This is a genomic window from uncultured Paracoccus sp., assembly GCF_947496875.1.
Classification (GTDB): Bacteria; Pseudomonadota; Alphaproteobacteria; order Rhodobacterales; family Rhodobacteraceae; genus Paracoccus.
The window spans coordinates 115,138-172,271 of the sequence record NZ_CANMEH010000002.1 but is presented as its reverse complement, the minus strand read 5'-3'; the positions used below and the strand labels follow the sequence as shown (position 1 = coordinate 172,271).

52 protein-coding genes and 1 pseudogene (1 of these 53 running past the window's edge) are annotated in these 57,134 nt (G+C 67.7%); 30 read left to right on the top strand and 23 right to left on the bottom strand.

Going from position 1 to position 57,134, the window contains the following annotated elements; genetic code table 11:
- Positions 1 to 51 precede the first annotated feature (51 nt).
- Both Q0938_RS03055 and Q0938_RS03050 read left to right on the top strand, forming a co-directional pair.
- Entirely contained in the window at positions 52 to 849 is a 798-nt protein-coding gene (locus Q0938_RS03055; protein ID WP_299359007.1) for a GH25 family lysozyme, read from the top strand.
- The gene (locus Q0938_RS03050; RefSeq protein ID WP_299359005.1) at positions 822 to 1,490 is read left to right on the top strand and encodes a CPBP family intramembrane glutamic endopeptidase; all 669 of its coding nucleotides are present in this window, start codon (positions 822 to 824) and stop codon (positions 1,488 to 1,490) included. The genes Q0938_RS03055 and Q0938_RS03050 overlap by 28 nt, the downstream gene beginning before the upstream one ends.
- Here Q0938_RS03050 and Q0938_RS03045 read toward each other — a convergent pair.
- On the bottom strand, positions 1,487 to 1,825 hold the full coding sequence (locus tag Q0938_RS03045; protein ID WP_299359003.1) for a DUF3147 family protein: 339 nt from the start codon (positions 1,823 to 1,825) through the stop codon (positions 1,487 to 1,489). The two genes, Q0938_RS03050 and Q0938_RS03045, sit on opposite strands and share 4 nt — an antisense overlap.
- An 86-nt stretch (positions 1,826 to 1,911) precedes the next feature.
- On the opposite strand from Q0938_RS03045, the gene aspS reads away from it, so the two are divergent.
- Both aspS and Q0938_RS03035 read left to right on the top strand, forming a co-directional pair.
- Positions 1,912 to 3,690, top strand: a complete 1,779-nt coding sequence (aspS, locus tag Q0938_RS03040) for an aspartate--tRNA ligase (RefSeq protein WP_299359001.1) — start codon at positions 1,912 to 1,914, stop codon at positions 3,688 to 3,690.
- Positions 3,691 to 3,732: 42 nt separating this feature from the next.
- A pseudogene (locus tag Q0938_RS03035) lies at positions 3,733 to 3,995 on the top strand (twin-arginine translocation pathway signal); the annotation flags it as partial.
- Between the two features lie 36 nt (positions 3,996 to 4,031).
- Here the strand turns inward: Q0938_RS03035 and Q0938_RS03030 are convergent.
- The gene (locus Q0938_RS03030; protein ID WP_299359000.1) at positions 4,032 to 4,763 is read right to left on the bottom strand and encodes a response regulator; all 732 of its coding nucleotides are present in this window, start codon (positions 4,761 to 4,763) and stop codon (positions 4,032 to 4,034) included.
- Positions 4,764 to 4,919: 156 nt separating this feature from the next.
- Here Q0938_RS03030 and mce point away from each other — a divergent pair, with 156 nt between their 5' ends.
- A complete protein-coding gene (gene mce, locus Q0938_RS03025) occupies positions 4,920 to 5,324 on the top strand; it encodes a methylmalonyl-CoA epimerase (protein WP_299358998.1) in 405 nt (134 codons plus the stop codon).
- Position 5,325: 1 nt separating this feature from the next.
- Positions 5,326 to 5,595: a DUF1467 family protein gene (locus Q0938_RS03020; RefSeq protein WP_299358996.1), complete on the top strand. Its 270-nt coding sequence runs from the start codon at positions 5,326 to 5,328 to the stop codon at positions 5,593 to 5,595.
- Here Q0938_RS03020 and Q0938_RS03015 read toward each other — a convergent pair.
- From Q0938_RS03015 to Q0938_RS02985, 7 genes are all read right to left on the bottom strand, one after another.
- Complete coding sequence (locus Q0938_RS03015) at positions 5,576 to 6,271, bottom strand: EI24 domain-containing protein (RefSeq protein ID WP_299358995.1); 696 nt, start codon at positions 6,269 to 6,271, stop codon at positions 5,576 to 5,578. The two genes, Q0938_RS03020 and Q0938_RS03015, sit on opposite strands and share 20 nt — an antisense overlap.
- Entirely contained in the window at positions 6,268 to 6,831 is a 564-nt protein-coding gene (locus Q0938_RS03010) for a nitroreductase (RefSeq protein WP_299358993.1), read from the bottom strand. The genes Q0938_RS03015 and Q0938_RS03010 overlap by 4 nt, the downstream gene beginning before the upstream one ends.
- Positions 6,832 to 6,878: 47 nt before the next feature.
- Entirely contained in the window at positions 6,879 to 8,156 is a 1,278-nt protein-coding gene (gene eno / locus Q0938_RS03005; RefSeq protein ID WP_299358991.1) for a phosphopyruvate hydratase, read from the bottom strand.
- 105 nt (positions 8,157 to 8,261) lie between these two features.
- Complete coding sequence (locus Q0938_RS03000; protein WP_299358989.1) at positions 8,262 to 9,005, bottom strand: endonuclease/exonuclease/phosphatase family protein; 744 nt, start codon at positions 9,003 to 9,005, stop codon at positions 8,262 to 8,264.
- A gap of 40 nt (positions 9,006 to 9,045) precedes the next feature.
- Positions 9,046 to 10,455, bottom strand: coding sequence for a YdiU family protein (locus Q0938_RS02995; RefSeq protein ID WP_299358987.1), 1,410 nt, complete (start codon positions 10,453 to 10,455; stop codon positions 9,046 to 9,048).
- Between the two features lie 93 nt (positions 10,456 to 10,548).
- A complete protein-coding gene (locus Q0938_RS02990) occupies positions 10,549 to 11,646 on the bottom strand; it encodes a hypothetical protein (RefSeq protein ID WP_299358985.1) in 1,098 nt (365 codons plus the stop codon).
- Positions 11,647 to 11,663: 17 nt separating this feature from the next.
- Positions 11,664 to 11,786 carry a hypothetical protein gene (locus tag Q0938_RS02985; protein WP_299358983.1) on the bottom strand — a complete coding sequence of 41 codons (123 nt, stop codon included), beginning with the start codon at positions 11,784 to 11,786 and terminating at the stop codon, positions 11,664 to 11,666.
- 163 nt (positions 11,787 to 11,949) lie between these two features.
- On the opposite strand from Q0938_RS02985, the gene obgE reads away from it, so the two are divergent.
- Together obgE and proB are read left to right on the top strand one after the other, a co-directional pair.
- Positions 11,950 to 12,981: a GTPase ObgE gene (gene obgE / locus Q0938_RS02980; RefSeq protein WP_299358981.1), complete on the top strand. Its 1,032-nt coding sequence runs from the start codon at positions 11,950 to 11,952 to the stop codon at positions 12,979 to 12,981.
- Positions 12,969 to 14,123, top strand: coding sequence for a glutamate 5-kinase (gene proB / locus Q0938_RS02975; protein ID WP_299358979.1), 1,155 nt, complete (start codon positions 12,969 to 12,971; stop codon positions 14,121 to 14,123). The genes obgE and proB overlap by 13 nt, the downstream gene beginning before the upstream one ends.
- Positions 14,124 to 14,151: 28 nt before the next feature.
- On the opposite strand, the gene Q0938_RS02970 is transcribed toward proB, so the two are convergent.
- Both Q0938_RS02970 and pepN read right to left on the bottom strand, forming a co-directional pair.
- Entirely contained in the window at positions 14,152 to 15,102 is a 951-nt protein-coding gene (locus tag Q0938_RS02970; RefSeq protein WP_299358977.1) for a lysophospholipid acyltransferase family protein, read from the bottom strand.
- 5 nt (positions 15,103 to 15,107) lie between these two features.
- On the bottom strand, positions 15,108 to 17,720 hold the full coding sequence (gene pepN, locus Q0938_RS02965; protein WP_299358975.1) for an aminopeptidase N: 2,613 nt from the start codon (positions 17,718 to 17,720) through the stop codon (positions 15,108 to 15,110).
- Between the two features lie 156 nt (positions 17,721 to 17,876).
- Here pepN and Q0938_RS02960 point away from each other — a divergent pair, with 156 nt between their 5' ends.
- The 4 genes from Q0938_RS02960 to Q0938_RS02945 all read left to right on the top strand — a co-directional run bounded on the left by Q0938_RS02960 (position 17,877) and on the right by Q0938_RS02945 (position 24,059).
- Positions 17,877 to 18,512, top strand: coding sequence for a hypothetical protein (locus Q0938_RS02960; RefSeq protein WP_299358974.1), 636 nt, complete (start codon positions 17,877 to 17,879; stop codon positions 18,510 to 18,512).
- Between the two features lie 150 nt (positions 18,513 to 18,662).
- Entirely contained in the window at positions 18,663 to 20,798 is a 2,136-nt protein-coding gene (locus tag Q0938_RS02955; RefSeq protein ID WP_299358972.1) for a malate synthase G, read from the top strand.
- Between the two features lie 113 nt (positions 20,799 to 20,911).
- Positions 20,912 to 22,483, top strand: coding sequence for a Re/Si-specific NAD(P)(+) transhydrogenase subunit alpha (locus tag Q0938_RS02950; RefSeq protein ID WP_299358969.1), 1,572 nt, complete (start codon positions 20,912 to 20,914; stop codon positions 22,481 to 22,483).
- A 76-nt stretch (positions 22,484 to 22,559) separates the two neighbouring features.
- Positions 22,560 to 24,059, top strand: coding sequence for an NAD(P)(+) transhydrogenase (Re/Si-specific) subunit beta (locus Q0938_RS02945; RefSeq protein ID WP_299359596.1), 1,500 nt, complete (start codon positions 22,560 to 22,562; stop codon positions 24,057 to 24,059).
- Between the two features lie 98 nt (positions 24,060 to 24,157).
- Here the strand turns inward: Q0938_RS02945 and Q0938_RS02940 are convergent, their stop codons facing one another.
- Entirely contained in the window at positions 24,158 to 24,667 is a 510-nt protein-coding gene (locus Q0938_RS02940) for a L,D-transpeptidase family protein (protein ID WP_299358967.1), read from the bottom strand.
- Positions 24,668 to 24,803: 136 nt separating this feature from the next.
- Here Q0938_RS02940 and Q0938_RS02935 point away from each other — a divergent pair, with 136 nt between their 5' ends.
- On the top strand, positions 24,804 to 26,114 hold the full coding sequence (locus tag Q0938_RS02935) for a DUF3422 family protein (protein ID WP_299358965.1): 1,311 nt from the start codon (positions 24,804 to 24,806) through the stop codon (positions 26,112 to 26,114).
- A gap of 114 nt (positions 26,115 to 26,228) precedes the next feature.
- Complete coding sequence (locus Q0938_RS02930; protein WP_299358963.1) at positions 26,229 to 26,573, top strand: ArsC/Spx/MgsR family protein; 345 nt, start codon at positions 26,229 to 26,231, stop codon at positions 26,571 to 26,573.
- Between the two features lie 20 nt (positions 26,574 to 26,593).
- On the opposite strand, the gene Q0938_RS02925 is transcribed toward Q0938_RS02930, so the two are convergent.
- The 8 genes from Q0938_RS02925 to Q0938_RS02890 form a co-directional block, all read right to left on the bottom strand.
- Positions 26,594 to 27,268 (bottom strand): YitT family protein, encoded by a 675-nt coding sequence (locus Q0938_RS02925; RefSeq protein WP_299358961.1) that lies wholly within the window; start codon positions 27,266 to 27,268, stop codon positions 26,594 to 26,596.
- An 88-nt stretch (positions 27,269 to 27,356) separates the two neighbouring features.
- Positions 27,357 to 28,358, bottom strand: a complete 1,002-nt coding sequence (locus tag Q0938_RS02920; RefSeq protein WP_299358959.1) for an ABC transporter substrate-binding protein — start codon at positions 28,356 to 28,358, stop codon at positions 27,357 to 27,359.
- 13 nt (positions 28,359 to 28,371) lie between these two features.
- On the bottom strand, positions 28,372 to 29,697 hold the full coding sequence (locus tag Q0938_RS02915) for an aspartate aminotransferase family protein (RefSeq protein ID WP_299358957.1): 1,326 nt from the start codon (positions 29,695 to 29,697) through the stop codon (positions 28,372 to 28,374).
- Between the two features lie 100 nt (positions 29,698 to 29,797).
- A complete protein-coding gene (locus Q0938_RS02910) occupies positions 29,798 to 31,123 on the bottom strand; it encodes a TRAP transporter large permease (protein ID WP_299358955.1) in 1,326 nt (441 codons plus the stop codon).
- Complete coding sequence (locus tag Q0938_RS02905; protein ID WP_299358953.1) at positions 31,120 to 31,770, bottom strand: TRAP transporter small permease; 651 nt, start codon at positions 31,768 to 31,770, stop codon at positions 31,120 to 31,122. Before Q0938_RS02905 ends, Q0938_RS02910 begins: the two co-directional genes overlap by 4 nt.
- 87 nt (positions 31,771 to 31,857) lie before the next feature.
- Positions 31,858 to 32,850: a TRAP transporter substrate-binding protein gene (locus Q0938_RS02900; RefSeq protein WP_299358951.1), complete on the bottom strand. Its 993-nt coding sequence runs from the start codon at positions 32,848 to 32,850 to the stop codon at positions 31,858 to 31,860.
- Between the two features lie 192 nt (positions 32,851 to 33,042).
- Entirely contained in the window at positions 33,043 to 34,488 is a 1,446-nt protein-coding gene (locus Q0938_RS02895) for a mannose-1-phosphate guanylyltransferase/mannose-6-phosphate isomerase (RefSeq protein WP_299358949.1), read from the bottom strand.
- Positions 34,489 to 34,708: 220 nt separating this feature from the next.
- On the bottom strand, positions 34,709 to 35,266 hold the full coding sequence (locus Q0938_RS02890) for a DUF882 domain-containing protein (RefSeq protein WP_299358947.1): 558 nt from the start codon (positions 35,264 to 35,266) through the stop codon (positions 34,709 to 34,711).
- A gap of 284 nt (positions 35,267 to 35,550) precedes the next feature.
- Between Q0938_RS02890 and Q0938_RS02885 the strand changes: the two genes are divergently transcribed.
- The 6 genes from Q0938_RS02885 (at position 35,551) to purU (ending at position 41,394) form a co-directional block, all read left to right on the top strand.
- Positions 35,551 to 37,131 (top strand): L,D-transpeptidase family protein, encoded by a 1,581-nt coding sequence (locus tag Q0938_RS02885; protein ID WP_299358945.1) that lies wholly within the window; start codon positions 35,551 to 35,553, stop codon positions 37,129 to 37,131.
- A gap of 23 nt (positions 37,132 to 37,154) precedes the next feature.
- Positions 37,155 to 38,255, top strand: coding sequence for a UDP-3-O-(3-hydroxymyristoyl)glucosamine N-acyltransferase (gene lpxD / locus Q0938_RS02880; RefSeq protein WP_299358943.1), 1,101 nt, complete (start codon positions 37,155 to 37,157; stop codon positions 38,253 to 38,255).
- A gap of 16 nt (positions 38,256 to 38,271) precedes the next feature.
- Entirely contained in the window at positions 38,272 to 38,529 is a 258-nt protein-coding gene (locus Q0938_RS02875; RefSeq protein ID WP_299359591.1) for an acyl carrier protein, read from the top strand.
- The gene (locus tag Q0938_RS02870; protein WP_299358941.1) at positions 38,526 to 39,848 is read left to right on the top strand and encodes a beta-ketoacyl synthase; all 1,323 of its coding nucleotides are present in this window, start codon (positions 38,526 to 38,528) and stop codon (positions 39,846 to 39,848) included. The genes Q0938_RS02875 and Q0938_RS02870 overlap by 4 nt, the downstream gene beginning before the upstream one ends.
- A 284-nt stretch (positions 39,849 to 40,132) precedes the next feature.
- Positions 40,133 to 40,456 carry a 2Fe-2S iron-sulfur cluster-binding protein gene (locus tag Q0938_RS02865; protein ID WP_299358939.1) on the top strand — a complete coding sequence of 108 codons (324 nt, stop codon included), beginning with the start codon at positions 40,133 to 40,135 and terminating at the stop codon, positions 40,454 to 40,456.
- Between the two features lie 53 nt (positions 40,457 to 40,509).
- Complete coding sequence (purU, locus tag Q0938_RS02860) at positions 40,510 to 41,394, top strand: formyltetrahydrofolate deformylase (RefSeq protein WP_299358937.1); 885 nt, start codon at positions 40,510 to 40,512, stop codon at positions 41,392 to 41,394.
- 102 nt (positions 41,395 to 41,496) lie between these two features.
- Here purU and typA read toward each other — a convergent pair whose 3' ends face one another.
- Together typA and Q0938_RS02850 are read right to left on the bottom strand one after the other, a co-directional pair.
- Positions 41,497 to 43,317, bottom strand: coding sequence for a translational GTPase TypA (typA, locus tag Q0938_RS02855; RefSeq protein ID WP_299358935.1), 1,821 nt, complete (start codon positions 43,315 to 43,317; stop codon positions 41,497 to 41,499).
- 452 nt (positions 43,318 to 43,769) lie between these two features.
- Positions 43,770 to 44,306: a DUF1285 domain-containing protein gene (locus Q0938_RS02850; protein WP_299358933.1), complete on the bottom strand. Its 537-nt coding sequence runs from the start codon at positions 44,304 to 44,306 to the stop codon at positions 43,770 to 43,772.
- Positions 44,307 to 44,369: 63 nt separating this feature from the next.
- Here Q0938_RS02850 and Q0938_RS02845 point away from each other — a divergent pair, with 63 nt between their 5' ends.
- The 6 genes from Q0938_RS02845 to Q0938_RS02825 are packed head-to-tail and all read left to right on the top strand — an operon-like array spanning position 44,370 to position 52,771.
- A complete protein-coding gene (locus Q0938_RS02845) occupies positions 44,370 to 45,371 on the top strand; it encodes a MoxR family ATPase (protein WP_299358931.1) in 1,002 nt (333 codons plus the stop codon).
- Positions 45,368 to 46,363 (top strand): DUF58 domain-containing protein, encoded by a 996-nt coding sequence (locus Q0938_RS02840; protein WP_299358929.1) that lies wholly within the window; start codon positions 45,368 to 45,370, stop codon positions 46,361 to 46,363. Before Q0938_RS02845 ends, Q0938_RS02840 begins: the two co-directional genes overlap by 4 nt.
- Positions 46,364 to 46,375: 12 nt before the next feature.
- Positions 46,376 to 48,322 carry a BatA domain-containing protein gene (locus tag Q0938_RS02835; RefSeq protein WP_366942727.1) on the top strand — a complete coding sequence of 649 codons (1,947 nt, stop codon included), beginning with the start codon at positions 46,376 to 46,378 and terminating at the stop codon, positions 48,320 to 48,322.
- Positions 48,319 to 49,182, top strand: coding sequence for a DUF4159 domain-containing protein (locus Q0938_RS19350; protein WP_366942726.1), 864 nt, complete (start codon positions 48,319 to 48,321; stop codon positions 49,180 to 49,182). The genes Q0938_RS02835 and Q0938_RS19350 overlap by 4 nt, the downstream gene beginning before the upstream one ends.
- Entirely contained in the window at positions 49,179 to 51,284 is a 2,106-nt protein-coding gene (locus Q0938_RS02830) for a hypothetical protein (protein WP_299358926.1), read from the top strand. The genes Q0938_RS19350 and Q0938_RS02830 overlap by 4 nt, the downstream gene beginning before the upstream one ends.
- Before the next feature lie 2 nt (positions 51,285 to 51,286).
- Entirely contained in the window at positions 51,287 to 52,771 is a 1,485-nt protein-coding gene (locus Q0938_RS02825; RefSeq protein ID WP_299359589.1) for a D-alanyl-D-alanine carboxypeptidase, read from the top strand.
- Positions 52,772 to 52,785: 14 nt separating this feature from the next.
- Here Q0938_RS02825 and Q0938_RS02820 read toward each other — a convergent pair whose 3' ends face one another.
- Positions 52,786 to 53,208: a tellurite resistance TerB family protein gene (locus Q0938_RS02820; protein WP_299358924.1), complete on the bottom strand. Its 423-nt coding sequence runs from the start codon at positions 53,206 to 53,208 to the stop codon at positions 52,786 to 52,788.
- A gap of 78 nt (positions 53,209 to 53,286) precedes the next feature.
- On the opposite strand from Q0938_RS02820, the gene Q0938_RS02815 reads away from it, so the two are divergent.
- From Q0938_RS02815 to Q0938_RS02800, 4 genes are all read left to right on the top strand, one after another.
- Positions 53,287 to 54,867, top strand: coding sequence for a lysine--tRNA ligase (locus tag Q0938_RS02815; protein ID WP_299358922.1), 1,581 nt, complete (start codon positions 53,287 to 53,289; stop codon positions 54,865 to 54,867).
- A 61-nt stretch (positions 54,868 to 54,928) separates the two neighbouring features.
- Positions 54,929 to 55,717, top strand: a complete 789-nt coding sequence (locus tag Q0938_RS02810; RefSeq protein ID WP_299358920.1) for an RNA methyltransferase — start codon at positions 54,929 to 54,931, stop codon at positions 55,715 to 55,717.
- Positions 55,718 to 55,770: 53 nt separating this feature from the next.
- Positions 55,771 to 56,916 carry a heme A synthase gene (ctaA, locus tag Q0938_RS02805; RefSeq protein WP_299358919.1) on the top strand — a complete coding sequence of 382 codons (1,146 nt, stop codon included), beginning with the start codon at positions 55,771 to 55,773 and terminating at the stop codon, positions 56,914 to 56,916.
- Positions 56,913 to 57,134 carry the beginning of a carboxypeptidase M32 gene (locus Q0938_RS02800; RefSeq protein WP_299358917.1) on the top strand. 1,272 nt of this gene lie beyond the right edge of the window, so the window shows 222 of its 1,494 coding nt (coding positions 1–222); it begins with the start codon at positions 56,913 to 56,915; its stop codon lies off the right edge, out of view. Before ctaA ends, Q0938_RS02800 begins: the two co-directional genes overlap by 4 nt.

Below are 57,134 nucleotides of genomic sequence, written 5' to 3'. Positions count from 1 at the left end.
GACCATGTGACAAAGCCCCAACAAGAAACGAGCGGACAGGGACATAGAGGCGTGAGAAGGCTATTGAAGGTGGCGGCGGTCCTGTCGCTGGCAGTGCTTGCGGCATGTGGCGGGCCCCGCGGCCCCGTCGGTCCGGTGCCGGGCAGCTATATCGGCGGCGCGGTCCCGCAGCTGGGCGATACAAAGCCGCATGTCTGGACCAGCGGCCATCCCTACAACCTGCCGGTCCACGGCGTCGACGTGTCGCGCTATCAGGGGCAGGTCGACTGGGCGCGGGCCCGGCAGGCCGGGATCAGCTTTGCCTTCCTCAAGGCCACCGAAGGGGGTGACCACGCCGACCCTGCATTTCGCCGCTACTGGGAACAGACCCGCGCGGTCGGCATGCCGCGCGGCGCCTATCATTTCTATTACTTCTGCCGCTCGGGCGCGGAACAGGCGGCTTGGTTCATCGCTAATGTCCCGCGGGAACGCGGCACGCTGCCGCCGGTTGTCGACCTGGAATGGGTCCACACCTCGCGTACCTGCCGCTTTCGCCCGTCCCCCGCCGAGATCCACCGCGAGGTGGGGATCTTCATGTCGGCGCTGCAGCAGTATTACGGCCAGCGGCCGATCGTCTACACGACCGTGGATTTCTACAGGGAGGCCGACCTGAGGCAGCTTCCGGCAGAATTCTGGCTGCGCTCGGTGGCCGATCACCCGCGCAGCACCTACCCGGGACAGCGCTGGACGTTCTGGCAGTACTCCGGCACCGGCACCGCGCCCGGGTTCAATGGCAATGTGGACCTGAACGCGTTTGCGGGCACGGCGATCCAGTGGCAGCAATGGCTGAACAGCCACCTGTCGCGCTGACGGCCCCGTCGCGCACGGCGCTGTGGACCGAGTTCCTGGCGCTGTTCGTCGGGGCGCCGCTCGCCATCGCGGTGTTCCTGGAGCCCGAACGGCTGTTCGCCGCGCTGTTCGGGTTCACGCTGGTGGGGCTGGGGCTGATCTGGTGGACCGGGGAATTCCGGTGGTCCGAACTGGTCACCGGCTGGGCCAGGGTGCGGTGGGGCCGCACCCTGGCATTCGCGGTCCTGGTCGGCGCCACGGGATGGCTGGTCATGATCGTCACCCATCCGGGCTTCGTCCCCGACTTCTCACCTCAGCGGCTGCGATTCCTGCCGCTGCTGTGGCTGCTTTACCCGTTCTTTTCGGCCCTGCCGCAGGAACTGATCTTCCGCGTGCTGTTCTTTCATCGCTACGCGCCGCTGTTTCCCAGCATGCGCGCGGCACGCCTGACCAACGCCGGCATCTTTGCGCTGGCGCATCTGATGTACTGGTCGTCGGTCGTCGCGGTGATGACCTTTGTCGGCGGCTGGATCTTTGCCGACGTCTATCTGAAGCGCGGCTTTCCGGCTGCCTGGGTGCTGCACGCGATCGCGGGGAACGTGCTGTTCACGGTGGGAATGGGCGCGTACTTCTGGTCGGGCAACGTGGTGCGCCCGTTCTAGAGGGCGCCCCGCATCCGCATGGCCAGCAGGTAGAGCGCCACCGTCAGGACGCAGCCCGCCCCCAGACTGACCCAGAATCCGGCGCCATTCCGCAGCAGCATCGGGATCAACAGGAACATCGGCAAGGACGGCGCGACATACCACAGCGTGGCCTGCGCGTGATCGGCCAGCCGCGCCGCGTCATGCGTGTCGCGCCACAGCCAGATCATGCCAAGCACCGACACCAGCGGCAGCGATGCGATCAGCGCCCCCAGCCCGGCGTGTCGCCGCGCCACCTCGGATGCGAGCGCGACAAGGACCCCCGAGATCGCAGCCTTCAGGATCAGATACGCCATCGCTGCGATTTCCCGGTTCTGGTGGCCGCCTTGACTTCGCAAGTGCAAAAAGGTTGATGCGGGGCCTGACGTCAAGGGGATCGATGATGAACGCCTATCGCAGCCATACCTGCGGCCAGCTGACCGCCGCCGATGCCGGATCGCAGGTCCGTCTGTCGGGGTGGGTGCACCGGGTCCGCGACCACGGCGGCGTGCTCTTCATCGACCTGCGCGATCATTACGGCATCACCCAGGTCATCGCCGACAGCGACAGCCCCGCCTTTGCGACGCTGGAGCGACTGCGCGCCGAAACCGTCATCCGCATCGACGGCCGGGTCAAGCTGCGCAATGCCGCGCTGGTCAATCCCCGGCTGCCCACCGGCGAGATCGAGGTCTATGCCAGCGCGGTCGAGGTGCTCGGCCCCGCAGACGACCTGCCGCTGCCGGTCTTCGGCGATCAGGACTACCCTGAGGAAACCCGGCTGGCCTATCGCTTCATCGACCTGCGCCGCGACAGCCTGCACAACAACATCATGCTGCGGTCGCGGGTCGTGAAATGGCTGCGCGACGCGATGTGGGATGCGGGCTTCACCGAGTTCCAGACCCCGATCATCACCGCCTCGTCGCCCGAGGGCGCGCGCGACTTCTTGGTGCCGTCGCGCCTGCATCCCGGCCGCTTCTACGCGCTGCCGCAGGCGCCGCAGCAGTTCAAGCAGCTGATCATGGTCGCGGGATTCGACCGCTATTTCCAGATCGCCCCCTGCTTCCGCGACGAGGATCCGCGCGCCGACCGCAGCCCGACGGATTTCTATCAGCTCGACGTCGAGATGAGCTTCGTCGAGCAGGAGGACGTGTTCACGGCCGTACAGCCGGTGATCCAGGGGTTGTTCGAGGAATTCGGTGGCGGCCGCCGGGTCGATCCCGACTGGCCGCGCATCCCCTACGCCGAGTCGATGCGGAAATACGGCACCGACAAGCCCGACCTGCGCAACCCGATCGAGATGGTGGACGTATCCGACCATTTCCGCGGCAGTGGCTTCGGCATCTTCGCCAAGCTGCTGGAGCAGGAGGGGACTGAGGTCCGCGCCATCCCGGCGCCGGGCGGCGGATCGCGCAAGTTCGCGGACCGGATGAACGCCTTTGCGCAGCAGCAGGGGCTGCCCGGGATGGGGTATATCTTCTGGCGCAAGGCCGATGACGGGACCACCGAGGCCGCAGGCCCCGTTGCCAAGGCGCTTGGCGCTGAGCAGACCGAGGCCCTCCGCACTGCCCTGGCTCTGGATCAGGGCGACGCCGTGTTCTTCCTCGGCGGCAAGCCCGAGACCTTCGAGGCCGTCGCCGGCCGCGCGCGGACCGAAATCGGGCGCGAGTTGGGCCTGATCGACGAAGACCAGTTCAGGTTCGCCTGGATCGTGGACTTCCCGATGTACGAGAGGGGCGAGGACGGCCGCATCGACTTCAGCCACAACCCGTTCTCGATGCCGCAGGGCGGAATGGACGCGCTGGCCGGCGATCCGCTGCAGGTGCTCGGCTATCAATACGACCTTGCCTGCAACGGCTACGAGCTGGTCAGCGGCGCCATCCGCAACCACAAGCCCGAGATCATGTTCAAGGCCTTCGAGATCGCGGGATACGGACGCGACGAGGTCGAAAAGCGGTTCGGCGGCATGGTCAAGGCGTTCCGCTATGGTGCGCCCCCGCACGGCGGCTGCGCGGCGGGGATCGACCGCATCGTGATGTTGCTGGCCGACGAGGTGAACATCCGCGAGGTCATCATGTTCCCGATGAACCAGCGCGCCGAGGACCTGATGATGGGGGCGCCTAGCGAGCCCACGAACGAACAGCTGCGCGAATTGCGGCTGCGGGTGCTGCCGCGGGAAAGCTGATCGGCCCCGCGGTCGCTCAGCCAACCGTGACATGCGCCCCGGCGCGAGAACGGGTCCGCCGGGACGGACCATGGCACGGGGGGCGCGCTGCTTTTCGCGGGCGGGGCAGTCCGCCCGGGTGATCGGCGACTGGCCGGGTCTGGCGGATAATGCGCTCTATCAGCAGCGCGACTTGATGCCGACGCGACGTGCGCGCCTATGCGGGCTGGGCCATGCGGGGGTTGTTCGGGACGGATGCAGGGATGATCGAACGGACGATCTTTCCGAGACTGGATCTGGGGCGCGATCCGGGCTTGCTGGGCTGAAATGCCCGGCAGCCGCGTGCTCGGCCCACGGCGGGATCAGCGGTTGGCAGCTGACAGCCGGTCCTGGACCATCCCGCTGACCCGCGCCAGGTCGGCTGCCAGGGCCCGCCCGGCCGAATGATCGCGGGCGAGCGCGCTTGCCGCGTCGGTCAGGCCGGGATCGTGCGACGACCGCGCCACCCCGGCAAGGAAGCGGGCGATGTAGTCGATCGACTCGGTCGTGTCGGATGCCGCCAGAACCTCGGCCACGTGGACCAGATCGTCGCGCAACGCGCCACTGTCGGGAATGATGGTCTCGTCGGCCACGAGACGCGGTCCGGCGGGGCGGTCCTCGGGCGGCAGCTTCGACAGGATGGCCTGCTGGAACACCGCCAGGCTCTCGACCGGCTTCAGCAGGAACCCGTCGGCACCGGCGGCCATTGCCACGGCCTCGTTGTCGGGGTCACCCGACATGCCCAGCAGCACCGGCACCCGGCGGCCGGTCTCCGCCCAGGTTCTGATCAGCTCTGCACCGCTGCCGTCCGGCAGGCCCACATCGACGACCGCCACGGCCGGACGGTGCGACAGCATGTGGCGCCCGGCCGATCGCAGGCTGTCGGCGCGCCGGATGCGCGCACCCGAACGCAGGCACAACAGCCGCAATGCTTCGGACGCGAAACGGGAATCCTCCACCACCAGGACCGTCAGTCCGGTCAGCGGGCGGTCGCGAACGGTGCCTCGACCCTTCGGCGCAGGATCTTTCGTGACCGGGGCATTCCTGTCGTCCATGGGCGGCAAGCTCCTTTCGCACGGCACCGACGAATCGCTGAGGTCAGACCCTATGTCGCGCGACCTAATGCCCCGTTAACGCGACTGCGATCCGCGGCCCCTTTTCCCCCGCCTCGGTGCGGCCTAGAAGCGGGCCACGCCAAAGGAGAAACCAGCATGATTGGTCGTCTGAATCACGTCGCGATTGCCGTTCCCGACCTGCAGGCAGCGGCTGCGCGCTATCGCGACACGCTGGGGGCGACGGTCCGCGATCCGCAGGACGAACCCGATCACGGCGTCACCGTGGTGTTCATCGAACTGCCCAACACCAAGATCGAATTGCTGTACCCCCTGGGCGAAGACAGCCCGATCCTCGGGTTTCTCGACAAGAATCCGGCAGGCGGCATCCACCACATGTGTTTCGAAGTGGACGACATCCTTTCTGCACGCGACCAGATGAAGGCCGGCGGCGCGCGGGTGCTGGGCGACGGGGAACCGCGGATCGGGGCGCATGGAAAGCCCGTCCTGTTCCTGCATCCCAAGGATTTCGACGGCTGCCTGATCGAACTGGAACAGGTCTGAGATGTCGATCACCGGCGGCCTGGTTCTTTATGTGACACTGTGGTTCCTGTGCCTGTTCCTGATGCTGCCCCTCGGACATCGCAGCCAGGAAGACGCGGGCGAGGTGGTCCCGGGCACGCCCGCCGGGGCGCCGCACGATCCCCAGCTGCTGCGCAAGGCGCTGTGGGCGACCCTGTTGGCCACGCTGATATTTGCGGTGATCGCCTGGGTCATCCTGGGCGACATCATCACCCGGGACGACATGCGGAACTTCAATCGCCCGGGCGCCTGACCAGGTGGAACAGATGGGTGAATGACGCGGCGGCCAGCACCGGTACCGCGATGTTCAGCACCGGGATCGTCAGCAGCACCGCGACCCCCACGCCCAGCAGCGTGACCGCAACCCCGCGCCTGCGCCGCAAGTCGGCGGCGCGGTCGTCCGGAAGATGTCGACGCGTGGCCATCTGAAAGAACTCGCGACCCAGCAGCCACCCGTTGGCCAGATAGAATGCGACCGGGGCGAGCGGGCCGATCAGCGGAGTCAGGACCAGCAGGCCGACGGCAACCCCCAGCGCCGCGGCAACAACGGCTAGCGATTCCAGCACACCGTCGGCGAAGTCACCGGAACGCCCCCGATCTGCCGGATAATGCACCGCCTCGACAGTGTCGGCCACCTGTTCGGTGAACAGACCCGCGAATCCTGCCGCGACCGGCGCCATCAAGAAGAAGCCCAGGACCGGGAACAATGCCAGGGATCCCCATGACAGGGCGGAGCCGATCTCGATCGGGCCGACCCATGGCAGGGTCAGCTGATCGGGGCCGATCGCGCGGATGGCCCAGAACACCGCCACCTGCAGAACCACGAACAGCAGCAGGGTCAGCCCGACCCCCAGCGCGAGAACCCGGAAGATGCGCGGACGCAGCAGGTCGAGCCAGCCGCGGATCAGCGCGAGGACCGCAGCGGTCATGAAAGGTAGGTCGTGCGCGACGCCACGTCGGGACGGGGCCGATCGGGTATCTCGGCACTGCCGCGGGTGCCGATATGGATGAACCCGACGATCCGTTCACCTTGCTGCAATCCCAGATGCGCGCGGGCAAAATCCGGCTCGGCGGCGGGCCCGGTCAGCCAGGATGCGCCATAGCCCGCGGCCAGAGCACCGTTGAGCAGGGACAGGCATACCGCGCCGGCGGACAGGAACTGTTCCCATTCTGGAACCTTGGGATGGTCCTTGGGGGACGACACGACCGCCACGATCAGGGGCGACCCGAACGCATCGCGCGCCTTCTGCGCGGCTGCCGCGTCCCCCCCGGTCCGCGTGACGTGATCGGCCAGCAGCGGTGCCAGCCGTTCGAGGGCGGGGCGTTCCAGGACCACGAACCGCCACGGCTCCAGCTTGCCATGATCCGGCACCCGCGCCGCCAGCGTCAGCAGGTCGGTCAGTTCCTCCCGGTCCGGGGCGGGCGGCTGCAGCGTCCTGGGTGGATGGGACCGGCGCTGGCGCAGAAAGCTCAGGGGATCGTGGTGCATGGTCGCTCCTCTCGATAAGGGGGTCGCGTCGGCTTGCGCCGCGGGCTTCAGCCGCGCAGGATCGACCTACCGGCATACTCCGCCGTCGCCCCCAGCATTTCCTCGATCCGGATCAGCTGGTTGTACTTTGCCAGCCGGTCGGACCGTGCCAGCGAGCCGGTCTTGATCTGTCCGCAATTCGTCGCCACCGCGAGATCGGCGATCGTCGAGTCCTCGGTCTCGCCCGACCGATGCGACATGACACTGGTATATCCGGCGCGATCGGCCATCCGTACGGCGTCCAGCGTTTCGGACAGCGTGCCGATCTGGTTGACCTTGACCAGCAGCGAATTGCCGCAGCCCTTGGTGATACCTTCGGCCAGGCGAGCCGGGTTGGTCACAAACAGGTCGTCGCCGACCAGTTGCACGCTGCCGCCCAGGCGGTCGGTCAGCAGCTTCCAGCCCTCCCAGTCATCCTCGGAGCAGCCGTCCTCGATCGACAGGATCGGATAGTCGGCGCAGAGGCTTGCCAGATAATCGACATTCTCGGCCGGGGTCAGGGACAGGCCCTCGCCGCTGATTTCGTATCTGCCGCCCTTGAAGTATTCGGTCGACGCGCAGTCCAGCGCCAGCATGATGTCGTCGCCCGGCCTGTAGCCCGCCTTCTCGATCGAACGCAGGATGAAATCCAGCGCATCGCGGGTCGAGGTCAGGTTCGGCGCAAATCCCCCCTCGTCGCCGACACCGGTGGCAAGGCCGGCCGCGGACAGTTCCTTCTTGAGGGTGTGGAACACTTCCGATCCCACCCGGACGGCGTCGCGCATGTTGCCGGCGGCGACCGGCATGATCATGAATTCCTGGATGTCGATCGGGTTGTCGGCATGTTCGCCGCCGTTGATGATGTTCATCATCGGCACCGGCAGGATCCGTGCAGCGGTGCCGCCGACATAGCGGTACAGCGGCTGCGCCGTCGCCTCGGCGGCGGCCTTGGCGACCGCCAGCGACACGCCCAGGATCGCGTTGGCCCCCAGACGGCCCTTGTTCGGGGTGCCGTCCAGCTCGATCATCATGCGGTCGATGGCCAGCTGTTCGGTTGCGTCCTCGCCCACCAAGTTCTCGGCCAGCTCGCCGTTCACCGCGGCCACGGCCTCCAGCACGCCCTTACCCAGGTAGCGCGCCTTGTCGCCGTCGCGCTTTTCGACTGCCTCGTGGGCGCCGGTGGACGCGCCGGAGGGCACCGCGGCCCGGCCCATGGTGCCGTCCTCGAGCGTCACATCGACCTCGACCGTGGGGTTGCCGCGGCTGTCGAGGATTTCACGGGCGAAGATGTCGATGATGGCGGTCATGGGCGCTCCGAGTATTGGCGATCAGGTTTGGCGGGTTCTAGCCCCGGCCGCCCCACAGGGAAAGCCGCGAAACGCGACGCGAGGCAAACGGAGGCGCGGCGCATTCTACCCGAACGCAGACGCGTCGGGGATCCCGTCGCTGGCGCCGGTCGCGCGGCCGGCCTGCGCCGCCGGTTCCAGATCCGCCCAGATCGGCAGATGGTCGGAAGCGCGCCGGGCCAGCGCGGAATCGAAGACGGAACAGTCGGTCACATCCAGTGCCGGCGATACCGCGATCCGGTCATATCGCAACTGCGGGAACGGTGCGGGCCAGCTGGGCCCCGGCGCGACCACGGTAAACGGCTTGAGCGATTCGAGCCCGCGGTCGTCGCGCCATTCGTTGAAATCGCCGGTCAGGACCACGGCCTCGCCCCCGATCCGGGTGGCCTTGGCGATCAGCCGCTGCAACTGCGCCCGACGGGACGAGCGGGCCAGCCCCAGATGCACGGCCACGATGGTCAGCGTCGGCAGAATCACGGCCAGCGCGCCGCGCGGTTCGATGCCGGGCAGCGGCAGCCGCCGCAGCCGTGCCTCGGCCGCAAGCTCGGGGCGCAGCAGCACGGTCTGGCCGTGCCAGCCCAGCGACAGCGCGGTGGTGCCCAGATGGGGCGCGGGGACAAGGCCGGTGACCTCGCGGATCAGCGCGCGCGGCAGCGCCTCGGGCCGGGCACCAAACCGGAAATCGACCTCTTGCAGAGCGACGATGTCGGCCTTCAGGTCAGCAATGACCGCGAGGTTGCGCTCGGGCGCATGCGGCCCCGTCAGGCCACGGCACTTGTGCAGGTTATAGCTTGCCAGTCGCAGGATCATGCCGGCCAGTCTGCCACAGGGAATCGATCGGCTGCCAGCCTCAGGTACCGCAGAAGGTCAATCGAACCTCCTCGCCCGGGGCGGGCGCCGCGGCCAAGTCTTCCCATTCCGCGCGGGTGTCGAACGGGGCAGTCCAGGCGAGCGCCAGCCGGTGGAACAGGGCGAAATCCCCGGTCAGACCCGCGTCGATCGCCTGCTGGATGCGGTGATTGCGCGGGATCCGGACCGGGTTCGTCCGTGCAGCCAGATCCAGATCGGGCTTGCGGGCGCGCCAGTCCGCCTGCCAGTCGCGGAACGGCGCCGGATCGCTGAACTCGGCCGCGGCCGTATCCGCGGCAAGCCCGTGGAACACCCGGGTGAAATCGGCCTGCTGCGCGGCCATGAGATCGAGCAGCCGTTCGATCAGCGGGCGATCGCCCTCGGTCGCATCGGCAATCCCGAGCTTGTCCCCGAAACGGCGCAGCCAGGCCGCCTGGTAGAGGCCCGGAAATCCATGCACGACCTCGGTCGCGTCCCTGATCGCGCTTTCCTGCTCACCCATTAGCGGAATGAGGCAGCTGGCCAGCTGCGCAAGGTTCCAGACCGCCACCCGGGGCTGTTCCGCCCAGGCATAGCGCCCGCCCCGGTCGATCGACGAAAACACCGTCTCGGGATGATAGGCGTCCATGAAGGCGCAGGGGCCATAGTCGATGGTTTCCCCCGACACGGCCATGTTGTCGGTGTTCATCACGCCGTGGATGAACCCCAGGGCCATCCACTGTGCCACCGTCTCGGCCTGGCGCGCCACCACGCCCCTGAGCATCCCCAGCGCGTCGCCCGCGTCCGGGTAGTGCCGCGCGATCACGTGCTCGGTCAGTGCCCGCAGCCGGTCGGTATCCCCGCGGATCGCGAAGAACTCGAACGTGCCGACCCGCACATGGCTTGACGCCACGCGGGTCAGGACGGCGCCGGGCAGGGCGGTCTCCCGCCACACCGGCTCGCCAGTGGTCACGGCGGCCAGGGCTCGCGTGGTGGGCACGCCCATTGCGGCCATGAACTCGCTGACGAGATATTCGCGCAGCACCGGGCCCAGCCATGCCCGGCCATCGCCCCGGCGTGAAAACGGGGTCGGCCCGGACCCTTTCAGCTGCACGTCGAACCGTGCGCCGTCCGGCGCCACGACTTCGCCCAGCAGCACCGCGCGACCGTCGCCCAGTTGCGGCGACAGCCCGCCGAACTGATGTCCGGCATAGGCCTGGGCTATGGGTTCCGCCCCGTCGGGCAGGGCGTTGCCGGCCAGCATCGCCACGCCATCGGGTCCGGACAGCCAGTCGGCGTCCAGTCCGAGGCGAAGGGCGAGGTCGCGATTGAGCGCGATCAACTCCGGCTGGGGCACCGGCGTCGGCGCGGTGCGGGAAAAGAACCCGGAACCGAGTCGGGCATAGCTGTTGTCGAACCGAGGTGCTGTCATGCCCCTGATCTGGGTTGCGAGGCGGGCATTTCAAAGATCGGACACAAAAAAGACCCGCCGTGGGTGGCGGGTCTCTCTGGCGTCTCATGTGGTTCAGCGGTGATAGCGCAGACCGCCCCACAGCTTGTTTTCGTCGCGGTGACGCCCACCGCGAACGGCGCCGATATAGGCGGCGACCGCGGCCAGCAGCGACGAGGCCGCGAGAAGGAAGGCGGTCAGCACGCCGGCCTGGCGGGTGTTCTCGGCTGCCTGGATGGCCTCCTCCTTGGCGTTCGCGACCGCGGCCTCGGCTTCCTGGCGGGCCTGCTGCAGCGCCTGCTCGGCTTCTTCCAGCCGCTGCTCTGCCTCCTGGCGGATCTGCCGGGCCTGCGCGATTGCCTGCTGGACGCGCTGGTTCACCTCGGCCTCGGACAGACCGGTCCGCGCGGCGACGGCGGAGCGCAGATACTGCTGGTCCGCCTCGCTGATCTCGCCCGTGCGCACCAGCGTCATGATGATGCCCGACACCTCGCGGCGCAGCGCCGCCTCGGAATAGCCGGCGCCGGGTTCGTCCTGCCGCAGCAATCCGTCGGTGAGATAGTCGAGCGGATTGGCCTGCATGCCTTCGGGCAGCATGTCGCTCAACTCGCCCGCATTCTCGGTTGCGCCGGCGGCCAGCTGACCGGCCCCCGATGCCGCACCGCCGACCATCTGGCCGACGCCCGAGATCGCGCCACCGGCCAGTTGCCCGGCGCCCTGCGCGACGCCGCCGACGGCGGACCCCGCCGCCTCGACGGCCGTGCCCGCTGCCGAACCCACGGCGCGGGCGCCGCTGCCGACGGCGTTCATGGCCAGCATGCCGCCGACCAGCATGCCCAACGCCCAGACGACCAGCCCGTGGATGCCGTCGCGGGCGGTGATCTCATCCTTGTCGGCCGCATCGACCCGCTTGCGCATGCGGCCGGCGATGTAGCCGCCAAGCATGTAGACCGCGACCATCGAGATGGCCGTGAAGAGGGCGGTCAGAACCAGGCCGAAGCCGCTGATGCCCTCGGTCGGATCGGCCGAGATGGCGCCAAGCCCCAGCCCTGCCGCAAAGGTGGTCAACACCACCGAACTGCCGGCGGCGATGGCGGCGCCCGCCAGGATGGCAGCCCAGTCGATATAGCTGCGGTCCGAGCCCTCGGGCCCTGGTCCGCGCGGCGGCGTCACGGCCGTTTCCCGCACCATTAGCGCAGCCCCAGGAACGACAGGATGAACAGGATGACCACGACGAGGCCGACGAGATAAATGATTGAACTCATCTCCAACTCCTTGCGAAATGGGTGGGACCGGCGTCGGGTGGTCCCCATGCAACGGAACGTCAGCCCACGGCGCAAGTTCCGGTTGCGGCGGCAAATGGATGAGTTTTCAACGGCTTTGTCTCCTCGCGCACGTCTTGCGCCCGTCAGGCGGACGTATTAGGCAACCACCTTGCCCGTCACGGCGGGTCAGGACGGCTGAAGGAACGGCCCGATGAAATTCCTCGATCTGGCCAAGGTTTATATCCGCTCGGGGGGCGGCGGCGCGGGTGCCGTGTCGTTCCGGCGCGAGAAGTTCATCGAATACGGCGGCCCCGACGGGGGTGATGGCGGACGCGGCGGCGATGTCTGGGCCGAAGCGGTCGAGGGGCTGAACACGCTGATCGACTTTCGGTATCAGCAGCATTTCTTTGCCCGCTCGGGGCAGCACGGGATGGGGTCGCAGCGCACCGGTGCCTCTGGCGACGACATCGTGCTGAAGGTGCCGGTGGGCACCGAGATCCTGGACGAGGATCAGGAAACCGTCATCGCCGACCTGACCGAGGCCGGGCAGCGCGTGCGGCTTGCGCAGGGCGGCAACGGCGGCTTCGGCAACCTGCATTTCAAGTCCTCGACGAACCGGGCCCCGCGCCACGCGAATCCGGGGCAACCGGGGATCGAACGGACCATCTGGCTGCGGCTGAAGCTGATCGCCGACGCGGGGCTGGTCGGCCTGCCCAATGCGGGCAAGTCGACCTTTCTGGCTGCGGTATCGAATGCGCGGCCCAAGATCGCCGATTATCCGTTCACCACCCTGACCCCGAATCTCGGGGTTGTCGGGGTGGACGGGCACGAGTTCGTCATGGCCGACATCCCCGGGCTAATCGAGGGTGCGTCCGAGGGCAGGGGCCTGGGCGACCAGTTCCTGGGTCACGTGGAACGCAACAAGGTTCTTCTGCACCTCGTCGACGGCACCTCGGACGACGTTGCGGGGGATGCGCGCACCATCCTGGCCGAACTGCGCGCCTATTCGCCCGTGCTCGCGGAAAAGCCGCGGGTGACGGTCCTCAACAAGATCGACGCGCTGGACGCGGAAACGCGCGACGCCCGCCGGCAGGAACTGGAGGCCGTGGTCGGCGGTCCGGTCCTGCTGATGTCGGGGGTCTCGCACGAGGGGGTCACCGAGGTGCTGCGCGAATTGTGGACGCGCATCGAGGCGGAGCGCGGCGAGGCGCGGCCCTCGGACGAACGGCCATGGCAGCCCTGACCCCCGACATCACCCGGGTTCGCCGCCTCGTCATCAAGATCGGCAGCGCCCTGATGGTCGACGCCGCCGGGTTGCGCAGCGGCTGGCTGCACGCGCTGTGCGAGGACGTGGCTGCGTGGCGTCGGCGCGGCAGCGACGTGATCCTGGTGTCGTCAGGCTCGATCGCCTTGGGGCGTCGGGTGCTTGGTCTGCCCGACGGTCCCCTGATGCTCGAGCAGGCCCAGGCCGCGGCTGCCGTGGGCCAGATCCGTCTCGCGCGTGCCTATGAGGAAATGCTCGCCCCGCACGGGGTCACAACGGCCCAGATTCTGCTGACGCTGGAGGACAGCCAGGATCGGCGCCGCTACCTGAACAGCCGGGCGACGATGCAGACGCTTCTGGGCCTCGGCGTGGTGCCGATCGTCAACGAGAACGACACCGTCGCCACCGACGAGATACGGTTCGGCGACAACGACCGTCTGGCCGCGCAGATCGCCGTGACTTGCGGGGCGGACCAGCTGCTGCTGCTGTCGGACGTGGACGGGCTCTACACCGCAAACCCCAAGACCGATCCCGATGCGCGCCACCTGCCGGTGGTCGCGCACCTGACCGCGGAAATCGAGGCGATGGGCGGTGATCCGGTCAGTGGCATCAGCCGCGGCGGGATGAAGACCAAGCTGATGGCCGCCCGCACCGCCGTGGCGGGCGGCTGCGCCATGGCCATCGCCGAAGGCTCCGTCGACCACCCGCTGACCGCCGTCGCGAACGGTGCCCGCGTCACCTGGTTCCTGCCGCATGACGACCCGCAAGCCGCCCGCAAGCGCTGGATCGCGGCGATGAAGCCGCGCGGCGAACTTGTGCTGGACGAGGGCGCGGCTCAGGCGCTGGCCGCCGGAAAGTCGCTGCTGCCGGCCGGCGTGACGGCCGTCACGGGCAGTTTCCGGCGCGGCGATCCCGTTTCCATCCGCGGGGCCGCGGGCGAGGCGCTGGCGCAGGGGCTGGTCCGCTACAACGCCACCGAGGCGCGGCGGATCAAGGGCCGCCGCAGCGACGAGATTGCAGACATCCTGGGCTATGCGGCGCGCGCGGCGCTGGTCCACCGGGACGACATGGCCGTCGGCCGGGCCCGCACGGACGCGTCGGACACGCCGACAACGGCGTGAGCCACCGGCCGATCCGGCGCGATGCGCCTCAGCTTTCGTTCGGCAGGCGGTGCAGACGGGCGCGGCGGCGCTGCCGCACTTCGCGCAGATGCGACATCCGCGCCGCACTGGCGCCCGGTGGCGGCAGGTTCAGCACCATCTGCCGCAGCAGCGCGATGCCCTCGTCCGAGCTTTTGGGCAGGTCCGCCGGGTCGAGGGGCGTTCCGATCGTGATCCGGTAGGTGTGGCCCGACTTGTTCAGCACCTCGTTGAACAGCGTCACGTCGCGCAGGGTCGGGTGGATGGCGTCGAGCAGATAGAACAGCGCCGAGTTCCGCGCCCGGACATGCAGCGGGATGACCGGCGCGCCGAACTTGCGCGCGATCATCGCGGCGCTCGCCATCCACGGGCGTTCGTGCAGTTTCAGCCCGTGCCGCTTGGCGAGCCGACCGGACGGAAAGATCAGCCCGATCCGGCCCTGACCCAGCGCCGAGCGGGTGTAATCCATGGTGGCCTTCGTCTTGGCGTGGCTGCGCTTTTCCACACGCCATTCCACCGGCGCGATCAGTTCCTCGGTCTGCGGCAGGACCCGAACCATGTCCTGGTTGGCATAGATGAACAGGTCGTCGCGCACTGCCGACACCACCGCATGCAGGACGATCCCGTCCGCGATCCCCGTGGGATGGTTCGATACGATCAGCGCCGGCCCGGTCGCGGGAATGTTTTCCAGCCCCTCGACCCGCAGGTCCCGCACGATCAGCGCCGAGATGCGGCGCATGATCTCCTCGGTTGGCAGGTCGCGAAATTCGGTCGCCAGATCCATGGTGCGCGGATAGCGCAGCAGGCGCATCATGACCGATCTCGCCAGCGCGTGGTGCGGTCGTCCGGAATACAGCCAAGGGGCCCGCTCTGCGATCAGGGGATCGAGGCGCTGCTGCATCTCCTGCCGGGCGGCAGGGGGTGCGGCGGTGTCGCCGCCTAGGGTCAGGCGCGTTGTCATCGTGATCAATTATCGCCCCGGTCGCCCGAACCCGCAAGCGCGTCCGGATCGCCTGCGGCAAGAACCCGCGTGACCATCTCCGACGTGTTGCGTGACAGGCCCGGCAGATCCGCCAGACGGGTCAGCGCGAACCTCGCCCGATCGCGCCGCCCTTCGTCATAGCGCACCCAGGTCTCGAACACCGCGCTCATCCGCGCGGTGGTTTGCGGGTTGACCGGATCAAGCCGGATCAGCCAGTCCGCCACGAAGTCGTAGCCCGACCCGTCCGGCGCATGGAAGGCCGCGTGATTGGCGGCCAGCCCGCCGACCAGGGACCGGAAGCGATTGGGGTTCTTCCAGTCAAAATCGGGGCGTTCGGCCAGTTGCCGTGCAACCTGCGCCGCCCGATCCCGGGGTGCCGCCATCACCTGGATGGAAAAGAACTTGTCCATGACCAGCCGGTTGTCCGCGAACTCCGCCTCCATCTCCGCCAGCGCAGCCGCGGCCTGGTCCAGGCGAACCAGGTTGCCCAGGGCTCCCATTCTCTCGGTCATGTTGCTGGCATCGTTCCACAAGGCCCGGGCACGTCCGCCGCCATCCAGCCGCGACAGCAGCCCGAGCGCGTCTAGCCTGAGGGCCCGCCGACCGGCCGCCGCCGCATCGGGGGAATAGGGGCCCGGGACCGCCATGGCGTCATGAAGCTGCGCAAGCACCCGTTCATGTGCGCGGGCCAGATCGGTCGCAAGGGCCTCGCGCGCCGCATGGATCGCGTCCGGATCAGGGATCATGCCGCGGTCGAAGATGACCGCCGCGACCTCTTCGTCGGGCGGAAGGCGCAGGACCAGCGCCGCAAATCCCGGGTCGGATTCCGCGCCGCCCAGAAAATCGCCGATCGCACTGATGTAGGCACCACCCGCATCCATCTGACCGCCCGCCCGCGCGATCAGGGCGTCGAGCCCTAGCGATCGTCCCGCCTCCCAGCGGCAGAACGGGTCGGTGTCATGCGCCAGCAGCAGCGCCCGGTTGGCCTCGGAAAGCTGACGGCGCAGCACGATCGGTGCGGAGAAGCCGCGCAGCGCGGACACGACCGGGCGCGCCCCGAGTTGCTCGAACCGCCATTCCCGCGTGGGCTCGGTCAGTTCCAGGAGTTCGGTCGACCGGACCTCGTGGCCGTTGGGGCCGATCAGCCCCACGGCAACCGGGATGACCCTCGCCGGCTTGTCCGGCTGGCCCGGAGTCGCCGCGGTCGACTGGCTGAGGGTAAGCGTGAGGGTGCCGCCGGTGTCCCCCGCGGCCCAGTCCTCGGTCAGCACGACGTGGGGCGTGCCCGCGTCGGTGTACCACCGCTTGAACTGGCTCAGGTCGCGGCCTGTCGCGTCCTCGAAAACCTTCAGCCAGTCCTCGATCGTGCAGGCCTGCCCGTCGTGGCGGGTGAAGTAGAGATCCAGCGCGCGCGCGTAACCTGCGTCGCCCACCAGTCGCTTGAGCATGCCGATGACCTCGGCGCCCTTCTCGTACACGGTGGCGGTGTAGAAGTTGTTGATCTCTTCGTAGCTGTCGGGCCGCGGCGGGTGCGCCAGGGGTCCCGCATCCTCGCGGAACTGGCGGGCGCGCAGGGCCACCACATCCTCGATCCGCTTCACCGCGGCCGAGCGCATGTCGCTGGTGAAGTGCTGGTCACGAAAGACCGTCAGCCCTTCCTTCAGGCACAGCTGGAACCAGTCGCGGCAGGTGATCCGGTTGCCGGTCCAGTTGTGGAAATACTCATGCGCGATCACCGCCTCGATGCGTTCGTAATCGGCGTCGGTGGCGGTCTCGGGCGAGGCGAGCACCAGCTTGGAGTTGAAGATGTTCAGCCCCTTGTTCTCCATCGCCCCCATGTTGAAGTCGTCCACCGCGACAATGTTGAACACGTCGAGGTCGTATTCCCGGCCATAGACCCGTTCGTCCCACGCCATCGACTTCTTCAGCGCCTCCATGGCGAATCCGGCGCGCGGCAGGTCGTCGGGCCTGACCCAGACGTTCAGCGCCACGTTCCGGCCGGACATTGTGACGAAGCTGTCGCGGACCGCCTGCAGGTCGCCTGCGACCAGCGCGAACAGATAGCTGGGCTTGGGCCAGGGATCATGCCATTCGGCCAGCCCGGGCTCCTGTGCGACCGTGTTGCCGTTCGACAGCAGCACCGGCAGGTCCGACCCGATCTGCACCCGGAACGGCGCCATGACGTCGGGCCGGTCCGGGTACCAGGTGATGTGGCGGAACCCTTCGGCCTCGCACTGCGTGCAGAACAGGCCGCCGGACAGGTACAGCCCTTCCAGCGCGGTGTTGCCGGCAGGATCTATCTCCACCTCGGTCGACAGGGTGAAGGGACCGGCGGGAAGGGCAGACGCCGCAATGGTCAGCGTCTCGGCGTCCTGGACCACCGCATCGGGCGGCGGTTCGATCCCGTCCAGTCGCAGAGACAGGGTGCGCAACCCGGCGCCGTTCAGCACGAGGTCGGCACCCCGCCGCCGCGACGCAAGGTCGAGTTCGGCGGTGACCCGGGTGCGTGTCGGGTGCAGGTCGAAGCGCAGGCGCGTTTCGGTCAGGGCAAACGGATAGGGTTGCCAGTCCGCCAGTCGGCGGGTTGTTGCCGTCATGAGATCACACCCAAAAAAAGGTTTCACGCGCGGAACTTGTGTCAGGGGCACGTGTTAAGCGCAGGATAGCCGGGTCGCAAGCCGGCGCCGGGCATCAGCCTTGCGCATGGCCGGGCCGCTCGCGCACATCGCATATTGAGTTTGAGGAGAGCTGTCATGGCCAATTATGATCCCAACGATCCCCGTCGCACCAACGCGACAGACCCGAACCGTCCGGTGGACCCTGCAGCCCGCAACAACACGGTTGTGACCGAAACCTATGTCGAGCCGGTCGAAAAGAAGGCCTCGCCGCTGCCGCTGATCATCGGGATCCTGCTGGCCCTCGCGCTGGCCTGGTGGCTGCTGTCGACGTTCATGGGCGACGACGAAGTCGTGGTCGAGGAGACCGAGACGACGACGACCACGGTCGACACCACCCCGGCCGTGACCGACACGGCAACGACGACCGAGCCGGCCGCCGATCTGACCACGACCACCGACACCGAAGCCGTCGAGGTCGAAACCGAGACCACGACCGACGTGACCACCGACACCGCGACCGTGCCGCTAGAGGACGCGGATGCGGACGCAGCCGACACGGCGACCACCGACACTGCGGTGACTGATACCGAAGCCGCCGACACGGCGACTATGGACACCACCACGACCGACACGACCGCGACCACCGACACGACCGCTCCGGCTGACGCCGATGCTGCCGAGCCGGCTGACGCTGCCGCGACCACCGACGGTGCGGCCGATGCGGACGCGGACACGACCACCACCACGGTCCCGGTCACGCCGACCAACTGATCGCCTCGCGCACACCCGTTCGGGTCATGTTGCGGCCGCAGTGTTCGACACTGCGGCCGCTTCGCATTTCGGCAGATGCCTGTCAGGTTGCGGGTTCCGGCCCGTCCCATTAACGTCTGCCAGATTCAGCCAAGCAGGAGCGACGGAACGATGACGAGGATCAACAAGGCCGGCCTGCAGGTTGACGAGGCTCTTGCCCGATTCGTGGATGATCGCGCGCTGCCCGGCACCGATGTTTCCGCCGAACGGTTCTGGGAGGGCCTGGCCGGGCTGATCCGTGACATGACCCCCCGCAACAGGGGCCTGCTGGACCGCCGCGATCAGTTGCAGGAACAGATCGACGCCTGGCACTGCGCGCACCGGGGAAAGCTCGACGACCCGGCTGCGTATCGCAACATGCTGGAAGAGATCGGCTACCTGGTGCCCGAGCCGGCGCCGTTCAGCATCGAGACCACCGGCATCGACCCCGAGATCGCCCACATCGCAGGGCCGCAGCTCGTCGTGCCGGTGATGAACGCGCGCTATGCGCTGAACGCGGCGAATGCCCGCTGGGGATCCCTGTACGACGCCCTCTACGGCACCGACGCGATCGAGGGCACCGCGGATGCGGCCGGCTATGATCAGGCGCGCGGGCAGAAGGTGATCGACTGGGGCAGGGACTTCCTGGACAAGGCGGTGCCGCTGCAGGGGGGATCGTGGCGTGACATCGACGCGATCAGCGTCGGGGACGGCAACCTGACGCCCGCCCTGCGCGACGGCTCGCAGTTCGCGGGACATCAGGGCAGCGCCGATCGGCCCGACGCGGTGTTCCTGCGCAACAACGGCCTGCTGATCCAGCTGGTGATCGATGCGGCCACCACCGTTGGCAAGCAGGACAGGGCAGCGATTTCCGACATCCGACTGGAATCGGCAATCTCGGTCATCATGGACTGCGAGGATTCCGTGGCAGCCGTGGACGGCGCCGACAAGACCACGGTCTATACGAACTGGCTGGGTCTGATGGACGGGACCTTGACCGAGACGCTGCAGAAGAATGGCCGCGAGATCACCCGCCGCCTGAACGACGACCTGACCTTTACGGGACCCGACGGCGGCACCGTGACGGCCAAGGGCCGCGCGCTGATGCTGGTGCGCAATGTCGGTCACCTGATGACCACGCCCGCGGTGCTGGACGACACCGGCGCGGAGGTGTTCGAGGGCCTGCTCGACGCGATGCTCACCACGCTCTGCGCGATGCACGACCTGAAGAAGACCGAGGGACCCCGGAACTCGCTTCACGGCTCCGTCTACGTGGTCAAGCCCAAGATGCACGGACCCGAGGAGGTCGCCTTTGCCGGCGAGATCTTCGACCGGGTCGAGGATGTGCTGGGGCTGCCGCGCAACACGGTCAAGCTGGGGATCATGGACGAGGAACGGCGCACCTCGGCGAACCTTGCCGCCTGCATCCATGCGGCCCGCCATCGTGTCGCATTCATCAACACCGGCTTCCTCGATCGCACCGGCGACGAGATCCACACCGGGATGGAGGCCGGCCCGATGCTCGCCAAGGGCGAGATGAAGGACCAGCCGTGGATCTCGGCCTACGAGGATCGCAACGTCGATATCGGCCTGCGCTGCGGACTGGCCGGAAAGGCGCAGATCGGCAAGGGCATGTGGGCAATGCCGGACCGCATGGCGGACATGTTGCAGGCCAAGATCGGCCATCCGCGGGCCGGGGCCTCGACGGCGTGGGTGCCCAGCCCCACGGCGGCCACGCTGCACGCCACGCATTACCATCTCGTGGACGTCGCCGCGCGCCAGGCGGAAATCAGCGCCGCCAACCGGCCCGACCGGCTGGATGACCTGCTGACCTTGCCGCTGGCGCGGGGGCGGAACTATTCGGACGCGGAAATCCGGGCCGAGCTGGACAACAACTGCCAGTCCATCCTCGGCTACGTGGTGCGCTGGGTGGATCAGGGGGTCGGCTGTTCCAAGGTTCCCGACATCCACGACGTCGGCCTGATGGAAGATCGGGCAACGCTGCGGATCTCGTCCCAGGCGCTGGCCAACTGGCTGCATCACGGGATCATCAGCGAATCCCAGGTGATGGACACGCTGCGCCGGATGGCCCAGGTGGTCGATCGCCAGAACGAAGGCGATCCCGCCTATCGGCCGATGGGGCCCGGCTATGATGGAGTGGCGTTCCAGGCCGCCTGCGACCTGATCTTCCAGGCGCGTGCGCAGCCGTCGGGCTATACGGAACCCGCACTGCATCGCCGCCGCCAGCAGGCGAAGGCGCGGGGCTGACAACGTGTCCCGGCGAAGGCCGGGGCGTGTTTCCATACGATAGCGGCCGCACTTGTGAAAGATTCTTGCGCGGGCTAGGACGACAACGCTGATGCGGAAAGGGGAGATCGCCGGTGAAGGTTGGCGCATTGAAGGAAACGACCGAGGGCGAGGCGCGTGTCGCCGTCACCCCTTCGTCGGCTGCTCATCTGCAGAAACTCGGCCACGAGGTATTCGTGCAGTCCGGCGCAGGCGAACTGGCCGGTTTTTCTGACGCATTGTACGAACGGGCCGGCGTCACCGTGCTGCCCGACGCCGCGGCGCTGACCGACGCGGTCGACACCATCGTCAAGGTGCGTCCGCCGAGCGAAGACGAGCTGGGCCGCATGGACGAGGGGCAGAACCTGATCTCGTTCTTCTACCCAGGTCAGAATGCCGAGTTGCTGGAAAAGGCGCGCGAACGGGGCGTCAACGTTCTGGCGATGGACATGGTCCCGCGGATCAGCCGGGCGCAGAAGATGGACGCCCTGTCCTCGATGGCGAACATCGCGGGCTATCGCGCGGTGATCGAGGCGGCCAACAATTTCGGCCGGTTCTTCACCGGCCAGGTGACTGCCGCGGGCAAGGTTCCCCCCGCCAAGATCCTGATCGTCGGGGCCGGCGTGGCCGGGCTGGCCGCGATCGGTGCGGCCACCAGCCTGGGCGCGCAGGTCTATGCCTTCGACGTCCGCCCCGAGGTGGCCGAGCAGATCGAGTCCATGGGCGCCGAGTTCGTCTATCTCGACTTCCAGGACTCGCAGGACGGGTCGGAAACGGGCGGCTATGCCAAGCCCTCCTCGCCGGAGTTTCTTGCCAAGCAGCTGGAGAAGTTTCGCGAACTCGCCCCCGACATGGACATCGTCATCACCACGGCGCTGATCCCTGGCCGGCCGGCCCCCAAGCTGTGGACCGCCGACATGGTCGAGATGATGCGCTCCGGCAGCGTCGTCGTCGACCTGGCCGCGGAACGGGGCGGCAACTGCGACCTGACGGTTCCGGACCAGAAGATCGTGACCGACAACGGCGTGACGATCATAGGCTATACCGATTTTCCGTCGCGCATGGCGGCGCAGTCGTCCGAACTCTACGGCAACAACGTCCGCCACATGCTTGCCGACCTGACCCCCGGCAAGGATGGGACGCTGGTTCACAACATGGATGACGACGTCATCCGTGGCTCGACCGTGACCTACCAGGGCGACATCACCTATCCGCCACCGCCACCCAAGGTGCAGGCGATCGCGGCGGCCAAACCCAAGGAACGGCAGCGTGAACTGACCGTCGAGGAACGCCGCGCCAACGAGATCGCCGCGTTCCGCGAGCAGACCCGGTCGCAGGTCGGCATGCTGGTCGCTGGCGGCGCAGTCATGCTGCTGATCGGCCTGTTCGCGCCGGCGTCGTTCCTGTCGCACTTCATCGTGTTTGTGCTGGCGTGCTTCGTCGGGTTCAACGTGATCTGGAACGTGGCCCATTCGCTCCACACGCCATTGATGGCGGTCACGAACGCGATCTCGTCGATCGTGATCCTTGGCGCGCTGATGCAGATCGGCTCGGGCTCGGCTTGGGTCGTAATCCTGGGCGCGCTGGCGGTCCTGATGACCGCCATCAACATCTTCGGGGGCTTCCTGGTCACACGCCGGATGCTCTCCATGTTCCAGAAGTCGTGAGGAGGCGCTGATGGAGACCACTGTGATCACCACGGCGCCCGACAATGCGGTCGTCATCCAGGGTGCGCCGGGCCTGATGGAGGCGCTGCCCGCCTATGGCTTCACCACTGCGACATATGTCGTCGCCGCGGTGCTGTTCATCCTGTCGCTGGGCGGCCTGTCGGGTCAGGAAAGCGCCAAGCGCGCGATCTGGTACGGCATCGTCGGCATGGGGCTGGCCGTTCTGGCCACGCTGTTCGGCCCCGGGGTCGGCAACTGGTGGCTGTCGATCCTGATGATCGCAATCGGCGGGACTGTCGGGTTCTTCCTCGCCAAGCGCGTGCAGATGACCGAGATGCCACAGCTTGTGGCGGGAATGCACAGCTTGGTGGGTCTGGCCGCGGTTCTGATCGGGCTGAACGCCCAGATCGAACTGGGCCGCGTCCTGCGCCTGGGCCGCACCGTCCTCGAGCCCAACCCTGACCCGGTGGCGCTAGAGCGTGCCGGCGCGGCATGGGCTTCGCTCAGGGGCTTTGCGGCGATGCTGGCGCACAAGACGCCGGCAGAGATCGCGATGCTCAAGATCGAGGTTGCGCTGGGCGTGTTCATCGGGGCGGTGACCTTCACCGGGTCGGTAGTCGCCTACGGCAAGCTTGCCGGCAAGATCGACGGCAAGCCGAAGAAGGTCCGCGGCGGCCACATGACCAACCTGGCCGCGGCGCTCGCGTCGCTGCTGTTCATGATCCTCTACGTGGCCGGTGTTGGCCCGGGCCTGTTCTGGCTGGTGCTGATCATGCTGCTGGCAGGCTTCATCGGGTGGAGCCTGATCATGGGGATCGGCGGCGCCGACATGCCGGTGGTCGTCTCGATGCTGAACAGCTATTCCGGCTGGGCCGCGGCGATGATCGGCTTCACGCTGTCGAACGATCTGCTGATCGTGACCGGCGCGCTGGTTGGTTCCTCCGGTGCGATCCTGAGCTACATCATGTGCCGCGCAATGAACCGGTCGTTCATCAGCGTCATCCTGGGCGGGTTCGGGGGCGAGGCGGGTCCGGCCATGGCCATCGAGGGCGAGCAGATCGCCATCGACGCCGAAAGCGTGGCCCAGGCCCTGAACGAAGCCGACAGCGTGGTGATCGTGCCGGGTTACGGCATGGCGGTGGCACAGGCGCAGCAATCCGTCAGCGAGCTGGTGCGCAAGCTGCGCGCGGCCGGCAAGCAGGTCCGCTTCGCCATTCACCCCGTTGCCGGGCGCCTGCCGGGGCACATGAACGTGCTGCTGGCCGAGGCGAAGGTGCCCTATGACATCGTGCTGGAGATGGACGAGATCAACGATGACTTCCCCTCGACCGACGTGGCGATCGTCATCGGGTCGAACGACATCGTGAATCCGGCCGCGCAGGAAGACCCGAACAGCCCGATCGCCGGCATGCCGGTGCTGGAGGTCTGGAAGGCCAAGAACGTCTTCGTCAGCAAGCGCGGGCAGGGCACCGGCTATTCCGGGATCGAGAACCCGCTGTTCTACAAGGAGAACACGCGAATGTTCTATGGCGACGCCAAAAAGTCCGTGGACTCGCTGCTGCCGCTGATCGACTGACCTGACCGGCAGCAGACAACAACGAACCCCCGCCAGTGGCGGGGGTTCTTTCATTATCGGCAGTCGCTGGTGTTGTCGGGCGTGAACCGCGGCACCAATCACGGATTGATGGTAATCGGGGTCCCGTCCTGGATCATTGCATACAGATCCTCGATCTGGTCGTCGGTCACGGCGATGCAGCCGGCGGTCCAGTCCCGCAGATGGGGCGCCTTGGCCCGTCCTTCGGGACCCTGTCCGTGAATGAAGATGTCGCCGCCCGGGTCAACGCCAAGCAGGTTCGACGCGGCCACGTCGTTGGGATCGGGGTAGGACACGCCCAGGGACAGGTGATAGGCGCTGTCGGGGTTGCGCCGGTCGATGTAGTAGGTGCCCTCGGGCGTCTTGCCGTCACCCGACGCGGTCTTGTGGCCGACCGGCTCGTTTCCCAGGCCGACAGGATAGGCGCCGAGCAGCGCATCGCCGCTGAACAGCAGCATCTGCCGCGCCGACTTGTTCACCGTGATCTGGGTCACCGGCGGTCCGTCATAGGTCTTGAACTTGCTGGGGCCGCACGAAGCGACCATCGCGACGACCAGCGTGGCCCCGGTCAGGATGAGTGATCTGCGCATGTGTGCCTGCCCTCGCCTTTTCGCGTGAGTCTGCCGCTCCTGTCCGGCTGGCACAACTGCCACGAAGATCACGAAAGAACGAGGATTGCTGAAGCAGCGGATTGTGGTGGCAAGCGGGACATTTATGCTGCACGCCATGACAGACACGCCCATCGGCCCCGATCACCCCCTGCGCTACCCGCTGGTCAACGAACTGCACGCCCGTCCCAGTCCGCGGATCAAGGCGCCCTGTACGGTGGTGATGCTGGGCTTCAAGGAACCCCGCGACGCGGTAAATCGCGACAGGGGCCGCGATCTGGCCCATCTGGCCGATCTGACCCGCCGCCACGGGGCGCCGGATCCCCAGCCCGGCACCAGCCACTACACCGCGACGCTCGGCCGTCACGCCCTTCGATGGGAGGGCCATGCCGAGTTCGTCAGCTATACCGCCATCGAGCCCGGGTCACCGCCGCGGCCCTTTGACCCGGCACTGGCGGACATTTTTCCCGCCGACTGGCAGGCTCGCGCGCCGGGCAGGCGACTGGCCGCGGTCATGATCCAGGTCGAGATGCTGCCGGACGATCCCGATGAGGTGCTGCCGCTGGTGGAACAGTGGTTTGCGCCGGAAGGGCTGGCAGTCAGCTGGGTGCTGGACGGGGCTGGCGTGGCAGCCGGGGATTTCCGCATCGACCCGGCCGGATGGATGCGGTTCGCGGTGTTTGTCCCTCCGGGCATCGGACCGGGGCGGATCGGCCGGGTCGTGCAGCGGCTGCTCGAACTGGAAACCTACCGGGCCATGTCGATGCTCGGCCTGCCCCGGGCCCGCGACCTGACGGAACGACTGAACACGCTGGACCCCCGCCTGACCGGGCTGGTCGAGGGCATGGCCTCGGATGCCAGCGTGCCCGAGGCCGTGCTGCACGAACTGCTGGACCTGTCGTCGCGGCTGGAAGGGGCGGCGATGCAGCACAGCTTCCGGTTCGGCGCCACCGAGGCCTATGAGGCGATCGTTCATGATCGCATCGCCGCTCTGCGCGAGGATCGCTTCGAGGGGCGGCAGATGATCCAGGAGTTCATGGCCCGCCGCTATGAGCCCGCGATGCGGACGGTCAAGTCGGCGCGGCGCCGGCTTGCCACCATGATCGACCGTGCGGGCCGCGCGGGCGAATTGCTGCGCACCCGCGTCGACGTGCAGCGCAGCGCGCAGAACCAGTCGCTGCTGGCCCGCATGGACCGGCGCGCCGACCTGCAGCTGCGGCTGCAGCACACGGTCGAGGGCCTGTCGGTCGTGGCGATCAGCTATTATGCGGTGGGTCTGCTCGGTTATGCGGTGCATCCGGTCGCGGCAGCGGTGGGGATGGACAAGACGCTGTTGCTGGCTACGCTGACCCCGGTGGTCGTGCTGGGCGTGTGGCTGGCGATCCGTCGGATCAGGGCACGGCTGCATGACGGCCCGGATGGTCACTGAAGACGTCCCCGGAAGCGAGAGAGGTTCGCGATGAAGGTCATTATGTCACTTGCCGCGCTGATGGCGCTGTCCGCCTGCGGCATCCCCTTTGTGCCGCTGATCTGATCCGGCGGAATGGCACGTACGCTGCAGATGTACGGTCTGGCGCATTGTTCGACCTGCCAGAAGGCGCAGGCGGCGTTGACCGAGGCCGGCTGGACCGTCGCATTCCGCGACGTCGGCAAGGATCCACTGGACGACACCGAACGTCAGGCGCTGCTGCAGCGTTTCGGCGACAAGCTGGTCAACCGCGCCAGCCTGACCTGGCGGGGCATGTCCGAGGAGGAGCGCGCCGCCCCTGCCACTGACATGATCGCGGCCAAGCCGGCGCTGATGAAACGCCCGGCCATGATTGCCGAGGATCAGCACCTGCTGGGCTGGACCGCGAACGTCAAGCGGGCGCTTGGGGTCCCCGCCTGAGATCCTTCGCGGCATGACGCTCACGCGAGGTAGCGGTCGCGGCGGTGATTCACGGCGATGACCGCGTTCAGGATCACGGCGCCAAGAAAGGACCACGCGACCGTCGGCAGGTCGCGCAGCGTCAGCGCCAGCGCAAAGAGCAGCGCATCGAAGATCAGCTGCACCCACCCGGCCCGGAAGCCCGTCGCTTCCTGCACATAGAGCCCGACGATCCCGATGCCGCCAAGGCTGGCGCCGTGCCGGAACAGCGCCAGCAGGGCGCTGCCGGTCAGAGCCCCGGTGAGCACCGCGCCGACGAACGAGTCGACATGGCCGAAGACCAGATGCGCGGGCAGCCATGCCGTCAGCAGTGACAGCAGGCCGACGGCCAGGACGCTCTTGACGACGAAGGTCGTGCCGAAGCGGCGATATCCCAGCCAGTAGAAGGGCAGGTTGATCGCGAAGAAAACCGGTCCGAATGCCCAGCCGGTCGCATAGGAGATCAGGATGGCCGCACCTGCGGTCTGGCCCGTCACAAAGCCCAGATGGGTCAGCAGCAGGATCGCCACGGCCGCCATGAAACTGCCGTAGGCGATACCCTGCGCGTCCTCGAGCCGGCTGTGCGGCTTCGGCGGGTTCGGAACCCGCAGGGGCACCGGACCGGTGTCGAGCCCGTGGGGGGCCGGGCTCTGAGGGGGAGTGGATCGCTTGATCATGCCTGCGCTTAGCTGGCCGGGCGCATCACTGGCAAGCCGGCGCGCCGGAAACGGCCTTCAGTCAGCAGGTCGCCTCAGCCTCTCGCGGTCAGTTTCGCGCCGCGTCGGTGATCGCGTGCGTGAATGCCTCCGCGGCGTCACCGCCGGTTGCTGCCGCGTGATTGGCCGAGCGCGAGGACGCAGGAACAGCCCGGCGGAAGGCATCGTCGTCCAGTCTGCCGGCTTCATCGCTTAGAAGCGGCAGAACCGCATCCAGCCGGCGCCGCTGCTGCGCGTCGGACAACAACTCCTCATCGATCATCCCCGCCCCGTGCGCCTGCAGGACGTCCACCGCCGCTTCCGGATTCTGGCGCACATCTCGCCAGCCCCGCATCGCAGCCCGGACAAAGCGCACCAGTCGGTCGCGCATCTGCGGATCGCCCAGGGCATGATCCAGGACATAGAGACCATCCGGCAGAAGCGGCCCGTCCAGACGAAAGCTGACTAAGGCGTCGTCCGGAATGCCGGCCTCGGCAAGCTGGATCACCTCGTCGTGGCTCATCGCCGAGATGCACGAGGCGCGCTTGTCCTGCAGCTGCGCGATGCCGACATCCTGCGCGAGCAGGGTCACCCCGTCCGCGCCACCATCGGCCGAGATGCCGCGGCTCTGCAGCCACAACCGCAGCGGCACCTCGCTGCCATTCGGCCAGACCCCGATCGTGTGGCCGCGCAGGTCCGGCTCGGCCCCGCTGATGCCGCTGTCGGACCGACAGACCAGCCACCATCCGGAAACGGCAAACGGCTGCGCGACGTTGACGAGCGGCAGACCGGCTGCGCGGGCGGCCAGAGCAGTGGGCAGCGACTCGATGATGATGTCGGCGCCGCCTGCCGCAATGACCTGCACCGGGGCGACCGCGGGCCCGCCGGGCTTGAGGATGACGCTCAGCCCCTCGGCGCGGAAATGGCCTTTTGCCTGCGCCATCAGATAGCCCGCGTGCTGCGCCCGCGGCAGCCAGTTCAGCTGCAGGGTTAAGGGCTCGTCCGCGTGACCGGGGCGCGGCAGCAGCATCGTCCCGACGGCGGCAATCGTCAGGGCAGTTTTCCATCTCACCTGCAGGTCAGGCTCACGCCGCCGCCTTCAGCACCTCACCCAGCGTGCCGACCAGCTCGTCGATCTGCGCCTCACTGATGATCAGGGGCGGCGACATGGCGATGATGTCACCCGTTACCCGGATCATGATCCCCGCTTCGAACGCGCGCACGAAGACGTCGAATGCGCGTTTGCCGGGATGGCCGTCGATCGGCGCCAGTTCGACCGCGCCGATGAGGCCCATGTTGCGGATGTCGACGACATGGGGATGGTCGGCAAGTCCGTGCAGCGCCTTTTCCCAGTGAGCCTCCAGCGTCTTGGCCCGAGTCAGCAGCCCCTCGTCGGCATAGGTGTCCAAGGTTGCGATCGCCGCGGCAGAGGCGATCGGATTGCCGGAATAGGTGTAGCCGTGGAACAGTTCGATCACGTGTTCAGGGCCCTGCATGAAGGCGTCATGGATCGCCGAGGTCGCCAGCACCGCGCCCATCGGGATCACCCCGTTCGTCAGCCCCTTGGCGCAGGTGATCATGTCGGGCGTGACGCCGAAATGCTTGCTGGCGAAGGGCGACCCCAGCCGGCCAAAACCGGTGATGACCTCGTCGAAAATCAGCAGGATCCCGTGGCGAGTCGTGATCTCGCGCAGGCGTTCCAGATAGCCCTTGGGCGGCAACAGGACGCCGGTCGATCCGGCCATCGGCTCGACGATGACCGCCGCGATGGTGTCGCCGCCATGCAGCGCGATCAGATCCTCCAACTCGTCGGCCAGGTGCGCGCCATGCTTCGGCTGGCCGCGGCTCATCCGGTTTTCCGGCAAATGCGTATGCGGCAGGTGGTCGACGCCGTTCAGCGCCGTGCCGAAGAACTTGCGGTTGTTGACGATCCCCCCCACCGAGATGCCGCCGAAGCCCACGCCATGATAGCCGCGTTCGCGTCCGATCAGCCGCGTCCTCTGGCCCTCACCCCGGACCCGATGCCAGGCGAGGGCGATCTTCAGCGCCGTGTCCACGGCCTCTGACCCCGAATTGCAGTAGAATACATGGTCGATCCCGTCCGGCGCGATATCGACCAGCCGGTTGGCCAGTTCGAAGGCCGTCGGGTGGCCCATCTGGAACGCCGGCGCGTAATCGAGTGTGCCGGCCATGTCGGAGATGGCCCTGGTGATCCGGGGTCGACAATGTCCGGCGTTGCAGCACCACAGCCCCGAGGTCCCGTCCAGGATCTGCCGCCCGTCGGCGGAGGTATAGTGCATGTTCTCTGCGGCGACGAGCATGCGCGGCTGGCTCTTGAACTGCCGGTTCGCGGTGAACGGCATCCAGAACGCACGCAGGTCGTTCGGGGCGGGCTTGTGATCCAGGGCCATGATCTGTCTTTCCTGCTGGGACCCGGCGACGCTAGCAGCGGCAGGACGGCAGTCAAGCGATGGGACGCGGCAGATGCCCGCCGCGTCCGGATGAGACAGCCTATCTCATCCCCAGCGTGTGGGGCAGCCACAGCGAGATGGCGGGGACATAGGAGACCAGCATCAGGAACAGCAGCGCGGTCAGCAGCCATGGCATCGTGGCGCGGGTGACCTCTGTCAGGCCCATCCTGGACAGGGATGCCGCGACATACAGGTTCAATCCGACAGGCGGGGTGGCCAGCCCGACCTCCATGTTGACGACCATCATGATCCCGAAATGCACGGGATCGACGCCCAGCTTGACCGCTACCGGGAACAGGATTGGCGCCATGATAAGGACGATCGCCGACGGCTCCATCACCATGCCGACCACCAGCAGGATCACGTTCACGGCCAGCAGGAACCCGATCTTGCCCAGCCCCATGTCGGTGATGAACTCGCTCATCGCCTGGGGGATCTGTTCGCTGGTCAGGACAAAGGCGAACATCACCGCGTTGGTGATGATGTAGAGCAGCATGGCCGACATCGCGGCCGAGCTGAGCAGGACCTTGGGCACTTCGCGCAGCCTGATGTCCTTGTAGATGAACACCGCGACGAAGAACGCATAGACGGCGCTGACCGCGGCCGCTTCGGTCGGCGTGAAGATCCCGCCATAGATGCCGCCCATGATGATCACGATCAGCATCAGGCCCCAGACCGACGACCGGAACGCCCGCCAGCGGTCGCCCCAGCTGGCCCGCGTCATCCGGGGGTAGCCGTTGGAATAGGCCCGCCAGAACGTCGTCGTCCCCAGCATCATCGCCAGGATCAGGCCGGGCACCACGCCTGCCATGAACATCGTGCCGATGGAGGCGGCCATCACCGGCTCTCCGTCCGGGCCGGTCACGACCATCCCGGAGGTCGCGACCGAATACATGACCATCACGATCGACGGCGGGATCAGGATGCCCAGACCGCCCGAGGTCGCAATGATCCCGGTGCCGAAGCGGGTCGGATAACCCTGCGCGACCATCGCGGGGATGAGGATCGAACCGACGGCCATGACGGTGGCCGGGGACGATCCGGAGATGGCGGCAAACAGGGCGCAGGCCACGACCGAGGCAAGGCCCAGCCCGCCATACCAGTGCCCGACCATCGAGGTCGCAAAGTTGATCATCCGGCGGGCCACGCCGCCATGGGTCAGGAAGTTGCCGGCGAGGATGAAGAACGGGATCGCCATGATCTCGAACTTCTCGATCCCGGTGAACAGCTTCAGCGCGATGCTGTCCATGGGAATGTCGGCAAAGGCGAACAGGAAGCCGAAGACCGTCAGCCCCAGCGCGATCGAGACCGGCATGCCGGTGAGCAGCAGGACGCTGAGCAGTCCGAAGATGATGACGGGGGTCACGGGCGCGGCTCTCCTGCGGCAGTGGTGGCAGAGGCGCCTTCGTTACCCTGGCTCACCGCCAGCCCCTCGACCGCATGATCGTGGTGGGCCAGCTCTCCGGTCCGGAGATAGGTCCACAGCGCCTGCAGGAACCGAAAGCACATCAGGGCCGAGCCGACCGGAACCGCCAGATAGACGATCCACATCTTGATCTCCAGATCGGCTGACACCGACCCGGTGTGATAGATCTCGCGCACGAAATCGAACCCGATGAACGCCACCAGCGCCGTGAACAGGATGCACAGCAGAAAGGCGATCACCGTGACCGGCCGACGTTGTTCCGGGGACAGTCGCTCGACCAGCACGTCCACCCCGACATGGATGCCCAGCCGCACGCCATAAGCGGCGCCGAACTTGGCCATCCAGACGAACAGGTAGATGCAGGCTTCCTGCGCCCAGGTCAGCCTGATCCCGCTGACGGCGGAATAGAGGCTGCGACTGTTCTCGGCCAGCCAGGCGATCTCGTTCGTGCGCCCGTAGCGCATCAGGTCGGCGAGCCAGCCGAGCGAGAACCGATGGAGGACCGCGACAAAGATCAGGACCACCGCAGCCGCCATCAGCAGCGAGATGAAGATCTCCTCGAAGCGGTCGAGAAGGCGAAGCAACATCTGGGTCAGCCCCGAGCAGGATTAGGGGAAAGGAGGGTGGGCCAGCCGTCGGTGCATCGCAGCCGGCCCCTTCTCATTGTGTCAAGTCTACTGCGCGAGCGTTGCCTTGATCGAGGCGAGCAGCTCGGCCCCGAACCGCTCTGCCATTTCTTCATGCACCGGAACCAGCTTTTCCTTCCACGCGGCGCGTTCCTCCTCGGTCAGCTCGTGGAACTCGGTCGTGCCGGCATCCCGCATTGCCTGCAGCGCCTTGTCGTTCTCTTCCTTGGCGATGCCGTTTCCGTATTCGGTCGCCTCGGCGACCGCCCGGTCCAGCTGCCCCCGCACGTCGTCCGGCAGACCGTCCCAGAACTCCTTGTTCACGATCAGCGCGTAACCCAGATAGCCGTGGTCGGACAGGGTCGCGTGTTTCTGCACCTCGTGCATCTTCTGCGTGTACATGTTCGAGGGCGGGTTCTCGGTTCCGTCGACGACACCGGTCTGAAGCCCTTGGTATACCTCGGAAAAAGCCATGACCTGGGGCAATGCGCCCAGCGCTTCCATCTGCGCCTCCAGGATCTTGGACGACTGGATGCGCATCTTCAGCCCCAGGAAGTCGTCGGGCGACTGCAGGGGCGAGTTCGCGGACATGATCTTGAATCCGTTATCCCAGAACGCCAGGCCCTTGATGCCCTTTTCTTCCAGTCGGCCGAGCATCTGCTGGCCGATTTCGCCATCGGTCACCTGCCGCAGCTGGTCATAGCCGTCGAACAGGAACGGCAGATCGAACACCTCGAAATCGCCGATTCCCAGCGGGCCGAACTTGGCGAGCGACGGGGCGAGCATCTGGACCGAGCCGAGCTGCAGCGCCTCAAGTTCTTCCTTGTCCTTGTAGAGCTGGCTGTTCGGGTAGACCTCGACCGCGACCTTGCCCTCGGTGTACTGCTCGGCGAGTTCCTTGAACTTTGCGGCAGCCTTGCCCTTGGGCGTGTCCGGGGCGACCACGTGGCTGAACTTGATCGAGATGTCCTGCGCCAGGGCGGGCAGGGCCACACCGGACGCCAGCAGCGCGGTCAGGCATGTCTTCAGGATGCGGTTCATGGAAACTCCTCTGTCTGTCTGCGGGGCAGCATAGGCTGCGGCTGCTTTCCGCACCAGCGTCAACACCTGTCATTTGCGACAGCATTGCTGCGATCCGGTATCACGTCGGCGACCCGACGAGTGCCACCGACTGCTGGCACCTTGTGGCAGGGCAGCGACCCGGCCGCGTGGTCCCGCCGGTAAGCGGACGCATCAGCTTCTGGCGTAGACGTCCTCGTAGCGGATGATGTCGTCCTCGCCCAGGTAGGGGCCGGTCTGCACCTCGATCAGCACCATCGGCACCTTGCCGGGGTTCTGCAGACGGTGCACGGAACCCAAGGGAACATACACGGACTGGTTTTCCGACAGCAACGTGACCTGATCGTCGACGGTCACCCGGGCTGTACCGCTGACCACGATCCAGTGTTCGGATCGGTGCACATGGCTCTGCAGGCTCAGCGCCGCGCCGGGGTGGACGACGATCCGCTTGACCTGGAAACGCTCGCCCAGGACGAGCGTCTCGAACCAGCCCCACGGCCGGTGATCGCGGCGAAAGGTTTCCGCCTGTCGTGCGCCCTTGTCCTTCAGCGCTGCGACAGCCAGCCGGACGTCCTGGGCGCGGTTGCGATCGGCCACCAGCACGGCGTCATTGGTCGCCACGACCATGATGTCCCTCAGCCCGATCCCCACCACCTCCACATCGTCATTCTCGGATCGCAGCAGCACGTCGTCACAGTCGATCGCGGTCGAGCGGTCATCGACCACGACGCCGCGCGGCGCCGGGCCGGCGGCCTGGAGCTCGCGCCAGACCGCATCCCAGCCACCCAGATCGGACCACTTGCCGGCAAACCGGACCACGGAGAGGTTGTCGGCCTTTTCCATCACGGCGTAGTCGATGGACCGATCCTGGACCTGCCCCCAGGGGCCGGGCGCCAGACGCAGGAACCCCAGGTCGGGCCGGGCATCTGCAAGGGCGGTCTGCACAGGGGCGAGATAGTCGGGCGCATGCTGTTGGAACGCCTCGATCATGGTGCCCGCGGCGAACAGGAAAATCCCGGCGTTCCACAGGAAATTGCCTTCTTCCAGCATGCGCGCTGCCGAGGCGGCATCAGGCTTTTCGACGAAGCGTTTCAGATCGGCGGTCTCTGCCGACCCGTCGCCCGCGACCTCCAGATACCCGTAGCCGGTTTCTGGGCGGGTCGGCTGGATGCCGAAGGTGACGATCCGTCCGGCGCATGCCAGCGGCACACCGGCCGCGACCGCTTGGCGAAAGCCGGCGGCATCCGGGACGACGTGATCCGAGGGTGCGACCAGCAGCAGCGCGTTGGGTTCTTTTCCTGCCACGTACAGGGAGGCTGCCAAGACCGCAGGCGCGGTGTTCCGGCCATCCGGCTCGATCAGGATCGCCGCAGGATCGATCCCGCTTTCCGCCAGCTGTTCCGTGACGATGAACCGGAAGTCCGCGTTGGTCAGCACCACCGGCGCGGCATAGCCCGGTCCCGACAGGCGGCGCGCCGATGCCTGGAACAGGGTGCGATTCCCGATCAGCCGGGCGAACTGCTTGGGGAACGACTTGCGCGACACCGGCCACAGCCGCGTGCCGGATCCACCTGCCAGCAGGACCGGGGTCACGGTGGTGATCTGGTCGTCCTCGGTCACTGCGGCACTCCTCAGGCGCAAGCCTCTTCGGGTTCAGCGGGGCGCGCATGGGCAATCCGGTCATGGCTGCTCCGCAGCGCGGCGGATCACGGGTCTTGTCGCCGACAGAACCGCCGGACCCTTGTGGCCAGGATTGATGACACCGTGCAAGTGTCAATGAAAACGGCCCGCAAATGCGGGCCGCGCCATATCCGTCTCATCTGCACGAAAAAGGACCCGGTCAGCCGCCCCAGTTGCGGATCGGACCGCAATCCATGTGCACGAAATTCGAGCGCGTGTACTTCCCGACGCCGCCTGCCTTGCAGGTCATCGCCGCCTTGTACATCTGGCCGACGGAGCGCGACTTCAGACGCAGATCGGCCGCCTTGCCCTTTGTGTGCAACGAGTTGCGCGCCACACCCGAGCTGCGCGCCCGCAGCATCGCGTTGGTCTTCGGCGAGCGATAGCCCGACAGCATCATGTAGGGTTCGTTCGTCTGCAGCAGCCGGTGCGATGCAGCCGCCACGTCGATGGTGCGCGGGTCGATCCCGATCACCTGTCCGGTCCGCCAGTCCCGCATCAGCACGTTGATCTCGTTCAACGCGTCGCGGATGTATTTCCCTTCGACCCAGTATACGGTGTCGATGCTTTCCCCTGTCCGCCCGGAGTACATCCGGATCCGGCGATAGTCACCGGCCCCACGGATGATCCCGAACGCGTTCGCCATCACGGGTGCTGCAGCGACCGAGGTAGCCGCAAACACGCCGAGGAGGCCGCGACGCGATAGTTCGAAGGTCATGTTCTGATCCGCCTGTCCTGCGTTCGTTCTGCTTGCCATCGTGATGGCCGGTCCGATTTATTCCGGAACACCTAACAGTATGTCACCGTACCGCGAGCCGCGAAACCCGGCTGTTTACAGCCCTGACGGGAATTTGCCACAATCGGCAAAAATCTGCCTACGGACAAAAGATGCGGAACCTTTCGGAAACGAGGCTCCGTGTAACGTTGGGTGAACAGCGACTATTCACACGAGGCCGATCCGTGCCAAGCTTCCAGCGCAGACATGTTCGCCCTGATTTCGGGGTGATAACCGCCGCAGCGCTGTTCGCCTGCTGGTTGAGTGGCGCCGGACAGGCGGCCGCGGCGCCGGCGCCGCGAATCGAGTTCTCGTCAGCCGAATGGGCCTTTGCCGAGGCGATCGCAATCGAACCCGGACTGGCGGCGTTCTATGGCGGCCGCAACCTCGACCCCGTGTTCTCGGGAGCCGCCGGCGCCGCCCGACGCATCGCACTGCTGGCCGCGATCGAGCGCGCATCGATCCACGGTCTGCCGCCTGCGCGCTACCGCGGTCCGGATCTGGAGCGCGTCCACCAGGCTGGCGCGAGCGGAGCGGACGCCGAGCTTGCCTTTGCCATGACGTTCGCCCGATGGGTCAACGATGTGACCGGCGGGATCGTCCAGCCGGACCGCGTCGACAGCGGGATACACCGCGACGTGCGGCGGCCGCCCCTGGACGAGGTGCTGGCGACGTTCGCCGGCTCGAACGATCCCGCAGAGGCGTTGCGGCTGATCGAGCCGCGTGATCCTCGCTATCGTGCGCTGCAGGCTGCGCTGGCGGAACTGCAGGACGAACTGCCCGCGCCCGGCACGCCGCCAGTTCCCGCTGGCTTGTGGAGACCCGGGGACCGGGGCCCGGCGATCGTGGCTTTGCGCGGACGTCTGGCGGCGCTGGGCTTGTCGGCGGGCGACGGCGAGATTTTCGACGAGCCGCTGTCCGCCGCCGTCCGGCAGTTTCAGGATAGGGCAGGTTTGCAGCCCGACGGGATCGCGGGGCCGCAGACCATCGCACAGCTGAACCACGGGGACGAGACGCGGCGAAAGGCGCTGCTGATCGCCTTGGAGCGGATGCGATGGATGGGTAGCCACGACCTGTCGGCCCGCCATGTGTGGGTCAACCTGCCGGAGTTCACCGCCCGGGTGGTCGAGCACGGGCAGACCATCTTCGAAACCCGCGTGGTGATCGGCAAGACCGACCCGAATCTGCGCACGCCCGAGTTTTCCGACCAGATGGAATACCTGGTGGTCAATCCCGCCTGGAACGTTCCCCGATCGATCACCATCGCTGAATACCTGCCCCGGCTGCAGCAGAACCGCCATTCAGTGGGTCATCTGGACGTCGTGGACCAGCGCGGAAGGGTTATCCCGCGCGACCAGATCGACTTTGCCAAGTACACCCCGCGCAGTTTTCCTTATCGCATGCGGCAGAAGCCCGGCGACGACAATGCGCTGGGTGAGGTGAAGTTCATCTTCCCCAATCCCTGGAACATTTATCTGCACGACACCCCGACCAAGGGGCTGTTTTCCGAACGCCGCCGCACCTTTTCACATGGTTGCGTGCGGGTCGGACGGCCGCAGGAGCTTGCCTATGAATTGCTGCGCGGACAGGTGGCCGATCCGACGGCGACCTACGCCACCGCATTGCGCTCCGGACGGGAGCGCTGGCTGCCGCTGGAGCCCACGATCCCGGTGCATCTCGTGTACTTCACCAGCTTTCCCGACGATGACGGAAGCATCCGCAGCTATCCGGACATCTACGGCCGGGACGCGCGCCTGTGGGAGGCGCTGCAGGAGGCCGGACTGGAAACCGGTGACGGCGGCGGTTAACACCGCGGGCGAAAGGAATCCGGATGACCGTGACCCTGGCCGAACTGGCCCGTGCGCTTGACGCGCAGCCCTGGGGCGATGCTGCGATCCGCATCACCGGCGCGGGCGAACCGTCCGAGGTGGAGCCGGTCGAGGGCGGCACCGGACGCATTGCGCTGGCCATGGCGCCGAAATATGCGCAGGCCCTGCGGCCCGGCAGCATCGCGCTGCTCGCCCAGGGAATGGACCCCGACGCCTACGGGCTGACCGCAGCGGTTCTGGTCAATCGCCCCCGGCTGGCGATGGCGGGTCTGACCCGGACGTTCGACCAGGGCCCCGATGCCTGGCCGGGGATCCATCCGTCGGCGATCATCGCGCCCGATGCGGAGATCAACGATCCTGTCTCGATCGGGCCCTTTGCGGTGATCGGCGCCGGGGTGCGCATCGGCCGGGGTGCCCGGATAGGCGCGCATGTGTCCGTCAGCCGCGGGACGGTGATCGGGGACGACGCGCTGATCGGGGCGGGGGTCCGCATCGGCCATCACGTCACCGCCGGCGATCGGCTGATCGTGCAGCCTGGTGCGGTGATCGGCAGCGACGGGTTTTCCTTTGTCACACCCGAGGAGTCGGGGGTCGAGGAAATCCGCAGGACGCTCGGCAGCAGGGGCGAGGCGAGATCCCAGCACTGGGTCCGGATCCATTCGCTGGGCGGGGTCGAGATCGGCGATGACGTCGAGATCGGCGCGAACGCGACGATCGACCGCGGCACGATCCGCGCCACCTCGATCGGGTCGGGTAGCAAGCTCGACAACCAGGTGCATGTCGGACACAACGTGCAGATCGGCGCCGATGTGCTGATGGCCGGGCAGGTGGGCATCGCCGGATCGTCCCGCATCGGCGACCGGGTGGTGCTGGGTGGCCAGTGCGGCGTCAGCGACAACATCTTCGTCGGCGACGACGTGATCGCAGGTGGCGCCAGCAAGATCTTTACCAACGTTCCGGCCGGCCGCGTGGTGCTGGGGTCGCCCGCGACCCGGATGGACACGCAGGTGGAAATCCAGAAGGCGACCCGTCGACTGCCGCGACTGGCCAGGCAGGTGGCCGAACTTCAGAAAACGGTCGCAACACTGACCGACGGGAAATGAGGGTTGTCAGATGGCACTGGACGTCCATGACCGGATCGTGACGATCATCGCGGAACAGGCGATGCTCGAGCCGGGCCAGATACATGCGGAGATGAGCCCCACCGATCTGGGGATCGACAGTCTCGGGATGGTCGAGGCGCTGTTTGCCATCGAGGAAGCCTTCGACATCTCGATCCCCTACAATGTCAATGAACCCGTACAGTCGGACTTCGACCTGAGGTCGGTCGGGTCGATTAGCTCGGCAGTGGCAAAGCTCGTGGCCGCGAAGGGATGAGCGAAGGCGAGGCGCCGGGCACGACCGCCAGTGCCGGGCGGCAGTCCAAGTCGGCTGGTCCCCCCGTCCAGGCTGCCCCCGTCCGGTCGCAGCCGGCGAATTCGAGTGGGCCGCGGCGGGTGGTGATCACCGGTGCGGGGACGGTGAATGCCCTTGGCCTGGATGTCCCCTCCACGCTTGCCGCCTTTCGGGAGGGGACATGCGGGATCACCCCGCTGAATTTCCGGGACGTGGACCGACTGACCATTCGGATCGGGGCGCAGATCCACGACTGGCGGCCCGAGACCTGGTTCAGCCGCCAGCAGATCCTTCTCTACGACAAGTTCACGCAGTTCGCCCTGCTCGCCGCACGAGAGGCGGTGGCGCAATCGGGGCTGGCCTTCGACGGCGAACTCGGACTGGCTTCGGGGGTGGTGATGGGTACCGCCGGCGGCGGACTGCACACCTCTGACGAGAATTATCGGGCCGTGTATGAGGAGGGCAAGAACCGGGTTCACCCGCTTGTCGTCCCCAGGCTGATGCACAACGCGGCCGCGAGCCATCTCAGCATGGAGTTCGGCCTGCGCGGCCCCGCATTCACGGTGTCGTCAGCCTGTGCGAGTTCGAATCACGCCATGGGGCTGGCCTTCCAGATGATCCGGTCTGGCGGCGCCCGGGTGATGCTGACCGGTGGGTCCGAGTCGATGCTGTGCTTCGGCGGCGTGAAGGCGTGGGAAGGGCTTCGGGTCCTGTCGCCCGACGCCTGCCGCCCGTTCTCCGCCAACCGGAACGGCATGGTCCAGGGCGAAGGTGGGGCGGTGTTCGTGTTCGAGGAATATGAGCATGCCCGCGCACGCGGGGCCGAGATTTTGGCGGAGGTGGCCGGATTCGCGATGACCGCCGACGCAGAGGACATCGTGATGCCCTCGGCCGGCGGAGCCGGGCGCGCGATCGCCGGCGCGATGCAGGACGCAGGGCTCAATCCCGATCAGATCGGCTACATCAACGCCCACGGCACCGGGACGGCAGCCAATGACAGGACCGAGACCGCCGCCGTCATCCACGCCTTCGGCGACCATGCCGACCGGCTGATGATCTCTTCGACCAAGTCCATGCATGGGCATGTGATAGGCGGAACCGGAGCTGTGGAACTGCTTGCCTGCATCATGGCCCTGCGGGACGGGGTGATCGCCCCGACGATCGGTTACCAGCAGCCCGACCCTGAGTGCGGGCTCGACGTCGTGGCGAACGCGGCGCGGGACGCGCGGGTCGATGCGGTGTTATCGAACGCGTTTGCCTTTGGCGGGTTGAATGCCGTGCTGGCGCTGAAGCGCGTCTGAGGCGCAATGCCCTCGTATCCGGCGAGATGGGAACTGGCAGAAACGAGTCGTTAACCAGTTCATGGCAGACTGGTCTGGTGGTCGCGCCGAAAGCGTCAGATCACCTTCAAAGGGAGACGTTCCGGCGGTCCCGGTGCCGCGTTGGCAGACGCGAAGCCGGATCGCCGGAACGCATTGCCCGCTGCAGGGGTGAGGTCTGCGCCCCTCGCGCAGATCCCTCGGCCCGTCTTTTCTTCCCCCCATCCATCCCCTATCCCGTGCACCAGACGACGAAGGAGCGGGCCATGGCCAAGATCACCTATATCGAATGGAACGGCACCCGGCACGAAGTCGAGGTGAAGCCCGGCATGACTGTCATGGAAGGCGCCCGCGACAACAACATTCCGGGAATCGAGGCCGATTGCGGGGGCGCCTGCGCGTGCTCGACCTGTCACGTCTACGTCGATCCGGCCTGGGTTGACCAACTCCCACCGCGCGACCCGATGGAAGAGGACATGCTGGACTTTGCCTGGCAGCCCGATCCGGTCCGGTCCCGCCTGACCTGCCAGATCAAGGTCACCCCCGCGCTCGATGGCCTTGTCGTCCAGATGCCGGAAAAACAGATCTGACCGCGGCGGCGAGTCTGCAGCACAGCCCTTCTGCATCAGGCGGTGGACCTGCCATGACCGACCTCGTTCTGACCGTCGCCTGTCCGACCCGCCGCGGCATCGTTGCGGCGGTTGCCGGTTTTCTGGCGCAGCATGGCTGCAACATCACGGATTCGGCGCAGTTCGACGACCAGCAGAACGGCCGCTTCTTCATGCGCGTCAGCTTCCGGTCCGAACTGGGCGAGACCGCGGACCAGCTGCGTGCGGCGTTCGCGTCGGTCGCCGACGAGTTCGGGATGGCCGCCGAATTCCATGAGGCCCGCCACAGGATGCGCGTGCTGCTGATGGTATCGAACTTCGGCCATTGTCTGAACGACCTGCTGTATCGGTGGCGGATCGGGGCGCTGCCGATCGACATCGTCGGCGTCGTGTCGAACCACCTGACCTACCAGAAGGTGGTGGTGAATGCCGACATCCCGTTCCACTACATCCGGGTCACGCCCGAGACGAAGGAAGCAGCAGAGGCGCGGCTGCTGGACCTCGTTGAGGAAAGCGGCGCCGAGCTGGTGGTGCTGGCGCGTTACATGCAGGTGCTGTCCGACCAGTTCTGCAGCCGCATGGCCGGCCGGATCATCAACATCCACCACTCCTTCCTGCCCAGCTTCAAGGGGGCAAACCCCTATCGGCAGGCCTATGAACGCGGGGTCAAGCTGATCGGTGCCACCGCGCATTACGTCACCGCGGATCTCGACGAGGGCCCGATCATCGAGCAGGACACCGTGCGCGTGACCCACGCGCAGTCACCCGCTGACTATGTCAGCCTTGGCCGCGACGTCGAGGCGCAGGTGCTGGCCCGCGCCATTCACGCCCATATCCATCACCGGGTCTTTTCCAACGGCAACAAGACCGTCGTCTTTCCGGCCAGCCCCGGCGGCTACGCGTCAGAACGAATGGGTTGAACAGGCGCCGCAACCGCCAGAGGCGGTTGCGTTCAGGATGCGCGCGGGTCCGGCGGAATCATAGACCCTGCAGGACCCGCCGGGCAGGCCCGCACCCCGGGTTCAGGCGTCGGCGCGGGCCTGTCGCTTGCGCTCATGCGGGTCCAGATGCCGCTTGCGCAGCCGGATCGCCTTGGGCGTGACCTCGACCAGCTCGTCGTCGTCGATATAGGCGATCGCTTCCTCGAGGCTCATCCTAACCGGGGTGGTCAGGCGCACCGCCTCGTCCGTGCCCGAGGCGCGCACGTTGGTCAGCTTCTTGCCTTTCAGCGGGTTCACTTCCAGGTCGTTGTCGCGGGAATGCTCGCCGATGATCATGCCCTGATAGACCTGCTCCTGCGCGCCGATGAACAGCTTGCCGCGCTCTTCCAGGTTCCACAGCGCATAGGCGACGGACACGCCATCCTCCATCGAGATCAGTACACCCTGACGGCGTCCGGCGATCGGGCCCTTGTAGGGGGCCCAGTCGTGGAAGATGCGGTTCAGCACCCCGTTGCCGCGGGTATCCGTCATGAACTCGCCCTGATAGCCGATCAGCCCGCGCGACGGGACATGGGCGACCAGCCGCGTCTTGCCGTGACCGGCCGGACGCATCTCGACCAGATCACCGCGGCGTGCGCCGGTCAGCTTGTCGATGACGGCACCGGTATAGTCGTCATCGACGTCGATGATGACCTCTTCGATCGGCTCGAGCCTTTCGCCATTCTCCTCGCGGAAGATCACCCGCGGACGGCTGATCGAAAGTTCGAAGCCCTCTCGGCGCATGTTCTCGATCAGCACGCCCATCTGCAGTTCGCCCCGGCCCGACACCACGAAGGCGTCGCCGCCCGGCGTGTCCTCGACCCGGATCGCCACGTTGGTTTCCGCTTCGCGCATCAGCCGTTCGCGAATGACCCGGGACTGGACCTTGGTGCCGTCCCGCCCGGCTAGCGGGCTGTCGTTGATGCCGAAGGTCACGCTGATCGTGGGCGGATCGATCGGCTTGGCCTGCAACGGCGCATCGACCTCGGGGGCGCACAGCGTATCGGCCACCGTCGCCTTGCTCATCCCCGCCAGCGTCACGATGTCGCCGGCCCCGGCCGAGTCGATCGTGGTCTGGGTCAGGCCGCGGAACGCCAGGACCTTGGAGACGCGGAACTGCTCGATTCGTTCGCCTTCACGCGACAGCGCCTTCAGCGTGTCGCCCGCGCGCACGGTACCGGCCTCGATCCGACCGGTCAGGATCCGGCCGATGAACGGGTCGGCGCCAAGCGTGGTGGCCAGCATGCGGAACGGTTGGTCCTGCTGAGTCAGCTGCGCGGGCGGCGGGACGTGGCGCAGGATCAGGTCGAACAGCGCCGACAGGTCCTTGCGGGGGCCATCCAGCACCTCGTCGGCCCAGCCGCCGATCCCCGACGCATAGACATGCGGGAAATCCAGCTGCTCGTCCGTTGCACCCAGATTGGCAAACAGGTCGAAGACCTCGTTCAGGGTCTGGTCGGGTTCGGCCGCGGGCTTGTCCACCTTGTTCAGAACGACGATCGGCTTCAGCCCCAGTGCCAGGGCCTTGGACGTCACGAACTTGGTCTGCGGCATCGGCCCTTCGGCCGCGTCGACGAGCAGGCAGACGCCATCCACCATCGACAGGATCCGCTCCACCTCGCCGCCGAAATCGGCGTGGCCAGGGGTGTCGACGATGTTGATGCGGGTGCCCTTCCACTCGACCGACGTGGCCTTGGCCAGGATCGTGATCCCGCGCTCACGTTCGATGTCGTTGGAATCCATTGCCCGCTCGGCCACGGCCTGGTTCTCGCGGAAGCTGCCGGACTGCTTGAGCAGCTGATCCACGAGCGTGGTCTTGCCATGGTCCACATGGGCGATGATGGCGATGTTGCGGATGTCCATGGGGGCGCCTTCCAGAGTTGCGCGGCCCCGTTAGCGCAGCAACAGGCTGAATGCCAGCCGAAAGCCTGTCGGCCGGCTGGCGTTCGTCAGGTGATCCCGGTCGGTGGTGGCCCGCGCCTCGGTGACGGGCGATCCACCGACCCTGCCGCGCGGACCGTCAGCGCAGGCCCAGCATGGACAGGATGAACAGCACGACAACAATCAGGCCGACGATGTAGATGATCGAATTCATGTCAGGGTTTCCTCTGGTGACTTGGGCCGGCAAAGCGCGGCGTGGGATGTCAGGCCAACAATCCGGCGAGCGGCGTGGTTCCCTGCCTTGACGAGTCGGCAGCTCGAGCCGCTTCTTCCCGCATTCACCGCGGCTTTGGATCCGTCGTCGTGCATGCCGCGGGTCCTGCGCACCCCACTGAGCAACACCGTCGGATTGGCGCGCAAACCCGGTGACGGGATCAGCCCAGTTCGAATTCTGCCCCCGCGGACCGCAGCACCAGTCGCCCATCTGACCCGGTCTCCGCCGCCTCGACCAGGCGGTAGAACGTCTTGCGGTCGATCAGCGCATCCAGCCCGCGGCGCACATGCACATAGGGGCGCGGCGTTCGATCGGGATCTTCGACGCGGATCGGATTGTCGGGACCGGCGGTCACCCGATCCCCGACATTGGTGGCAAAGGTGATGCTGTCCGGCGTGATGTCGGCATCGATCGCCAGAAAAGGGGCGTCCTCGACCGTGATGCCCAGCTTTTCGACCGGCGTGACCAGGAAGAACCGATCCCCCTCGCGCTTCAGGACCGAAGCGAACAGCCGCACCATCTCGGGCCGGGCGATCACCCGCCCCTCATGCACCCAGGTTCCGTCTGCCCGGATGGTCAGATCCATTTCGCCGCAGTAATCCGGGTTCCACAGATGCACCGGGGCTGGACCCTTTCGGCTCGCCTCACTGGCGGCCGCGGCGAGAGAACTCACGGTTTTGTCACTGTCCTGTGCCATTGGCTGTGGAGCCTTCCTGCGGCTGTCCCTATGCTGTCGATAGAACAGTTCAGGGGCTTTGTCATGGCCGAGGACGACAGGCTTGTCGGCGACATTCTGGCGCTGACCGACCGGCTGGCCGAGGCCAGGCGCAGCGTCGAACGCCGCTTTGTCGGCCAGCACGCGGTGGTCGAGCAGGTGCTGGCGGCGATCCTCGCAGGCGGGAACGCCCTGCTGGTCGGTCAGCCCGGCCTCGGCAAGACGATGCTGGTCGACACGCTGGGCACGGTGCTGGGGCTGGACACGGCGCGGATCCAGTTCACGCCCGACCTGATGCCCGCCGACATCCTGGGGTCCGAGGTGCTGGACGTGCGGGCGGACGGCACCCGCGCCTTCCGCTTCATCAAGGGTCCGGTGTTCACGCAGCTGCTGATGGCGGACGAGATCAACCGGGCAAGTCCCCGCACCCAGTCGGCACTGCTGCAGGCGATGCAGGAACGCGAGGTTACCGTCGCCGGCGAGAACCGACCGCTCGGGCGACCGTTCCACGTGCTGGCGACGCAGAACCCGATCGAGCAGGAAGGAACCTATCCGCTGCCCGAGGCGCAGCTGGACCGGTTCCTGCTGCAGATCAACATCGACTATCCCGACCGGGACACCGAACGGGCGATCCTGATGGCGACCACGGGGGTCGAGGAGGACGCGCCGCATGGCGTCTTCGACGCCGCGGGGCTGGTCGCGGCCCAGCATCTGATCCGCCGGATGCCGGTCGGGGAAACGGTCATGGAAGCCATCCTGGACCTGGTCCGATCCGCCCGCCCGGGGGCAGGCGACGCGCCGGGCTGGCTGTCCGACACTTTGGCGTGGGGGCCGGGGCCGCGGGCGGCGCAGGCGCTGACGCTGGTGGTGCGATCCCGCGCGGTGCTGAACGGGCGCCTTGCCCCGACATTCGACGATGTCGCGGCAATGGCAGCGCCGGTTCTTCGGCATCGCATGGCGCTGTCCTTTGCGGCGCGCGCGCGGGGCGACAGCGTGGACGACGTGATCGCCCGGCTGGCCGCAGGGCAGCGCCAGATGGCTGCATGAGCGTGGCTGTGTCCCGGGAACCCGGCGCCGCGCGGCTGCGCGCCGAGGCGGAGGCGGCGGCCGCTGCGGTCCCCGAACTGCTGCTGTCAGCCGAGCGGCTGGCCGCAGCCTTGCAGCCGGGCGTCCACGGGCTGCGCCGCCCCGGCGTCGGCGAGGATTTCTGGCAGTACCGGCCCGCCGCGCCCGGCGACACCATGCGCCAGATCGACTGGCGCAGGTCGGCGCGGTCCGACGCCACCTTCGTGCGCGAGCGGGAATCCGAAACGGCGCAGACGGCGATGATCTGGGTGTCGGCGAGCCGGGGCATGGCGTGGCGCGGCGATCCGTCCCGTCCCACGAAACGTGCACGGGCCGAACTGCTGGCGCTGGCGCTGGCGCTGGTGCTGCTGCGCGGCGGCGAGAAGGTCGGGCTGGCCGGTCACACGCCGCAGCCCGGCCGTGCACAGGCGGACCGGATCGCGCAGCTGCTGGTGTCACAGGGACAGGGAACAGGGGACGACGACCTTCCCCCCGTCGCCGATCTGCGCCCGTTTCGCCGGCAGGTGTTGATTGGTGATTTCCTGGATGACCCGGCGCCGCTGCGCGACTATCTGGCGCGCGCTGCCGCGCAGGGGATCACGGGCTCGCTGCTCCAGGTGCTCGATCCGGTCGAGGAGGGCTTTCCCTTTGCCGGCGCGGTCCGGTTCCGCTCCGCGGCCGGCGTGCTGGCGCACGAAACCCGAAACGCCGCTGCGTTGCGCGACGCGTATCTGGCGCGCCTGGCCGACCGGCGCGCGGCGCTGGCCGAGGTCGCGGCGACGGCGGGCTGGCAGTTCGGCACCCACGACACCGGCAACGCCGCGACCGGCGCCCTGCTGTGGTTGCACGGCACCCTGGGCAACCGGGCGCCGGGCCGGGTCACGACGGGGGGCGTGTCTCCACAGGACCGGCCCGAGCGGCGCGATCCGAATGCACCCATTCGGCCGGTTGCCCGGAACACGGCAGAGGCCTGACGAGGTGGGCGCGTGCTGACACTCGGCCCGCTGGGGTTTGCCGCGCCCTGGGTCCTGACGGCGCTGATCGCCCTGCCGCTGCTGTGGCTGCTGCTGCGCGCTGTGCCGCCCCGGGCGAAAGAGATCACCTTTCCCGGGACCGTCCTGCTGATCGGCCTGGCCGACCCGGCGCCGGTCGCGCGGCGAACGCCATGGTGGCTGCTCGCCCTGCGGCTCGCAGCCGTTGGGGCGGCAATTCTGGGGTTTGCCGGGCCCGTGTGGAAACCCGCACCGGCCGATCCGGGCCGCGCGCCGTTGCTGGTCGTGGTGGATGCGGGCTGGACGGCGGCGCCAGGCTGGGCCGCCATGAGGGCGCGGGCGATCGGGGCGCTTGATGCAGCAGCGGCGGCCGCCCGCCCGGTCGCCGTGCTGCTGGCCGACGGCGCGCCCGGTCGCGGTACCACATTGCCGTTCCAGGCCGCGGCAGAGCAGGTGACGCGACTGCGCGCGGCCGAGCCCCAGCCATGGGAGACGCGCTATCCCGGGGACCCGGCCGCCAGCCTGGCGGAGGCGCCGGAGGGTTTCTCGACGCTGTGGCTCAGTGACGGGCTGGACCACCCCGGGCGCGCGGACTGGCTTGCGGCACTGTCTGCCCGCGGCGACGTCACGGTGGTGCCGCCGACATCTGCCGTCCGCAGCCTGCGGATCGACACCGGCGCCACTCCGGTCCTTACGATGCAGTCGACCGCGGGCGGCCCGCTGCCGGCCGTGCTGGCGACCGGCCCGGACCCGCAGGGAACGTTTCGCACGCTGGCCCGGCTGGACCCGCCCGAGCCAAGCCTGGCAGACGGGATCGCCACCGCGACCCTGCCGATCGACCTGCCGTCCGAACTGCGCAACCGGGTCACCCGCTTCGTGCTGGAAGACCAGCCCGGGGCCGGGGCAGTGGTGCTGGCCGACGATCGGGTGCGACGGCGCAAGGTCGCAATTGCCGGCGACGCCCGCGAAACCGAAGGACAGGCGCTGTTGTCCTCCACGCACTACCTGCGGCGTGCGCTGGCCCCGCAGACCGACCTGATCGAAGGCACACTGTCCGAGGTACTCCCGGCGGCACCGGACGTCATCATCCTGCCCGACCAAGTGCTCGATCTCGCCGACGCGGCCCTGCCGCGCTGGATCGAGGAAGGCGGGCTGCTGATCCGCTTTGCCGGGCCACGGATGGCGGCATCCGAAACCCTGGACCTCGACCCGCTGCTGCCGGCCCGGCTGCGCCCGGGCGGCCGTGATGTCGGGGGGGCGCTGAGCTGGGGCGAACCGAAGACGATCGAACGGTTCGACGCGGAGGGTCCGTTCGCCGGGCTGCTGCCCTCGGACGATGTGACGGTGCGCGCGCAGCTGATGGCCGATCCCGATCCGCAGCTGGATGCCCGCACGCTGGTGCGGCTCAGCGACGGCACGCCGCTGGTCACCCGCGAGGAGCTGGGGCAGGGGCAGGTGGTGCTGGTCCACACCGCGGCCAGCCCGGGCTGGTCGACCCTGCCGCTGTCGGGTCTGTTCGTGGACATGCTGATGCGGCTGGTCCAGTCCGCGCGCACCGGCCACGCCGATGCACCCGCAGGCGATGACGGCGAACAGGCGTTCTGGACGGCGGAAACGGTGTTGGACGGGTTCGGACGGACCGTCCCCGCGGACGGACTGACGCCGGTGGCAGCCGACGATCTGGCCCAGGGACCAGGTCCCGGGGTGCCCGCGGGGCTGTATGTCGCCGGTGAACGGCGCGTGGCACTGAACGCGGGCCACGGGCTGGTCCGCGCGGAGTGGCCGGGGGCGGTCGTCGAGGACCCGGGGCAGACGACCGGCACCGACCTGCGCGGCTGGCTGATCGCCCTGGCCGCGACGCTGCTTGCCGTCGACGCGCTCGCCTCTGCGATGCTGGCCGGCCGCCGCGGCGGGCGGAATTGGCGCGGGGCGGCGGCATGATACGGCTGGTCCTGATGCTGGTCATGGTTGCGGGCCTGCCGGGCGGTCGCGTCGCTGCCCAGCAGCAGGACCCGGATCCGGCGCTGGCGGCGGCGGCGCGGCAGGTTGCGTTGGCCTATGTCCTGACCGGCGATCCGGACACGGACGAGACGAGCCGGCAGGGGATGGACGGGTTGTCACAGGGGCTGACGCTGCGCACCACGGTCGAGCCCGGACCGCCGATCGGGATCGACCTGGACCGGGATGATCTGTCCCTGCTGACCTTTCTCTACTGGCCCGTCACCGATGCCCAGCCCGCGCCGTCGCCATCGGCCTACCTCAAGCTGGACCATTTCCTGCGCTCGGGCGGGATGATCCTGTTCGATACCGGCGACGGCGACGTGGCGGGCCTTGGCGGTCCCGACGGCGAGGCGGAGCTGCAGCGTCTGGCGGCGCCGCTGGACATTCCGCCGCTGGCACCGGTGCCCGACGATCACGTGCTGACCCGGACCTTCTATCTGCTCGACGATTTCCCGGGCCGCTGGCAGGGCACCCCGCTTTGGGCCGAGGCCGCGGGCACGACCGCGGAAACCGGCGCAGGCGTCGGTTTCCGGCGGCTGAACGACGGGGTCTCGCCGGTTCTGATCGGTGCGAATGACTGGGCCGAGGCCTGGGCGATCGACGATCGCGGCCTGCCCACCCACCAGATCGGCAGCGGTCTGGATGGCGAGCGGCAGCGCGAGCTGGCGCTGAGATTCGGGATCAACCTGATCATGTATGTACTGACAGGCAACTACAAATCCGATCAGGTGCACGTGCCCGAACTGCTGGACCGTCTGGGGCGTGATGCCTGGCAGGGTGGGGCGGAGAGCCTGCCGTGACCGGGCTGCGACTGGATCCCGCCGTGCCGCTGGTGTTGGTGGCGGCACTCGCCGCCCTGGCGGTCGTCGTTGCCGGCTGGGCATTGTGGCGGGGACTGCCGGGCTGGGCCCTGCGCGGTCTGGCCGGTCTGGCGGCCGCCGCGGCGCTTGCGGGTCCGGTGCTGGAGCAAGGGGTGCGGCAGGGACTGTCCGACATCGTGATCCTGCTGGAGGATCGCACCGCCAGCCAGGACCTGCCCGGGCGGGCAGACCAGACCGACGTCGCCGTGGACGCGTTGACGCGGCAACTCGCAGGTCTTCCCAATGTCGAGCTGCGGCGCGTCACCGTCGGCGATGATCCGGACGGGACCCTGGTCGGGACGGCGTTGACCCGGGCGCTCGCGGCCGAGCCAGAGGCGCGGGTGGCTGGCGTAATCGCGGTGACCGACGGACAGGCCCATGACGCGCCGGCGGTGCCGGCAACCGCGCCGGCGCCAGTCCATGTCCTGCTGACCGGGCAGGCGGACGACTGGGATCGGCGGCTGGTGGTCGACGAGGCGCCGGCCTTCGCGCTGATCGGCAGCCCGGCCGTCGTCCGGCTGCGCATCGAGGACCAGGGCGCGGTTCCGCCCGAAATGGCGGGGCGCCCCGCCACGCTGCGCGTCCGCGTCGAGGGCGAGGACGAGCAGGTGATCGCGCTGCCGCCGGGCATGCCGCTTGACCTGCCGGTGACCGTCACTCATGCGGGCCAGAACGTCGTGTCGGTGCGGCTGGACCCGCCGGAGGCCGGCGCCCCGCAACTGACCGACCGCAACGATGCGGTGGCGGTGCAGATCGAAGGGGTGCGCGACCGGCTGCGGGTGCTGCTGGTGTCAGGCGAACCACATCCCGGCGAAAGAACCTGGCGCAACCTGCTGAAATCCGATGCAAACGTCGACCTCGTCCATTTCACGATCCTGCGGCCGCCGGACAAGATGGACGGGGTGCCGGTGGATGAGATGGCGCTGATCGCCTTTCCCACCCATGAGCTGTTCGAGCAGCGCATCGGCGAGTTCGACCTGATCATCTTCGATCGCTACCGGGTGCGCGGTATCCTGCCGCCGGCCTATTTTGCCAACATCCGCCGCTATGTCGAGCAAGGGGGCGCGCTGCTGGTGTCGGCCGGTCCGGAAATGGCCAGCGTCGAAAGCCTCAACCTGTCCCCCATGGGCGACATCCTCCCGGCCCGTCCGACTGGCAGGGTGATCGAGACGCCGTTCACGCCGCAACTGACCGACGCCGGGCGCCGCCATCCTGTGACCGCCGCGCTGCCGCAGGCGGGCACGGCCGATACGCCGCCCGGCTGGGGCCGCTGGCTGCAGCGGCAGGAGATCGTCCCGAACCCGGACAGTGAGGTCGTGATGACGGCTGATGGCGACGCGCCGCTGCTGGTGCTTGACCGCGTCGGCGAGGGGCGCGTGGCGCTGCTTGCCTCGGACCAGGTGTGGCTCTGGGGGCGTGGCTTCGAAGGCGGTGGGCCGCAGCTCGAAATGCTGCGTCGCATCGCGCACTGGTCGATGAAGGAGCCGGAGCTGGAGGAGGAGGCGCTGCTGGCCCAGGTTGGCCGCGACCTGTCCCTGACCGTGATCCGCCGGACGATGCAGGACACCGCCGCACCAGTCACGATCACCGGCCCGGGTGGCGCGACCACCTCGCTGCCGCTGCAGGAGACCGGGCCCGGCCGCTTTTCGGCGACCTGGCAAGCCCCCGGTCCGGGGCTCTACGCGCTGGATGATGGCGAGTTGACGCGGCTTGTGGCTCTGGGACCCGCCGCGCCGCGGGAATTCGAACAGATAGTGGCCACGGCCGATGTGCTGGGCGGGCTGGCCGAGGCGACCGGCGGGTCGGTGCGGGCTTTGTCGGACGGGGTGCCGGAGGTGCGTTTGGCCAGGCCGGGCCGGTCGGCTTTCGGGCGGGGAGTGACGGGGGACTGGATCGCGGTGACCCCGCGGGACGCCGCGCAGGTCTCCGGCCTGACGCGACGGCCGCTGCTGCCGGACTGGGTGTGGCTGGCGCTGGTCGCGGGACTGGCAATCGCGGCCTGGCTGCTGGAAGGCGGCCGCCTGCGGCGGCGACCGGCGTGACCATGGACAGGCGCGCGGTTCTGGCAGGTCTGGCCGGTGTCGTTGGCTGGGGCGTGCTGAACCCCGGACCAGCGGTTGCCCTCGATGGCAGCGAGCCACTGGCCCCACGCAGCAGCACGAGGCCGCGTGGCCGACCGCCGGCCGACGCCCAGCAGCTGGTCGACGCCGCCCGGCTGGGTGGACAGGTGGCATTCGCCGCGCTCGCCTCCGATGGCACGTTGCTGGATGCCCGCGCCGCCGAGACCGCCCTGCCGGCGGCCAGCACGCTGAAGACGGTGACGGCGCTCTATGCGCTCCACCGGCTGGGTGCCGGGCAGCGCTTTGCGACGCGGGTCCGCCTGGACGGCGAGACACTGATCCTGGAGGGTGGTGGCGACCCGGTGATGGACAGTGACGCGCTGGCAGTGCTGGCCGCGGACACGGCCGCGGCGGTCGGTGCCAGGCCCGTGACGCGGTTCGAGGTCTGGGGCGGGGCGCTGCCGCGGATGGAGCAGATTGCGCCCGGACAGGCGGTTCACCTGCCCTACAACCCGGCGCTGTCCGGGATGATGTTGAACTTCAACCGTGTGCACCTGGACTGGCGTGGGGGAAGGGGTGACCTGCGGCTGGCGCTGACAGCCCGCGGCAGCAAGGTGGCTCCGCCCGCCTACACCGCCCGCGTTCGGCCCGATGACCGCAGCACGCCGCTGTTCGCCTATGATGGTGAAGGGCCGGTCGAACAGTGGACGCTGGCGCGCCGCGGGATTGGCCCATCGGGGACCCGCTGGCTGCCCGTGCGCCGCCCCGAACTCTATGCCGGCGACGTGTTCCAGACGCTGTGCCGGGCCAAGGGCCTTGCACTGCCCACGCCAGAAGTGGCGGACCTACCCCCGAAAGGTGAGGAGGTCGCGCGCTACGAGAGCCCGCGCCTGCAGCAGATCCTGCGCGGGATGCTGGTCTATTCGACGAACCTGACGGCTGAGGCCGTCGGACTGGCCGCCAGCGGGGCCGGTGACCTGCGGGCATCCGGTGCGGCGATGGCGGACTGGCTGCGCGCCCAGCACGTGTCGGGCAGCTATGCGTTCGCGGATCATTCCGGGCTGTCGCCCGACAGCCGGATCAGTGCGGCATCCCTGACGCGGATGCTTGCTGGGCCCGGACGGGCAGCGGGTCTGGCGGACCTTCTCAGGGCCGATCCGCTGGCCGACATGCTGGGGGCGCAGTCCGGCGGCAGAACCATCCGCGCCAAGACCGGAACCCTGAATTTCGTCTCCAACCTGGCCGGCTACGGCCCGGACGGGATCAGCTTTGCGATCCTGACCGCCGACGCCGCCCGACGGGCGGCCACCCACGGGGCCGAACAGCCGCAGGGCGTCATCGCCTGGACGATCCGGTCCAAGCGCCTGCAGCGCGATCTGGTCGACCGCTTCTGGCGTCTGTCCAGTCGGGATGCTGCCGGCAAATCCGGGAACGCTACCGAACGCCAGTCACTTACGGGAAGTTACTGAGCGGGTTTCCCAGCTTACAGGACGAGGTGCCGCGCCTCTGCTGACAACTCGATGGCGGCGGCGTGCAGGCGGTTGATGTCGAGCTGCTGGCGGATCTCGGTCAGCATCTGCCATTCACGTTCACCCAGGCGACCATCGGCGGCCGCCACATCGCAGGCCAGCGCATAGGCGGTGTCGAACAGTTTTTCGGGCAGGGCATCGCGCACCAGCCCGAAGAGCGCGTCCAGCCCGTCCTCTTCCTCGAACAGCGACATCACGACCTGTGACACGGCGCGGACCCGATCCACGTCGTACTTGGCGAACACGGGGGTGTGATCGACCATGCGCTGGATGGCGACCAGTTCCGCCGTCCGCATCCGTTCGTCCGAGGCGGACACAGCCACCATGACAGCCACCAGCGCGTCACAGGGGGAAAACGAGGGCAGGTCCATGAGCATTCTGCGGCAAATCCCGGTATTGTTGACGACGCGCCCGCCCGCGTCTACGGCAGGCGCCGACAGAACAGCGAGGCTATGATGAGCACCCTGCGCGATGCGGCGATGAAATCCAAGGCGTGGCCGTTCGAGGAAGCGCGTCGTGTGCTCAAACGTTACGACCGGAAGGACCCGGAAAAGGGCCACGTCCTGTTCGAGACCGGCTATGGCCCGTCCGGACTGCCCCATATCGGGACGTTCGGCGAGGTTGCGCGCACCACCATGGTGCGCCGCGCCTTCGAGATCATTTCGGATATCCCGACCCGACTGATCTGTTTTTCCGACGACATGGACGGGATGCGCAAGGTTCCGGACAACGTGCCGAACGCCGACATGCTGCGCCAGCACCTGCAGTTGCCGCTGACCAGCGTGCCCGATCCGTTCGGCGCACACGAAAGCTTCGGCCACCACAACAACGCGATGCTGCGGCGCTTTCTGGACACGTTCGGCTTTGAATACGAGTTCGTCAGCGCGACCGACTTCTACCGGTCCGGCCAGTTCGACGAGACGCTGCGCGAAGCGGCGCGAAAATATGACGAGATCATGCAGATCATGCTCGCCTCGCTGCGCGAGGAGCGCCAGCAGACCTACAGCTGCTTTCTGCCGATCCACCCCGAGACCGGCCGGGTCCTCTACGTGCCAATCAGGCACGTCGACGCGGCCCGGGGCGAGGTGACGTTCGATGACGAGCACGGGCGCGAATGGACGCTGCCGGTCACGGGCGGCCATGTGAAACTGCAATGGAAGCCGGATTTCGGCGCGCGCTGGGCGGCGCTGGACGTCGATTTCGAGATGTACGGCAAGGACCATAGCACCAACACCCCGATCTACGACGGCATCTGCGCGGTGCTGGGTGGTCGCCCGCCGGAACATTTCACCTATGAGCTGTTCCTGGACCAGAACGGGCAGAAGATCAGCAAGTCAAAGGGAAACGGCCTGTCGATCGACGAATGGCTGACCTACGCGGCGACCGAAACCCTGTCGTACTTCATGTACCAGAAGCCCAAGACCGCCAAGCGGATGTATTTCGACGTCATCCCCAAGGCGGTCGACGAATACCACCAGCAATTGCGCGCCTATCCGGGCCAGACCGAGGACCAGAAGCTGGCGAACCCGGTCTGGCACATCCATGGCGGCAATCCGCCACAATCGGATCTCGTCGTGCCGTTCCAGATGCTGCTAAACTTGGCCTCGGTGTCCAGCGCGCGGGACAAGGACGCGATGTGGGGGTTCATCCGCCGCTATGCGCCCGAGGCCAGCCCGGCGACCCATCCGCACCTGGACGAAGCGGCAGGATTTGCGGTGCGCTACTTCAACGATTTCGTTGCGCCCACTCGGACCTACCGACCGCCGAGCGACAGCGAACGCGCGGCGCTCGCGGACCTGTCCGCGCGGCTGGCCGCATGGGAAGGACCGGCCGACCCCGAGGCCCTGCAGTCCCAGATTTACGCGGTGGGGCGCGACCACGGATTCGACCCGATGAAGGATTGGTTCGCCGCCCTCTACCAAGTGCTGCTGGGCGCCGATCAGGGGCCGCGGTTCGGCGGGTTCATCGCGCTGTACGGCATCGAAGAGACGCGCGCACTGATCGACCGCGCCTTGGCCGGCGAACTGGCGGCGTGACTGCGCCACGGGGCACGGCGCCCCTTGATGCCCGTGGCAGCCGGGGGTAACGGCCGTCGCCATGCATCCCGTCGTGATCCTCGTGCGCCCGCAGATGGGCGAGAACATCGGCGCTGCGGCGCGCGCCATGCTGAACTTCGGACTGACGGACATGCGGCTGGTCGCGCCGCGCGACGGCTGGCCGAACCCGCGCGCCGTCGCCATGGCGTCGGGTGCCGCGGGACAGGTCCTGGACCGCTCGCGCGTCTTTCCCAGCCTGGCCGAGGCGATGGGCGACATCGACGTCGCCTACGCCACGACGGCGCGCGGCCGCGATCTCACCAAGACGGTGCACACGCCGGCCAGCGCGATGGCCGAGGCGCGCGATCTCGCGGCCGCCGGACACCGGGTGGGCCTGATATTCGGGCCCGAACGGGCCGGGTTGGACAATGAGGACGTGGCCCGCGCCACCGCGATCATCACCGTGCCGGTCAATCCCGCGTTTCCGTCGCTGAACCTGGCGCAGGCGGTGCTGCTGCTGGGCTATGAATGGGGCCGCGACACGCTGCCGTCCCAGCCGACACGGCACGGGCGCCGATCGGGCGCAGAGGACACCGCCTCGCGGCTGGAGGTCGAGCGTCTGGCGGATCACTGGGAGGGCAGGCTGGAACGGGCCCGGTTCTTCTTTCCTGCGGACAAGGCTGCGTCGATGCGCCTGACGCTGCGCAACATGTGGTCGCGGATGCCGCTGACCCGGGGCGACGTGCAGATCCTGCACGGGATGCTGCGGCAGCTGACATGGGGCCGGGACACGCCGGGCGGACAGCCGCCCACCCCCGACGATCATCCGCGGGACGCCCCGCAAGATTGACCTTTCCCCCCTGCGCAGCCAATGTCGCGCCGCAATCTGCAGAGAGACACGTCATGGCCAAGCGCCCCATCTTCCAGGAGGTGTCGGAACCCGCTGCGGTTCCTGCCGCGCCCGCGGGAAATCTGATCGACGCGCGTCCGCGCGGCGCGCGGATGTCGATCCGTGTCTGGCTGGTGATGCTGTTCGTGCTGGTCACGGCGATGATCGTGCTGGGCGGCGCCACCCGCCTGACCGGGTCAGGTTTGTCGATCACCGAATGGAAGCCGGTGGTCGGCGCCTTGCCGCCCGGCAGCGAGGCGGCCTGGTCCGAGGAGTTCGCCAAGTACCAGCAGATCCCCCAGTTCCAGGAAGAAAACCCGACCATGGACATGGCCGGGTTCAAGCGCATCTACTGGTGGGAATGGTCGCATCGCCTGCTGGGGCGGGTGATCGGCGTCGTCTGGGCCGCGGGCTTCCTGTATTTCTGGCTGACCAGCCGCATTCCCGCCGGGTGGACGTCGCGCCTGCTGGTCCTGGGGTTGCTGGGCGGTCTGCAGGGCGTGATCGGCTGGTGGATGGTCAGTTCGGGCCTGGTTGCCGGGATGACGTCGGTCGCGTCCTACCGGCTGGCCATTCATCTGGGCCTGGCCTTTGCCATTCTTGGGGCGATTGCATGGTTCGTGTTCCAGCTCGGCCGGCCCGAGTCCCAGTTGCTGCGGGCCCGCCGCGCGGGCGAGGGCAAGCTGTTTTCCATGACGACCGGACTGATGCACCTGGCGTTCGTGCAGATCCTGCTGGGCGCACTGGTCGCAGGCATCGACGCGGGGCGGCAGTACACCGGATGGCCGAAGATGGGCGGAGAATGGATACCCGCCGCGATCTGGGACGCCGAGCTGGGCATCCGCAACTTCTTCGAGAATGCTGCCACCGTCCAGTTCACGCACCGCATCGTGGCCTATCTGCTGACGGTCTTTGCCGTGGTGGTCTGGTTGCGCGCCCGCCGTTCGCCGCATCCCGTCACGCGCGGCGCCTTCACCGTGATGATCACGGCCGTCGCCCTGCAGATGCTGCTGGGGATCGTCACGATCATCCGCGGCGCACCGATGGGCGAGGCACTGGCCCACCAGCTGGGCGCCGTCGCACTGTTCGTGCTGATCATCCGGGCCCGCCACCACGCCCGCTATCCTTATGAAACCAGCGTCAGGGGAACGATCCGATGAGCGCCACCACCACCCTGACCGAGCTGATGGAATTCCAGCGCGGCACCGAGGCGCTGTCCTCGGTGGCCGAGCGCCTGATGTGGGACCGCGAAACCGTGATGCCCCGGGGCGCTGCCGAACAGCGGTCCGAGGAAGTCGCCGCGATGGAGGAGGTCCTGCACACGCGGCGCACCGATCCGCGGGTCGGCGAATGGCTGGACGGCGCCCGGCCGGCGACC

Bases quoted from the DNA above. Each gene is read 5' to 3' on its own strand.
- Q0938_RS02960 (WP_299358974.1), top strand. From the start codon at position 17,877: ATGGCCAATTATGATCCCAACGATCCCCGTCGCACCAACGCGACAGAC.
- Q0938_RS19350 (WP_366942726.1), top strand. From the start codon at position 48,319: ATGATACGGCTGGTCCTGATGCTGGTCATGGTTGCGGGCCTGCCGGGC.
- typA (WP_299358935.1), bottom strand. From the start codon at position 43,317: ATGGACATCCGCAACATCGCCATCATCGCCCATGTGGACCATGGCAAG.
- pepN (WP_299358975.1), bottom strand. From the start codon at position 17,720: ATGACGGCAACAACCCGCCGACTGGCGGACTGGCAACCCTATCCGTTT.
- aspS (WP_299359001.1), top strand. From the start codon at position 1,912: ATGAACGCCTATCGCAGCCATACCTGCGGCCAGCTGACCGCCGCCGAT.
- Q0938_RS03010 (WP_299358993.1), bottom strand. From the start codon at position 6,831: ATGCACCACGATCCCCTGAGCTTTCTGCGCCAGCGCCGGTCCCATCCA.
- Q0938_RS02935 (WP_299358965.1), top strand. From the start codon at position 24,804: ATGACAGACACGCCCATCGGCCCCGATCACCCCCTGCGCTACCCGCTG.
- Q0938_RS02820 (WP_299358924.1), bottom strand. From the start codon at position 53,208: ATGCTCATGGACCTGCCCTCGTTTTCCCCCTGTGACGCGCTGGTGGCT.
- Q0938_RS02945 (WP_299359596.1), top strand. From the start codon at position 22,560: ATGGAGGCGCTGCCCGCCTATGGCTTCACCACTGCGACATATGTCGTC.
- Q0938_RS02810 (WP_299358920.1), top strand. From the start codon at position 54,929: ATGCATCCCGTCGTGATCCTCGTGCGCCCGCAGATGGGCGAGAACATC.
- Q0938_RS02825 (WP_299359589.1), top strand. From the start codon at position 51,287: ATGGACAGGCGCGCGGTTCTGGCAGGTCTGGCCGGTGTCGTTGGCTGG.
- Q0938_RS02915 (WP_299358957.1), bottom strand. From the start codon at position 29,697: ATGGCCCTGGATCACAAGCCCGCCCCGAACGACCTGCGTGCGTTCTGG.
- Q0938_RS02970 (WP_299358977.1), bottom strand. From the start codon at position 15,102: ATGACAACGCGCCTGACCCTAGGCGGCGACACCGCCGCACCCCCTGCC.
- Q0938_RS02890 (WP_299358947.1), bottom strand. From the start codon at position 35,266: ATGACCTTCGAACTATCGCGTCGCGGCCTCCTCGGCGTGTTTGCGGCT.
- Q0938_RS02930 (WP_299358963.1), top strand. From the start codon at position 26,229: ATGGCACGTACGCTGCAGATGTACGGTCTGGCGCATTGTTCGACCTGC.
- Q0938_RS03000 (WP_299358989.1), bottom strand. From the start codon at position 9,005: ATGATCCTGCGACTGGCAAGCTATAACCTGCACAAGTGCCGTGGCCTG.
- Q0938_RS03050 (WP_299359005.1), top strand. From the start codon at position 822: ATGGCTGAACAGCCACCTGTCGCGCTGACGGCCCCGTCGCGCACGGCG.
- Q0938_RS03020 (WP_299358996.1), top strand. From the start codon at position 5,326: ATGTCGATCACCGGCGGCCTGGTTCTTTATGTGACACTGTGGTTCCTG.
- Q0938_RS03015 (WP_299358995.1), bottom strand. From the start codon at position 6,271: ATGACCGCTGCGGTCCTCGCGCTGATCCGCGGCTGGCTCGACCTGCTG.
- lpxD (WP_299358943.1), top strand. From the start codon at position 37,155: ATGACCGTGACCCTGGCCGAACTGGCCCGTGCGCTTGACGCGCAGCCC.
- Q0938_RS02840 (WP_299358929.1), top strand. From the start codon at position 45,368: ATGAGCGTGGCTGTGTCCCGGGAACCCGGCGCCGCGCGGCTGCGCGCC.
- Q0938_RS02940 (WP_299358967.1), bottom strand. From the start codon at position 24,667: ATGCGCAGATCACTCATCCTGACCGGGGCCACGCTGGTCGTCGCGATG.
- purU (WP_299358937.1), top strand. From the start codon at position 40,510: ATGACCGACCTCGTTCTGACCGTCGCCTGTCCGACCCGCCGCGGCATC.
- Q0938_RS02905 (WP_299358953.1), bottom strand. From the start codon at position 31,770: ATGTTGCTTCGCCTTCTCGACCGCTTCGAGGAGATCTTCATCTCGCTG.
- Q0938_RS02900 (WP_299358951.1), bottom strand. From the start codon at position 32,850: ATGAACCGCATCCTGAAGACATGCCTGACCGCGCTGCTGGCGTCCGGT.
- Q0938_RS02815 (WP_299358922.1), top strand. From the start codon at position 53,287: ATGAGCACCCTGCGCGATGCGGCGATGAAATCCAAGGCGTGGCCGTTC.
- Q0938_RS02985 (WP_299358983.1), bottom strand. From the start codon at position 11,786: ATGGGGACCACCCGACGCCGGTCCCACCCATTTCGCAAGGAGTTGGAG.
- Q0938_RS02850 (WP_299358933.1), bottom strand. From the start codon at position 44,306: ATGGCACAGGACAGTGACAAAACCGTGAGTTCTCTCGCCGCGGCCGCC.
- ctaA (WP_299358919.1), top strand. From the start codon at position 55,771: ATGGCCAAGCGCCCCATCTTCCAGGAGGTGTCGGAACCCGCTGCGGTT.
- Q0938_RS02865 (WP_299358939.1), top strand. From the start codon at position 40,133: ATGGCCAAGATCACCTATATCGAATGGAACGGCACCCGGCACGAAGTC.
- obgE (WP_299358981.1), top strand. From the start codon at position 11,950: ATGAAATTCCTCGATCTGGCCAAGGTTTATATCCGCTCGGGGGGCGGC.
- Q0938_RS02995 (WP_299358987.1), bottom strand. From the start codon at position 10,455: ATGACAGCACCTCGGTTCGACAACAGCTATGCCCGACTCGGTTCCGGG.
- Q0938_RS03030 (WP_299359000.1), bottom strand. From the start codon at position 4,763: ATGGACGACAGGAATGCCCCGGTCACGAAAGATCCTGCGCCGAAGGGT.
- proB (WP_299358979.1), top strand. From the start codon at position 12,969: ATGGCAGCCCTGACCCCCGACATCACCCGGGTTCGCCGCCTCGTCATC.
- eno (WP_299358991.1), bottom strand. From the start codon at position 8,156: ATGACCGCCATCATCGACATCTTCGCCCGTGAAATCCTCGACAGCCGC.
- Q0938_RS03045 (WP_299359003.1), bottom strand. From the start codon at position 1,825: ATGGCGTATCTGATCCTGAAGGCTGCGATCTCGGGGGTCCTTGTCGCG.
- Q0938_RS02870 (WP_299358941.1), top strand. From the start codon at position 38,526: ATGAGCGAAGGCGAGGCGCCGGGCACGACCGCCAGTGCCGGGCGGCAG.
- mce (WP_299358998.1), top strand. From the start codon at position 4,920: ATGATTGGTCGTCTGAATCACGTCGCGATTGCCGTTCCCGACCTGCAG.
- Q0938_RS02845 (WP_299358931.1), top strand. From the start codon at position 44,370: ATGGCCGAGGACGACAGGCTTGTCGGCGACATTCTGGCGCTGACCGAC.
- Q0938_RS02955 (WP_299358972.1), top strand. From the start codon at position 18,663: ATGACGAGGATCAACAAGGCCGGCCTGCAGGTTGACGAGGCTCTTGCC.
- Q0938_RS02925 (WP_299358961.1), bottom strand. From the start codon at position 27,268: ATGATCAAGCGATCCACTCCCCCTCAGAGCCCGGCCCCCCACGGGCTC.